Annotated in this window: 46 protein-coding genes, 3 tRNA genes and 1 pseudogene (1 of these 50 running past the window's edge); 24 read left to right on the top strand and 26 right to left on the bottom strand. The window is 71.0% G+C overall.

Annotation, left to right across the window (positions count from 1 at the left end; genetic code table 11):
• Both ACTMVF_RS18375 and ACTMVF_RS18370 read right to left on the bottom strand, forming a co-directional pair.
• A protein-coding gene (locus ACTMVF_RS18375) for an amylo-alpha-1,6-glucosidase (protein ID WP_441272143.1) crosses the window boundary here: on the bottom strand, positions 1 to 211 show its 5' portion. 1,727 nt of this gene lie to the left of the window's left edge; the window shows 211 of its 1,938 coding nt (coding positions 1–211); the start codon lies at positions 209 to 211; its stop codon lies beyond the left edge, outside the window.
• On the bottom strand, positions 208 to 1,635 hold the full coding sequence (locus tag ACTMVF_RS18370) for an MGH1-like glycoside hydrolase domain-containing protein (RefSeq protein WP_441272142.1): 1,428 nt from the start codon (positions 1,633 to 1,635) through the stop codon (positions 208 to 210). Before ACTMVF_RS18370 ends, ACTMVF_RS18375 begins: the two co-directional genes overlap by 4 nt.
• A gap of 120 nt (positions 1,636 to 1,755) precedes the next feature.
• On the opposite strand from ACTMVF_RS18370, the gene ACTMVF_RS18365 reads away from it, so the two are divergent.
• Entirely contained in the window at positions 1,756 to 2,985 is a 1,230-nt protein-coding gene (locus ACTMVF_RS18365) for an ROK family protein (protein WP_441272141.1), read from the top strand.
• 614 nt (positions 2,986 to 3,599) lie between these two features.
• The gene (gene ppdK, locus ACTMVF_RS18360; RefSeq protein WP_441272140.1) at positions 3,600 to 6,320 is read left to right on the top strand and encodes a pyruvate, phosphate dikinase; all 2,721 of its coding nucleotides are present in this window, start codon (positions 3,600 to 3,602) and stop codon (positions 6,318 to 6,320) included.
• Between the two features lie 300 nt (positions 6,321 to 6,620).
• On the opposite strand, the gene ACTMVF_RS18355 is transcribed toward ppdK, so the two are convergent.
• Positions 6,621 to 7,262, bottom strand: coding sequence for a hypothetical protein (locus tag ACTMVF_RS18355; RefSeq protein ID WP_441272139.1), 642 nt, complete (start codon positions 7,260 to 7,262; stop codon positions 6,621 to 6,623).
• A gap of 230 nt (positions 7,263 to 7,492) precedes the next feature.
• Between ACTMVF_RS18355 and ACTMVF_RS18350 the strand changes: the two genes are divergently transcribed.
• Complete coding sequence (locus ACTMVF_RS18350) at positions 7,493 to 8,983, top strand: hypothetical protein (RefSeq protein ID WP_441272138.1); 1,491 nt, start codon at positions 7,493 to 7,495, stop codon at positions 8,981 to 8,983.
• 18 nt (positions 8,984 to 9,001) lie between these two features.
• On the opposite strand, the gene ACTMVF_RS18345 is transcribed toward ACTMVF_RS18350, so the two are convergent.
• From ACTMVF_RS18345 to ACTMVF_RS18330, 4 genes are all read right to left on the bottom strand, one after another.
• Positions 9,002 to 10,459, bottom strand: coding sequence for a hypothetical protein (locus tag ACTMVF_RS18345; protein ID WP_441272137.1), 1,458 nt, complete (start codon positions 10,457 to 10,459; stop codon positions 9,002 to 9,004).
• A gap of 78 nt (positions 10,460 to 10,537) precedes the next feature.
• On the bottom strand, positions 10,538 to 10,846 hold the full coding sequence (locus ACTMVF_RS18340) for a SpoIIE family protein phosphatase (RefSeq protein ID WP_441272442.1): 309 nt from the start codon (positions 10,844 to 10,846) through the stop codon (positions 10,538 to 10,540).
• 18 nt (positions 10,847 to 10,864) lie between these two features.
• Positions 10,865 to 11,029: a hypothetical protein gene (locus ACTMVF_RS18335; protein WP_441272136.1), complete on the bottom strand. Its 165-nt coding sequence runs from the start codon at positions 11,027 to 11,029 to the stop codon at positions 10,865 to 10,867.
• A gap of 85 nt (positions 11,030 to 11,114) precedes the next feature.
• Complete coding sequence (locus tag ACTMVF_RS18330) at positions 11,115 to 11,870, bottom strand: linalool dehydratase/isomerase domain-containing protein (protein WP_441272135.1); 756 nt, start codon at positions 11,868 to 11,870, stop codon at positions 11,115 to 11,117.
• A 2-nt stretch (positions 11,871 to 11,872) separates the two neighbouring features.
• On the opposite strand from ACTMVF_RS18330, the pseudogene ACTMVF_RS18325 reads away from it, so the two are divergent.
• Positions 11,873 to 12,030: pseudogene (locus ACTMVF_RS18325) on the top strand (IS1380 family transposase); the annotation flags it as partial.
• A gap of 281 nt (positions 12,031 to 12,311) precedes the next feature.
• Here ACTMVF_RS18325 and ACTMVF_RS18320 read toward each other — a convergent pair.
• The 4 genes from ACTMVF_RS18320 to ACTMVF_RS18305 form a co-directional block, all read right to left on the bottom strand.
• Positions 12,312 to 12,806, bottom strand: coding sequence for an excalibur calcium-binding domain-containing protein (locus ACTMVF_RS18320; protein ID WP_441272134.1), 495 nt, complete (start codon positions 12,804 to 12,806; stop codon positions 12,312 to 12,314).
• Positions 12,807 to 12,891: 85 nt separating this feature from the next.
• Positions 12,892 to 14,049, bottom strand: a complete 1,158-nt coding sequence (locus ACTMVF_RS18315) for an alkaline phosphatase PhoX (RefSeq protein WP_441272133.1) — start codon at positions 14,047 to 14,049, stop codon at positions 12,892 to 12,894.
• Positions 14,050 to 14,319: 270 nt separating this feature from the next.
• Complete coding sequence (locus ACTMVF_RS18310; protein ID WP_441272132.1) at positions 14,320 to 15,804, bottom strand: sensor histidine kinase; 1,485 nt, start codon at positions 15,802 to 15,804, stop codon at positions 14,320 to 14,322.
• Positions 15,801 to 16,616: a response regulator transcription factor gene (locus ACTMVF_RS18305; RefSeq protein ID WP_441272131.1), complete on the bottom strand. Its 816-nt coding sequence runs from the start codon at positions 16,614 to 16,616 to the stop codon at positions 15,801 to 15,803. The genes ACTMVF_RS18310 and ACTMVF_RS18305 overlap by 4 nt, the downstream gene beginning before the upstream one ends.
• 189 nt (positions 16,617 to 16,805) lie before the next feature.
• Between ACTMVF_RS18305 and ACTMVF_RS18300 the strand changes: the two genes are divergently transcribed.
• From ACTMVF_RS18300 to ACTMVF_RS18280, 5 genes are all read left to right on the top strand, one after another.
• Positions 16,806 to 17,411 (top strand): carbonic anhydrase, encoded by a 606-nt coding sequence (locus ACTMVF_RS18300; protein ID WP_441272130.1) that lies wholly within the window; start codon positions 16,806 to 16,808, stop codon positions 17,409 to 17,411.
• Positions 17,408 to 19,171 (top strand): SulP family inorganic anion transporter, encoded by a 1,764-nt coding sequence (locus ACTMVF_RS18295; protein WP_441272129.1) that lies wholly within the window; start codon positions 17,408 to 17,410, stop codon positions 19,169 to 19,171. Before ACTMVF_RS18300 ends, ACTMVF_RS18295 begins: the two co-directional genes overlap by 4 nt.
• Before the next feature lie 212 nt (positions 19,172 to 19,383).
• A complete protein-coding gene (locus ACTMVF_RS18290) occupies positions 19,384 to 20,718 on the top strand; it encodes a S8 family serine peptidase (protein ID WP_441272128.1) in 1,335 nt (444 codons plus the stop codon).
• The gene (locus tag ACTMVF_RS18285) at positions 20,715 to 20,963 is read left to right on the top strand and encodes a hypothetical protein (protein ID WP_441272127.1); all 249 of its coding nucleotides are present in this window, start codon (positions 20,715 to 20,717) and stop codon (positions 20,961 to 20,963) included. Before ACTMVF_RS18290 ends, ACTMVF_RS18285 begins: the two co-directional genes overlap by 4 nt.
• Positions 20,964 to 21,029: 66 nt before the next feature.
• Complete coding sequence (locus ACTMVF_RS18280) at positions 21,030 to 21,956, top strand: oxidoreductase (RefSeq protein WP_441272126.1); 927 nt, start codon at positions 21,030 to 21,032, stop codon at positions 21,954 to 21,956.
• Between the two features lie 29 nt (positions 21,957 to 21,985).
• Here ACTMVF_RS18280 and nirD read toward each other — a convergent pair whose 3' ends face one another.
• The 3 genes from nirD to ACTMVF_RS18265 are packed head-to-tail and all read right to left on the bottom strand — an operon-like array spanning position 21,986 to position 26,159.
• Positions 21,986 to 22,336: a nitrite reductase small subunit NirD gene (gene nirD, locus ACTMVF_RS18275; RefSeq protein ID WP_441272125.1), complete on the bottom strand. Its 351-nt coding sequence runs from the start codon at positions 22,334 to 22,336 to the stop codon at positions 21,986 to 21,988.
• Positions 22,333 to 24,948, bottom strand: a complete 2,616-nt coding sequence (nirB, locus tag ACTMVF_RS18270; protein WP_441272124.1) for a nitrite reductase large subunit NirB — start codon at positions 24,946 to 24,948, stop codon at positions 22,333 to 22,335. The genes nirD and nirB overlap by 4 nt, the downstream gene beginning before the upstream one ends.
• Positions 24,948 to 26,159, bottom strand: coding sequence for an NAD(P)/FAD-dependent oxidoreductase (locus ACTMVF_RS18265; protein ID WP_441272123.1), 1,212 nt, complete (start codon positions 26,157 to 26,159; stop codon positions 24,948 to 24,950). The genes nirB and ACTMVF_RS18265 overlap by 1 nt, the downstream gene beginning before the upstream one ends.
• Before the next feature lie 238 nt (positions 26,160 to 26,397).
• Here ACTMVF_RS18265 and ACTMVF_RS18260 point away from each other — a divergent pair, with 238 nt between their 5' ends.
• Positions 26,398 to 27,180 (top strand): sulfite exporter TauE/SafE family protein, encoded by a 783-nt coding sequence (locus ACTMVF_RS18260; protein WP_441272122.1) that lies wholly within the window; start codon positions 26,398 to 26,400, stop codon positions 27,178 to 27,180.
• Between the two features lie 15 nt (positions 27,181 to 27,195).
• On the opposite strand, the gene ACTMVF_RS18255 is transcribed toward ACTMVF_RS18260, so the two are convergent.
• The 4 genes from ACTMVF_RS18255 to ACTMVF_RS18240 all read right to left on the bottom strand — a co-directional run bounded on the left by ACTMVF_RS18255 (position 27,196) and on the right by ACTMVF_RS18240 (position 31,509).
• Positions 27,196 to 27,894 carry a class F sortase gene (locus ACTMVF_RS18255; RefSeq protein ID WP_441272121.1) on the bottom strand — a complete coding sequence of 233 codons (699 nt, stop codon included), beginning with the start codon at positions 27,892 to 27,894 and terminating at the stop codon, positions 27,196 to 27,198.
• A 118-nt stretch (positions 27,895 to 28,012) separates the two neighbouring features.
• Positions 28,013 to 28,531, bottom strand: a complete 519-nt coding sequence (locus ACTMVF_RS18250; protein WP_441272120.1) for a hypothetical protein — start codon at positions 28,529 to 28,531, stop codon at positions 28,013 to 28,015.
• A 301-nt stretch (positions 28,532 to 28,832) separates the two neighbouring features.
• Positions 28,833 to 29,753 carry an aminoglycoside phosphotransferase family protein gene (locus ACTMVF_RS18245; protein WP_441272119.1) on the bottom strand — a complete coding sequence of 307 codons (921 nt, stop codon included), beginning with the start codon at positions 29,751 to 29,753 and terminating at the stop codon, positions 28,833 to 28,835.
• Positions 29,754 to 29,862: 109 nt separating this feature from the next.
• On the bottom strand, positions 29,863 to 31,509 hold the full coding sequence (locus ACTMVF_RS18240; protein WP_441272118.1) for a M4 family metallopeptidase: 1,647 nt from the start codon (positions 31,507 to 31,509) through the stop codon (positions 29,863 to 29,865).
• 110 nt (positions 31,510 to 31,619) lie between these two features.
• On the opposite strand from ACTMVF_RS18240, the gene ACTMVF_RS18235 reads away from it, so the two are divergent.
• Positions 31,620 to 32,057, top strand: a complete 438-nt coding sequence (locus ACTMVF_RS18235) for a gamma-glutamylcyclotransferase family protein (RefSeq protein WP_441272117.1) — start codon at positions 31,620 to 31,622, stop codon at positions 32,055 to 32,057.
• A 36-nt stretch (positions 32,058 to 32,093) separates the two neighbouring features.
• On the opposite strand, the gene ACTMVF_RS18230 is transcribed toward ACTMVF_RS18235, so the two are convergent.
• Positions 32,094 to 34,289 carry a molybdopterin oxidoreductase family protein gene (locus tag ACTMVF_RS18230; protein ID WP_441272116.1) on the bottom strand — a complete coding sequence of 732 codons (2,196 nt, stop codon included), beginning with the start codon at positions 34,287 to 34,289 and terminating at the stop codon, positions 32,094 to 32,096.
• A gap of 388 nt (positions 34,290 to 34,677) precedes the next feature.
• On the opposite strand from ACTMVF_RS18230, the gene ACTMVF_RS18225 reads away from it, so the two are divergent.
• The 4 genes from ACTMVF_RS18225 to ACTMVF_RS18210 all read left to right on the top strand — a co-directional run bounded on the left by ACTMVF_RS18225 (position 34,678) and on the right by ACTMVF_RS18210 (position 40,130).
• Entirely contained in the window at positions 34,678 to 36,219 is a 1,542-nt protein-coding gene (locus ACTMVF_RS18225; RefSeq protein ID WP_441272115.1) for an amino acid adenylation domain-containing protein, read from the top strand.
• Positions 36,216 to 37,463, top strand: a complete 1,248-nt coding sequence (locus tag ACTMVF_RS18220) for a hypothetical protein (RefSeq protein WP_441272114.1) — start codon at positions 36,216 to 36,218, stop codon at positions 37,461 to 37,463. Before ACTMVF_RS18225 ends, ACTMVF_RS18220 begins: the two co-directional genes overlap by 4 nt.
• A gap of 21 nt (positions 37,464 to 37,484) precedes the next feature.
• On the top strand, positions 37,485 to 38,252 hold the full coding sequence (locus ACTMVF_RS18215) for an enoyl-CoA hydratase-related protein (RefSeq protein ID WP_441272441.1): 768 nt from the start codon (positions 37,485 to 37,487) through the stop codon (positions 38,250 to 38,252).
• 531 nt (positions 38,253 to 38,783) lie between these two features.
• Entirely contained in the window at positions 38,784 to 40,130 is a 1,347-nt protein-coding gene (locus ACTMVF_RS18210; protein WP_441272113.1) for a cytochrome P450, read from the top strand.
• Positions 40,131 to 40,212: 82 nt separating this feature from the next.
• Here ACTMVF_RS18210 and ACTMVF_RS18205 read toward each other — a convergent pair whose 3' ends face one another.
• Positions 40,213 to 40,899 carry a SanA/YdcF family protein gene (locus ACTMVF_RS18205; protein WP_441272112.1) on the bottom strand — a complete coding sequence of 229 codons (687 nt, stop codon included), beginning with the start codon at positions 40,897 to 40,899 and terminating at the stop codon, positions 40,213 to 40,215.
• A gap of 222 nt (positions 40,900 to 41,121) precedes the next feature.
• Between ACTMVF_RS18205 and ACTMVF_RS18200 the strand changes: the two genes are divergently transcribed.
• A complete protein-coding gene (locus ACTMVF_RS18200; protein ID WP_441272111.1) occupies positions 41,122 to 42,009 on the top strand; it encodes a sirohydrochlorin chelatase in 888 nt (295 codons plus the stop codon).
• 178 nt (positions 42,010 to 42,187) lie between these two features.
• Positions 42,188 to 43,450, top strand: a complete 1,263-nt coding sequence (locus ACTMVF_RS18195) for a deoxyguanosinetriphosphate triphosphohydrolase (RefSeq protein ID WP_441272110.1) — start codon at positions 42,188 to 42,190, stop codon at positions 43,448 to 43,450.
• A gap of 370 nt (positions 43,451 to 43,820) precedes the next feature.
• Here ACTMVF_RS18195 and ACTMVF_RS18190 read toward each other — a convergent pair whose 3' ends face one another.
• Entirely contained in the window at positions 43,821 to 43,973 is a 153-nt protein-coding gene (locus tag ACTMVF_RS18190) for a hypothetical protein (protein WP_441272109.1), read from the bottom strand.
• A gap of 249 nt (positions 43,974 to 44,222) precedes the next feature.
• Between ACTMVF_RS18190 and ACTMVF_RS18185 the strand changes: the two genes are divergently transcribed.
• The 3 genes from ACTMVF_RS18185 to ACTMVF_RS18175 all read left to right on the top strand — a co-directional run bounded on the left by ACTMVF_RS18185 (position 44,223) and on the right by ACTMVF_RS18175 (position 48,992).
• Positions 44,223 to 45,488 carry an NAD(P)/FAD-dependent oxidoreductase gene (locus ACTMVF_RS18185; RefSeq protein ID WP_441272108.1) on the top strand — a complete coding sequence of 422 codons (1,266 nt, stop codon included), beginning with the start codon at positions 44,223 to 44,225 and terminating at the stop codon, positions 45,486 to 45,488.
• A 145-nt stretch (positions 45,489 to 45,633) separates the two neighbouring features.
• Positions 45,634 to 47,550: a DNA primase gene (dnaG, locus tag ACTMVF_RS18180; protein WP_441272107.1), complete on the top strand. Its 1,917-nt coding sequence runs from the start codon at positions 45,634 to 45,636 to the stop codon at positions 47,548 to 47,550.
• Positions 47,551 to 47,663: 113 nt separating this feature from the next.
• The gene (locus ACTMVF_RS18175) at positions 47,664 to 48,992 is read left to right on the top strand and encodes an RNA polymerase sigma factor (RefSeq protein WP_441272106.1); all 1,329 of its coding nucleotides are present in this window, start codon (positions 47,664 to 47,666) and stop codon (positions 48,990 to 48,992) included.
• A gap of 155 nt (positions 48,993 to 49,147) precedes the next feature.
• Here the strand turns inward: ACTMVF_RS18175 and ACTMVF_RS18170 are convergent, their stop codons facing one another.
• From ACTMVF_RS18170 to ACTMVF_RS18155, 4 genes are all read right to left on the bottom strand, one after another.
• Positions 49,148 to 51,076: an ABC transporter ATP-binding protein gene (locus tag ACTMVF_RS18170; protein WP_441272105.1), complete on the bottom strand. Its 1,929-nt coding sequence runs from the start codon at positions 51,074 to 51,076 to the stop codon at positions 49,148 to 49,150.
• Entirely contained in the window at positions 51,076 to 52,809 is a 1,734-nt protein-coding gene (locus ACTMVF_RS18165; protein WP_441272104.1) for an ABC transporter ATP-binding protein, read from the bottom strand. The genes ACTMVF_RS18170 and ACTMVF_RS18165 overlap by 1 nt, the downstream gene beginning before the upstream one ends.
• A gap of 195 nt (positions 52,810 to 53,004) precedes the next feature.
• Positions 53,005 to 54,462, bottom strand: a complete 1,458-nt coding sequence (locus ACTMVF_RS18160) for a xylulokinase (RefSeq protein WP_441272103.1) — start codon at positions 54,460 to 54,462, stop codon at positions 53,005 to 53,007.
• 123 nt (positions 54,463 to 54,585) lie between these two features.
• Entirely contained in the window at positions 54,586 to 54,894 is a 309-nt protein-coding gene (locus ACTMVF_RS18155; protein WP_441272102.1) for a YtxH domain-containing protein, read from the bottom strand.
• A gap of 158 nt (positions 54,895 to 55,052) precedes the next feature.
• Here ACTMVF_RS18155 and ACTMVF_RS18150 point away from each other — a divergent pair.
• From ACTMVF_RS18150 to ACTMVF_RS18140, 3 genes are all read left to right on the top strand, one after another.
• Positions 55,053 to 55,125: transfer RNA gene (locus tag ACTMVF_RS18150), tRNA-Asn, on the top strand.
• A 5-nt stretch (positions 55,126 to 55,130) separates the two neighbouring features.
• Positions 55,131 to 55,203: transfer RNA gene (locus tag ACTMVF_RS18145), tRNA-Asn, on the top strand.
• Positions 55,204 to 55,382: 179 nt separating this feature from the next.
• Positions 55,383 to 55,456, top strand: a tRNA-Ile gene (locus tag ACTMVF_RS18140).
• Between the two features lie 480 nt (positions 55,457 to 55,936).
• Here the strand turns inward: ACTMVF_RS18140 and ACTMVF_RS18135 are convergent.
• Positions 55,937 to 57,148, bottom strand: a complete 1,212-nt coding sequence (locus tag ACTMVF_RS18135; RefSeq protein WP_441272101.1) for a DUF418 domain-containing protein — start codon at positions 57,146 to 57,148, stop codon at positions 55,937 to 55,939.
• A gap of 200 nt (positions 57,149 to 57,348) precedes the next feature.
• Between ACTMVF_RS18135 and ACTMVF_RS18130 the strand changes: the two genes are divergently transcribed.
• Positions 57,349 to 57,671 (top strand): response regulator (locus ACTMVF_RS18130; RefSeq protein ID WP_441272440.1); only part of this gene is annotated, 323 nt, incomplete at its 3' end.

Below are 57,671 nucleotides of genomic sequence, written 5' to 3'. Positions count from 1 at the left end.
GGACACAGCGGGTGGTGTCGCCGTCGGCGACCGGGCTGAGCACCTCGGGCACGGCCCCGTCGACGGTGAGCTGCCAGCGGCTCAGGTGCCGGGCGTCGCGTACGAATAACCCGTCCGGGGAGCCGACGCCCCGCACGCCGCTGATGTCGCCGCCGTCACCAACGGCGGCGAACGTCCCCCCGTACACGAGCAGATGATGCCGGTCCGTCATCCCCGGTCCCCTCCCTTGAGTTCTTCGACAGCAGTGGTGTGGGTCTGGCTGTGCAGCAGGTCGAGCGAGAGCGCGGCGGTCCAGCTGAAGCCGGTCGCCCCGCAGGCCTCGCCGGTGTACGGGTCGACGTACTCGGCGAAGTCGGAACTCTGCGCGATGTCCAGGACCGCCTCGCGCAGCCCGTCGGCTCGCCGGTGCTCCCCTTGCGTCCGCAGCCCCCGCTCCAGCAGCCAGCTCGTGTTGAACCAGGCCGGGCCGCGCCAGTAGCGGTGCGGGTCGAAGGCCTCGCCGAGGAGGTCGTAACTCGGCACGAGCCGCGTCGAGTTGCCGAGGCCGAAGTGTTCGGACGCCGTCGTCCGCACCAGGGCTGCGGAGATGTTCCGTGGCAGGGCGGGCAGGAGCAGAGGGATCAGGCCCGAGACGCTGCGCTCGCGCACGAGCCCCGCGCCTCGCACGTCACGGCAGAAGAACATCCCCTCCGCCGGGTCCCACGTCCGCTCGATCAGCGCCGCCGTCAGCCGCTCGGCGCGCGCGTGCCGGGCCGTGCCCGTCGCCCCCAGTTCCTGGGCGATCCGGGCCAGGGCGTGCTCGGAGGCGATGAGCAGGGCGTTGAAGGAGGGGTCCTCGACCGCGAAGTCGCAGGAACCGCCCCCGTGTCCCCCGCCCGGCCCATCCCGGTAACCGCCGTCCCGGTACTCCGTCGCCAGGCGCACATACCGCCCGTAGTCCAGATCCGTCGGCCGGTCCTCGGCGGCCCCGTGGTCGAGGTCGGCGCGGCGGAAGGAGCGGGCCGGGGCCGGGGTGATGCGGGAGAGCGGGGCGTCCCAGCAGGGGCTGTTGTCCATACCCTGTTCCCAGGGGTGTACGACGGACGCGAGGCCGCCTCCGCCGAGGTCGCGCCGGTGCAGCAGATAGCGGTGCCAGGCGGCGAGGCGGGGATACACCCGGGTGAGGAAACCGCGCGCCCGGGACAGTCCCGGGTCGGCGCGGTGCACCAGCCAGGCCGCCAGCGCGTGCACCGGTGGCTGCACGATGCCGGAGGTCTGTACGGTGCGCGGGGCGCCCGCAGCACGCCCCGCGGTCGAGGAGCGCCAGAAGTCGGGGCTCGGGAAGTAGGCGTCGAGAGGGACCGAGGGGTTGAAGACGATGTGCGGGATCCGCCCGTCACCCCACTGGGCGCCGAGCAGCGTCTCCAGCTCCGTCTGGGCCCGCAGCGGTGACAGGTGCCTGAGGCCGATCGCGATGAACGCCGAGTCCCAGGACCACTGGTGCGGATACAGGCCGCGCGAGGGGACCGTCGAGGTGCCGGTCCAGTTGGCCTCCAGTACCCGGGCGGCCCTGACGTGCAGCGAACCGGCTGCGGGCGGATCGTATGCGATGTCACGCTCGGCGCGACGGGCTGTGAGCTGGGCAGTGCGATCCACTCGGGGCTCCCCGAAAGACGTTCGGCCGACCGGTTCGGTCATGGCTACCGTAGGGTTACGTCCATTTAACACGCAAAACTCAATATGTAATGCAGGGTTGAGAAACACAAGGGGGTGCGCATGACTGGGCAGCCGGGGCGGACGGGCAGGGCGACGAAGAGCGGCGGTCAGGCCGGCGCGGGGGACCTGCTCCAACTCGTGCGCAGTGGGCGCGCCACCACGCGCGGCGCCCTCCAGCAGGCCACCGGCCTCTCCCGCGCCACCGTCGGCCAGCGGCTGGACCGCCTCTTCCGGGCCGGCTGGCTGCGCGAGGGTGCGGGCGGTCCCGTGGACTCCCCGCTGGGCGGCCGCCCCTCCATCACCCTGGAGTTCGACGACGCCCACGCGGTCGTCCTCGCCGCCGACCTCGACACCCGGCACGCGCGCGCCGCCGTACTCTCCCTGACCGGCGAGATCCTCGCCGAGCACGGCGGCACGTTGGTCATCGAGGACGGGCCGGACGCGGTGCTGGGCGAGCTCGGGCGCTGGTTCGCCGAGCTGCTGGAGAAGGCCGGGCGCCGGGCCGGCGAGGTGGGCGGCATCGGGCTCGCGGTGCCGGGGCCGGTGGACAGCGAGACCGGCCGGGTCGTCCAGCCGCCGATCATGCCGGGCTGGGACGGCTACGACATAAGAGGGCGGCTGGGGCGGGCCTTCAGTGAGCACACGGGGGCCGGGGTCGTGCCGGTCCTCGTCGACAACGACGCCAACCTCATGGCCTACGGCGAACAGCGCACCGGATACCCGGACTGTTCGGCGTTCGTGCTGGTCAAGGTGTCGACCGGGATCGGAGCGGGGGTCGTGGTCGACGGCTCCGTGTATCGGGGCATCGACGGCGGCGCGGGCGACATCGGGCACATCCGGGTGGGCGCCGACGCGCTGTGCCGGTGCGGTTCGTACGGCTGTCTGGCCGCCGTCGCCAGTGGCGGTGCCGTGGCCCGGCGGCTGGCCGAGGGCGGGGTGCCGGCGGCCTCCGGCTCAGATGTGCGGGACCTGCTGGCGGCCGGGCATCCGGGGGCGGCCGCGCTGGCACGGGAGGCCGGGCGGCAGGTCGGGGACGTGCTGGCGACCGTCGTGACGCTGCTCAACCCCGGGGTGCTGATGATTGCCGGGGATCTGGCCGGGACGCCCTTCCTCACCGGGGTACGGGAGTTGCTGTACCAGCGGGCGCTGCCGCGCTCCACCGCTCATCTGGACGTGGTGACCTCGCGGCTGGGGGAGCGGGCCGGGCTGGTGGGGGCCGGGGCGCTGGTCGTGGAGCATCTGTACGCGCCCGAGCGGGTGGAGGAACGGCTGGTCGCGCTGGGGGTGTGACGGGCGTTCGCGCGGGTGGGGGGCCGCCCTCCGCCTGGGTGTGACGGGCGTTCGCGCGAGTGGGTGGCGGCCCTCAGCGGGCGCGGGTGGCGGCTGTTCCCGCGCGGGTGGGTGTGCGGTCCTCCGCTCGGGTGGGTGGCAGCCCTCCGCTTGGGAGTGTGGGGCGTTCGCCGGGGCGTGTGGTGGCCCTTCGCATCGGGCGTGTGACGGGCGCGTTTCCGTCCCGGACGCCCGTCCGCATGGTGAAATCCCGTCGGCTGTGGCAGCGTGATTCTCGCCACCCCTGATAAGGGTTGCGCTCAGATGAGCGGATCTTGAGCGGCTGCACTTCTCCAAGGGGTGGCACTCGGTGCCACCCCTTGATCGTTCATCGATCGAAATCAGACGTGCAGTAAGGCCGCTCATCTGAGCGGAAAGCCGCACCCGTGGGCGCTCTTGCGTTCAAGAAGTGAAAACATCCGCCCGTCACGGCTTGCCAAGCTTTGACTTTCGATCCACTGGCGGACGGGTGGTTACAGGCGCATGACGCGTGAGTAGACGTACCCAGACGCCTTCGATCTGGGTATGTTCCTCGCCGTCAGGGCAGCCACCGCGTCCTCGAGGGAGTCGAGACCGTGTCGGAAAACAAAGAACCCCACGTAGCGAAGTTCGTTTACGACTTCACCGAGGGAAACAAGGACCTCAAGGACCTCCTGGGTGGCAAGGGCGCGAACCTCGCCGAGATGACCAACCTGGGACTCCCTGTTCCTCCCGGCTTCACGATCACGACGGAAGCCTGCAAGGTCTACCTCGACAGCGGCGAGGAGCCCGCGGCACTGCGTGACCAGGTGAGTGCGCACCTCGACGCCCTTGAGACGAAGATGGGCAAGAAGCTCGGCCAGGCCGACAACCCCCTGCTCGTCTCGGTCCGTTCCGGCGCCAAGTTCTCGATGCCCGGAATGATGGACACGGTCCTCAACATCGGGCTCTCCGACAAGTCCGTGAAGGGCCTCGCCGACCAGGCCGGCGACGAGCGGTTCGCCTGGGACTCGTACCGCCGTCTCATCCAGATGTTCGGCAAGACGGTCCTCGGCGTCGACGGCGAGCTGTTCGAGGACGCCCTCGACAAGGCCAAGGAGGCCAAGAAGGTCACGGTCGACACCGACCTGGAGGCCGCCGACCTGAAGAAGCTGGTCACCGCCTTCAAGAAGATCGTCAAGAAGGAAGCCGGCCGGGACTTCCCGCAGGACCCGCGCGAGCAGATGGACCTCGCCATCAAGGCGGTCTTCGACTCCTGGAACGGCGACCGGGCCAAGCTGTACCGCCGCCAGGAGCGCATCCCGCACGACCTCGGCACGGCCGTCAACGTCTGCTCCATGGTCTTCGGCAACCTGGGCCCCGACTCGGGCACCGGCGTCGCCTTCACCCGCGACCCCGCCTCCGGCCACCAGGGCGTCTACGGCGACTACCTCCAGAACGCCCAGGGCGAGGACGTGGTGGCGGGCATCCGCAACACCGTCCCGCTGGCGGAGCTGGAGACGATCGACAAGAAGTCGTACGACCAGCTGATGCAGATCATGGAGACGCTGGAGAACCACTACAAGGACCTCTGCGACATCGAGTTCACGATCGAGCGCGGTCAGCTGTGGATGCTCCAGACGCGAGTCGGCAAGCGCACGGCGGGCGCGGCCTTCCGGATCGCGACGCAGCTGGTGGACCAGGGCCTGATCGACGAGGCGGAGGCGCTTCAGCGCGTCAACGGCGCCCAGCTCGCGCAGCTGATGTTCCCGAAGTTCGACGAGGAGGCGAAGGTCGAGCAGGTCGGCCGGGGCATCGCGGCATCGCCGGGTGCGGCGGTCGGCAAGGCGGTCTTCGACTCGTACACCGCGGTGAAGTGGTCGCGGTCGGGGGAGAAGGTCATCCTGGTCCGCCGGGAGACGAACCCGGACGACCTGGACGGCATGATCGCGGCGGAGGGCATCCTCACATCCCGTGGCGGCAAGACGTCCCACGCGGCCGTGGTCGCGCGCGGCATGGGCAAGACCTGTGTGTGCGGTGCCGAGGAGCTGGAGGTCGACACCAAGCGGCGCCGGATGACGGTGCCGGGTGGGCACGTGGTCGAGGAAGGCGACGTCATCTCGATCGACGGCTCCAGCGGCAAGGTCTACCTGGGCGAGGTCCCGGTGGTCCCGTCTCCCGTCGTGGAGTACTTCGAGGGCCGTATGCACGCCGGTGCGCAGGACGCCGACGAGCTGGTCGAGGCCGTGCACCGGATCATGGCGTTCGCCGACCGCAAGCGCCGGCTGCGGGTGCGCGCCAACGCCGACAACGCCGAGGACGCGATGCGCGCCCGTCGCTTCGGCGCCCAGGGCATCGGGCTGTGCCGTACGGAGCACATGTTCCTCGGTGACCGCCGTGAGCTGGTCGAGCGCCTCATCCTGGCCGACACGGAGGCCGAGCGCGAGGAGTCCCTGAAGGAGCTGCTCCCGCTGCAGAAGCAGGACTTCGTGGAGCTGTTCTCGGCGATGGACGGCCTGCCGGTGACGATCCGTCTCCTCGACCCGCCGCTGCACGAGTTCCTGCCGGACATCACCGAGCTGTCGGTGCGGGTGGCGTTGGCGGAGTCCCGTCAGGAGCCGCACGAGAACGAGCTGCGGCTGCTCCAGGCCGTCCACCGGCTGCACGAGCAGAACCCGATGCTGGGTCTGCGCGGTGTGCGGTTGGGCCTGGTCATCCCCGGTCTGTTCACGATGCAGGTCCGCGCGATCGCGGAAGCGGCCGCCGAGCGCAAGAACGCCAAGGGCGACCCGCGCGCCGAGATCATGATCCCGCTCGTCGGCACGGTCCAGGAGCTGGAGATCGTCCGCGAGGAGGCCGACCAGGTCGTCGCGGAGGTCGAGGCGGCGACGGGTGTGAAGCTGAAGCTGTCGATCGGCACGATGATCGAGCTGCCACGCGCCGCGCTGACCGCCGGTCAGATCGCGGAGGCGGCGGAGTTCTTCTCCTTCGGCACGAACGACCTCACCCAGACGGTGTGGGGCTTCAGCCGGGACGACGTGGAGGCCTCGTTCTTCACCGCGTACCTGGAGAAGGGCATCTTCGGTGTCTCCCCGTTCGAGACCATCGACAAGGACGGCGTGGGCTCGCTGGTCGCCGCCGCCGCGAAGGCGGGGCGCGAGACCCGGCCGGACCTGAAGCTCGGCGTGTGCGGCGAGCACGGCGGTGACCCCGAGTCGGTGCACTTCTTCCACGAGGTCGGTCTGGACTACGTCTCCTGCTCGCCGTTCCGGATTCCGGTGGCGCGCCTTGAGGCGGGGCGGGCGGCGTCGCAGTCGGCAGGCAGCGACCACCGTTAGCCGGTGACGGCCACGGAAGTGGCCGCCGAAACTCCGGAGCCGTCGTCCGTCCCCGACCCTCAGTACCGATGGGCGGCGGCTCCGGTGCACGAAGAGAGGGCGGCACCCTGTGCGGGGGTGCCGCCCTTTCAGGCATTGTCTGCGGAGACTGTCAAGCTACGTCGCTGACCAGGCGAAATGGCGTTTGCTGGCATTGGTTGCCGTTGACCTCGTCTGTAGGCGTTGTGCCCTCGTTGTGCCCTCCGGAGTGGTTAGGCCCCGTCGTGCGCCGTGGCACTGCCGAGGGCCGGTCTGAGCCCCTCAGAGAACCGTGCCGGGGGCCCTGCCGACGGGCGTCAGCACCCACCGGTACAGGCCCACCGCGGGCAGCACGAACAGCACGCGCACGGTCCAGTACAAGGCGATGCCGATCCCGGTGGCGACCGTGCTCACGAGCCACGCCAGGCCCCGGCCGCACCAGGCGATCGCCCGCCCCACCGGCGCGAGGATCCACTCGTACACCCACCTGGCCGGGACGACGAGGAGATACCGTCCCAGCCACGCCACCACGCCGAACAGGCCGAGCCCGACCGCGGCGAGCACCGCGCCGAGCCCTTTAAGCACGGGCGTCAGCACGCGCGCGTACAGCCACCCCAACTCGGCCCCGATCCCCCGCGCCACCCGCGCGAACGCGTGCCCCACGGGAGTCAGCGCGTACCGGTACACCCACACCGCGGGCACCACGACGAGCACGTTCCCCAGCCAGGCGAGCCCCTTGGCGACCGGCACGACGATGTACCGCCACAGCGCCACGAACGGCCACACGAACACCGCCCGCCCGAGCCACAGCAGCGCTCGCCCGACCGGTCGGAGCACGGTGTCGTTCAGAAAGCGCCCGGAGACTACGAGCGCGTCCCACACCATCCGCACCGGCACGACCAGTACGAGCACCTCGATCCGCACCGGCAGCCGGATCGCGACGACAAGGCCCCCCCGGGCGCGGGCTGGGGCCGCCGCGGGGCCGGGGGCTTCTCAAGGTCCATATCCGACTACACGCCTCAGCCACCTGTCCGGATCCCGATGTCCGGCGCGGTTCGCATTGCGAGATGGGGGACGCGGGTGAACAGTGGAGTTGTAGGCCCGGGTCGGCCAACAGTTGGTGCGGAACCGCGCACAGCGCATCGGGAACCATCATGGCCAGAACCACTCGGCGATACCTCCTCCACAGGGTCAACGCGTCTCTCCTGGCTGCGGCACTCGCACTGCCGGCCGGTGTGACCAGCGCGGTGGCGGCCCAGCAGGCGCCCGACGCGGGCAGGCCCGAGGCCCCCGCACAGCCGCCACCCCCACCGCCACCGCCACCGCCGCCACCTCCGCCCGACCCGAACACAACCTCTCCGCCGGCGCCCGAGCCCCCACCGCCCAAGCCGCCGCCCAAGCCGCCTCCCCCCGATGACCCACCGCCCGCTGACGAGGACGAGGAACAGCAGGAGCAGGAGCAGGAGCAGGAGCAGGAGCAGGAGCAGGAGGAGGAGCAGCAGCAGGAGCAGCAGCAGGAGCAGGAGGAGGACCAGGAACAGGGCGAGGGAGAGGAAAAGGAAGAGAAGACGAACGACCCGCCGTCGGAGCAGAAGCAAGCGGTTGAAGAGGTGACGACGACGCTCAGCGCGAAGCGCGAGGACGTACCCAAGGAGCTGACGGCGTCCGTCGACACACTGACCGCCACGCTCCGGGCGGCCGAAGCCCCGGACACCACACCGCAGGACCGGGGAGCGATCACCGACAGCGCGAAGGAGCTGGCCTCGGCGCTGGAGGTCATCAGCGACGACAGCGTGCCGGAGGAGGTGCGGGAACAACTGTCCGTGCTCGTGAAGCAGGTGACCTCCACCCTGGAGGCCGGGCAGGCCCCGGACGTGCCTCCCGAGGACCGTTCGCGACTCCTCCTGGTGGCGAAGCGGACGACTGCCGCGTTCGGCCTGGTCGCCGATTCCGGGACGCCCCCGAGTCTGACCAAGCCCGTGGTGGTGACGGTGCGATACCTGAGCGAAGCGGGGGAACAGGACAAAGGTAAGGAAGAGACGGGCCTGACGGCGAGTTCCTCACTGGACCTCGTCGGCGATCCGCGGATACCCGAGAAGCAGCGGAAGAGGCTCGCGGAGATCACAGCGGAGGTCAGTCGGCTGATGAAACGGGCGACCGACCCCGGGGCCTCACCCAAGGAGCGGGCCGACGCCCGGCAGGAGATGACGGACCGGACCTCCCGGATGAAGGAAGAGCAGGAGGAGGCCGCCTCGGCTCAGGAGCCGCCGGACTCTCCACTCGGGGAGGCCGCCGAAGTGTGCACCAACGCCGTGTTCGAGGCCGTTTCGCAGCGGGACCTTTCAAAGGGGCTGGAAGACGTGACACCCCCGGATTGGGACAGCACCGGGGTCAAGGACTTCTGGAAGGCCAGCGATGAGGGAAACGACGTCCTCAACGTCCGCGCTCAGCTGGAGAACGACCAGCACGCCGACGCCCCCTTCGAGGTCGCGCCGCTCATCACCGGGCTCGCCGAAACCGTGGAGGGGAAGGACCTGATCGGGAAGCTCGGCGGGAAGCCGTCCGCCCACTGCCGGCAGACGGCCGTGTACCTGCGGGAGGAAGGCGTTACGGTGGGAAGCTGGCTGCCGAGCGACGAGGGATAGGCCGGCGCGGGGCCCTCGTCACACACCGGCGGACTTCAGCAGTTCCGCCACGGGCACCTCCGCGTCGGCCCGAATGCTCGCGGTCCCGTATCTGTCCAACTCCCTTCGCTCTTCCCGTAGGGAGCCCTTTGTCTCCCAGTAACGAAGCGAGGAGATGGAGGAAACGGGCCCGACACCCGGCGACCAGCTCGTCGTCACGAACCGCGGTTTGCGTGTCACGTTGATGAGGTTGTTGTTGTGCCGGACACGCCCGCTGTAGATGATCTGCTGTCCGCACAGCACCCACCGGCAGTAATAGCGCTCGTCGCTTTCGTGCCACGTGTAGTGCGCCTCACTGAACTCGTCCACATCGAGCTTTCCCCGGTCCTTCCTCATGTAAGAGATCTGCACATTGACGCTGACCGTGTCGTATTTCGCTTCTCTGGGAATTTGAAAGACGCGCTGGGTGGAGAACTGCTGCCCGACTTCGAGCCACTTGCCGGCGCCGTAGACGTGATTGCTGCTGATCGTAGTCTTCCTGAGATCACCGACGTAGAGCTCAGCCTCCCCCAGCGTGTTTCCCAACTCCCCGGCGGTCTCTCGCCAGTCCTCCAGCAATTCCGCGCCCCTGGGTACTTTGGAGTATGCGGCGGCCCTGCCCCGGACCGTGTAGATATCATTGATGACATAGACGGGAATTCCGCCGGTATTCTTCATGGAAAACGTCAGTGGCACATGGACGAATGGCAGATTCCGATCCGCCCGCGCCGCCCCGAATTCCGCCTTCAGAGTGAGGTGCATGGGGGCCGCCGTCGGCTGGTACATGGTCGAGTACGCCAGGCTGACCCCAGTCAGGAGCGCGGTGGCCACCACTCCGGCCGCGAATCTCTTGGGCCACGGGACGCCTTTCCAGCACTTTTCCCGCACGAGAACGACGAGCGCCCAGACCGACCAGCACCAAAGAGGCAGGAACATCAGCAGATAGGGCGTGTACTCCATCTCTTCGAGCCACATGAAGAGCAGGAGGCTGGACGTGGCCAGCGTGATGAGCACCCCGAGCAGCACGACAGCCCCGGAGATCCTGAACTGACGTCTCCCCCAGTAGTCGAGCACGGTCACCGCGGCCAGGCCCTGCACGAGGCCCGTCAGCACGAAGAGCACGCCCGTCATCCGTTGCGCGAAGGTGAGCGCCCCCAAGGCGTCCGGCCATCCGACGGCCGCGCTGAGCACCATGGACGCCAGCAGTCCGGCCATCATCAGCACGAGGGCCGCGTGTCTGCGCAAGGGGTGGTCCGGCCACGTCCCGCTGTCGCCTCCGCGCCAGCATATGGAGGTCGTGTCCTCCAGGTCCGTATCGTCCGGAAAGCCGAGGTGGCGGAGAATCCTGCGCAGCTCACCCGTGGACCAGGCACTGCCCACCGTCTCACCGCCCACGGTCACCCGGCGAAGACCACGACTGTCCGGTGCCTCGACGACGACCCATGGGCGGATACTCATGCCACCAGGCTCGGACGCGGCCCACCCGGGCGCACCCGGGGCTCCCCCGTTCGGCAGAGGCATCCGGCGCGGATGAGCTCAGCGAACGTGGCCCTGCTCGGGCGAGTGAGCGAGCGGGGCTCCCTCACGTACGCCCTCCGGGACCCGGTCGAGGAAGTCGCGGGTGTGGCCGATCAGCCGCTGATGGAGTTCGTCCCGGAACTGCCGCGGAGTGGCCGCGTCCACTGCCTCCATCACCTCGGGCAGCGGAAAGAACTTGCCGCGGTTGTCGAGGGCTTCGACCACGCCGTCCGTGTAGAGGAGCAGCCGGTCGCCGGGCTCGAAGGCGTGGCTTTCCGGCGCGACCGAAACGGCGGGCATCAGGTCTTCCAGCCCCAGCGGCGGCATCGGCACGCTGGCGTCGAGTCAGAGTGGCTCCAGGAGAACCAGCTGCGGTTGGCCGGTGTCCGGAACGCGGTCACACAACCTTTCGGAGTCGTCCCGTCGTGGACCGCTCCCCACGGCGGCCGCCGCGAGCCCCGCACCGCACGCCCAGAGCAGGGTCTCGCCCATCAGGTGCATGCTGGCCATGACCGCTCCCATCGCCGCATGGGGAACCCAGCGGCGGGCGGGATGCTCATCGTGAAGTCCTCGGTCGGAGAAGGCAGTCGGGGGATCACTGCCAGCGCAGCGCGAGGGTGGTCTCTCCCGTGACGGGAAGCGTGAGACGCAGGGTCCCGTCGGCGTTCGCCGTGCCCGTCTGTACCTCGGCGCCGTCGCGGTACAGGGTCCAGTCCCGGTCGCCCGGCACCCCGGTGACGTCGAGCCGCGCATCGGCACCGGAATCCTCCCGGGACCGCAGACCGAGGAGCAGGGTGCGGCTGTCGCGGTCGTAGAAGGCCCGCCGAACGTCGAGCGCGCCCTCGATCCCGGTCAGGCGGGGCTCGGCGAAGTGGTCGGACGTCCAGGGCTTGTTGTAGAGGGCCCACAGGCCGTCGGGGACGTTGAGCCGGGCGTAGCCGAGCATGGAGTTGCCGGTCAGCGGGTCCATGTAGGTCATGTTGCCGTCGGCGTCCGACGAGACGTCGTTGCGGGGGTAGTAGAGGCCGCCCTTCTCCCAGGTCGGGTTCATGAAGCGGTCGGCGTGGGCGAGCAGGCCCGCGAGGCGTTCGTCGCCGATCTCGGACAGCCCGGCGGCCACATAGCCGAAGGTCGGGTTCGCCCACACGTGGTCGGGGTTCTCCGGGAGGTCGGCCGGCTCGCCGGCGTCGAGGGCCGCCTGCACCTTGGCCAGGGTCTCCGCGGAGTACGGCATCAGCGTGCCTTCCGGGCCCTTGCGCAGGGCGCGTACGGCCTCGGCCCTGACGATCACCCGGCCGACGCCGGTCGTGCCGGTCATACCGGCCAGGATGGCGTCGGCCAGATCGTCCAAGTATTCCTCCGCCTGGGTGCGGTCCTGGCCTCGTGCAGGCCGGGTCGGTGCTGCTGGTGGAGACGGTCCGCAAGTCCGGCCTGGACACCGCGATACCGGCGGCGCTGGCATCCTGGCCAAGTCGCGGGCCGTGCACGATCCGGGCAAGATCCTGCTGGACCGGAGAGTGGAAGTACCCCGGCGCCGAGCCGACGCGACAGTCGGACCACCAGCCTGCCCCGGCTCCAGAAAGGACGCACTACACAGGCACAGAGCCCTTGAGGACAACGACGAGGGGCCCCGCTGACAATCAGTGGGGCCCCTCGTTTCGCCTGTTCAGGCGCCTGCGGAGGATACGAGATGCGAACTCGTCAGGAGTTGCCCCCAACAGCTTTCCAACTATGCGCATGGTCAAGTGCCCAGCGCCGCAGAGAAGTCGAGGACAGGCTGCGGAGCCCGCTCTCAGCTGTCGCAGCCCACCCCGTCGTTGTCGCGGTCCAGGTGCGAGGCGTAGCCGGGCTCGCCCCGGTGGACTGGGGCGGCGCCGGCCGCGCGGGCCTCGCTGCAGTTGGCGTAGTAGACGTCGCCGCCGGAGGAGTCGGTGTCGTCGGAGGTGTCGGACGCTGAGTCGTCGGCGGCTGCCGGGGCCGCGGTGACCGTCGTCGTGACCTTGACCGTCTTCGTGGCCGTCACGGTCGGTGCCGGTTCGGGTTCCTCCGCGGGGGCGGTCATGGTCGCCGTGACGGTGACCGTGGGCTGGGGTGAGGCCGCCGTCGGTTTCGCGTCGGAGGTCTTCGCGTCCTGGTCGGACGCGCCTGCGCCGATGCCGAGGAAGAAGGCCAGAGCGAGGGCCGGGAGTACGTACCGCTTGCGCGCCCATCCGGGGGCCGGCCGGAAGGCCGGCTGTGGTGGCACGGGCGGCTGCGGCATGGGTGCTGAGGTGTACGGATTGGTCATGTCATCCCCCCACTGGTGGTGCGTGAGGGGATGACCGTAATGCCGGGCGACCGTTTGTGAAGGAGATGTGGCTGTTTCGTGACCGCTACGCGCGGAACGGGCCCCTCACCTCGTACGTGATGCCGCCCGACGAAGAGCCGGTGGTGCCCCGCTGGCTGGAGAAGTACAGCCGTGTCCCGTCGGGCGAGAACGCCGGGCCCGTGATCTCCGAGCTCGACTGGCCGTCGATCCGCAGGAACGAGGAGACGACGTCGTCCGGGGTGATCAGGCAGATCTCCATGTTGCCGCCGTCCTCGGCGACGAAGAGGTCGCCGGAGGAGGCGCCGGTGATGTTGTCGACGCCGGTGAGGGGGGCCGTGCCGTTGACGAGGGAGTCGTCGTACGCCAACTCGTAGGTGTTCGACGTCAGGTTGAGCTGCCAGACGCGGTTGTCGCCCTTGGTGGTGAACCACACCGTGTCGTTCGCGTAGTGGCAGCCCTCGCCGCCGTTGAAGGACTTCGAGCCCGAGACCTGGGAGCGCGTGGCCGTCGGGGAGCCGTCCGGGTCGGGGACGTTCGCCCAGGTGAAGGAGCCGGACGTGCCACTGCCCGCGACCATGACCTGGAGCGTGCCGGAGGACAGGTTGCCCCAGGTCGTTGGGACGAAGCGGTAGAAGCGGCCGTTCGACTCGTCCTCGGTCAGGTAGATCACCTTGCGCACCGGGTCCGCGGCAGCCGCCTCGTGGTTGAAGCGGCCCATCGCGTCCCGGCGGATCGCCGCGTTCGTGCCCCAGGGGTCGGTCTCGTAGACGTAGCCGAGGGACACCTCCTCGCAGGACAGCCAGGTGTTCCACGGGGTGGCGCCGCCCGCGCAGTTGCGGTTGGTGTTGGACAGGATCCGGTAGGCGCCCGTGATGGTGCCCGAGGAGTTGAACTTGACGGCGCCGGCGCCGCCGGTGGAGGAGATCTCCGAGTTGGAGACGTAGATCCAGCCCGTGCCGTCGGCGAAGCAGGCGCCGCCGTCGGGGGCGTTGTGCCAGGTGTACGAGGTGCCGCTGACCCGCTGGCCGGAGCGGGCGATGACGCGGCTGGTGAAGCCACTGGGGAGTCTGATGCCGTTGGCGTCGGGGGAGCCCAGCGGCCCGTAGGGGCCGGTGCCGGGCTGGGCGGGGGCGGCGTATGCGGCGCCGCGCCACAGGGTTCCGCCGAACACGGCGGCAGAGCCGCCGAGGACGGCCGCACGCAGGAGGTTACGACGTTCCACTCTCACTCCAAGAGATGCCGTACCGCCCCGCCGTCGGTCGACGACGGGGTCGTGCGCGGGGGGCGGCATGGAACCTAAGGGCGGATGGTGGACGGACCGTGGCCAACGCATGGCCGTCGGACGGCGTGCCCGGGTGCTGCCTGTGCGCTGACCACGAGTGCTCAGGTGAGTGCCACCCGCGTGCGCTCCCCGGAGTGCAGATACCCGCGTGCGCTCCTCGGAGTGCCACCGCCCGCGTCCGCTCCCCCGAGTGCCGTCACCCGGGTGCGCTCACGCGCGCAACGCCGGCACCGCCCGCTTCCGCTGCCCGGGTCTGTCGTGGCCCGGGCCGTGCACCTCGCGCGGCGGCTCCGCCGACGGCAGGCGGATCACCGCGTCCAATCCGCCCGCGGCCGATGCGTGCAGGCTCGCCTCGCCGCCGCTGGCGTGCGCGAGCCGTTGGACCAGGGAGAGGCCGAGTCCCGTGCCGCCCTTGGGGGCGCCCGGCGCGCGCCAGAAACGGTCGAAGGCGCGGGCGCGCTGATCCGGAGTCATGCCGGGGCCCTCGTCGGCGATGTGCAGGTCGACCCAGGCGGGGCGGGCGTCGCGCAGGGCGCGGCGGGCCGGTACGTGGAGCCGTAGCTCCATGGTCACGGTGCTGCCCGGCGGGGAGGCGCGCAGGGCGTTGGACAGCAGGTTGTCCACGATCTGCTCGACCCCGCCCGGCACCGCGAGGACCGGGCCCACACTCCCGGCGAACAGGACCAGGGCGACCCGCTGCTTCGCGAACAGCGGCTGCCAGGTGCGGTGCCGTTCCGCGCAGACCGCGCCCACGTCGACCGGCCCGGGCGTCGCGGCGTCCTCCTCCAGGCGTGCCATCGCCAGCAGGCCCTCGACCATCCGGGAGAGCCGGTCCGTCTCGGTCACCGCGGCGGTGAGGCTGCCCCGGCCGCGGTCCAGGACGCTCGGTTCCAGGTTCTCCAGCCTCAGCCGCAGCGCCGCGAGCGGCGTCTTGAGCTGGTGGGAGGCCTCGCCCGCGAAGGCGTGCTGAGCGGCGAGGAGATGGGCGAGCCGGGCCGCGGTGCGGTTGAACGCGGCAGCGAGGCGGCGTACTTCGGGCGGTCCCTTCGTGATCGTCACCGGTGCCGCCAGGCCGCCGTCCGCCAACTCGTCGGTGGCCCGCTCCAGTTCACGGATGGGCCGGCCGGTCCAGCGGGCGATGGCGAACCCGACCACGGCGACCGCGGTGAGGACCCCGAGCCCGCCGAGGCCGAGCAGCAGCCAGACGTGATGGACGCGTTCGTGCACCGTGCGGGTCGGCAGGGTCAGCCATACGGCACCCTGCAGTCCCGAGTTGTGCCGGATCGGCGCGGCGACCGAGAGGTACTCGACCCCGCCGATGGTCGACGTACGGACATCCACCGTGGACGTGCCGTGGAGGGCGGCCGCGATACCGGGGCGGGAGGCGAGGTTGGACGACATGACGGCGGCCAGCGGATGCGAGGTGGCGAGCAGGGTGCCCGCGGCGTCCACGACCACCACCTTCCCGCCGATGCGCTCGGCGCAGTGCACCACCCGGCGCGGCAGGTCCCGCTCGGCCCGGCCCGCGCTGAGGGACAGCGAGGCGTACGCGGAGACCGACTCGGCCTCGTCCTTCGCCGCGCTCACCACCCGCTCCCGCTCGCTGCGCGAGTACACGAAGCCCAGCGGGATCTCCAGGCACAGCAGCACGAGCGCGGCGAGGGAGAGGTAGCTGAGCAGCAGCCGGCGGGTCACGGCGAGGACACCCGCTGCCCGCCCGGCTCGGCCTGCACCGCCAGCCGGAAGCCGACCCCGCGCAGTGTCTGGATCCACGCCGGGTCGCCCAACTTGCGCCGCAGCGAGGCGACATGGACGTCCAGCGTCTTGGTCGGCCCCTCGTAGTGCGGATCCCACACCCGGTCCAGGATCTGCTGCCGGGAGTAGACCGCACCCGGATCCTCGGTCAGCAGCGCCAGCAGCTCGAACTCCTTCGGGGTGAGCGTGACGGGGGCCTCACCGACCCAGACCTGGCGGGTGCGGCGGTCCACGACGAGAGGGCCGGGCGCGTACGAGGGTGGTGGCGCGGTGTCCTCGTACGACGAGGGCGGCGGGGCCCCGTACGAGAGTGAAGGCGTCGGTTCGTACGACAGCGGGGGCGTCGGCTCGTACGCGGCGGTCGTGACCGGCGCCTCCGCACCCGCCACCTCCGTCCGCTGGGTCCGCCGGGTCACCGCCCGCACCCTTGCCACCAGTTCCCGCACACTGAACGGCTTCGCCAGATAGTCGTCCGCCCCGAGCTCCAGCCCCAGCACCCGGTCGGCCTCCTCACCCCGCGCACTCAGGATGATGACCGGCACGTCCGAGACCTGCCGGATGCCGCGGCAGACGTCGATGCCGTCCATGTCCGGCAGCCCGAGGTCGAGCAGGACGACATCCCCGTACGGCCTGCGCAAACCTTCGGCACCGGTGGTGACGTGATCCACCGTCAGCCCGAAATGCCCCAGCCCCTCGGAGAGCGGTTCGGCGATCGTCTCGTCGTCCTCGATGAGCAGCACTTGTATGCCCATGGGTCCTGTCTCTCGAATTGACATTCTCTGCCCTGGAGTCGACACGCTACAGGGGACAAGCGCTTGCGTGGCCGCTCGACAAAGAATGTCCAATTTCTGGGCGGGCTCTGGCTTTCACTTAACCTTCGTCTGGTGTGGCTCCCTCTACGGTGTGGTGACCTGGCCGAACTCCCAGCCGAGGAGGCACTGTTGAAGGCATTGCTGGACCGCGCACGCTCGTTCAAACGACGGGTCGATTTCGAGAGCGGTGAATACCGGAAACTGGCCGAGGGGCAATATCCCGAGGCACTCTTCATTACCTGCTCGGACTCACGGGTCATACCCGCCCTGATTACCGGGGCGCGGCCCGGAGAGATATTCGAGCTGCGCAACGCGGGCAATATCGTGCCGCCGTACGGCAGCCCCGGCGCGTCCGGGGAGGCCGCCACCATCGAGTACGCACTGGAGGTGCTCGGGGTTCAGGACATCGTCGTGTGCGGTCACTCACACTGCGGTGCGATGGGTGCGCTGAAGTCCGGCGACGACCTGTCCGCGCTGCCGGGCGTGGACGCCTGGCTGCAACTGGCCCGCCCCGAACTGGCACCGGTCCTCACGACCGCCTCCGACGATCCGTCGCTGCCCGACGTGGCGCAGGGCAATGTCGTCAACCAGCTCGCCGTACTGCGGACTTACCCGGTGGTGCGGCAGCGGCTGGACGGGGGGCGGCTGCGGCTGCACGGCTGGTACTACGAGGTCGACACCGGGCAGGTGCACGAGTTGGAGGGCGACGGTCGGTTCCGGGTGCATAGCGGATGAGCGGGGCGCATGCGCGCGGGCGTACGCGCACGAAGGAGGGGGCGCCGAAGGAGAGGGCACCGAGGGAGAGGGCGCCGAAGGGCGGAGGCGTCGCGAACTCACCGAAGACCGGGGGCGGGAGGCCGGCGAAGGCCTCGGGTGGGCGGCCCGACCTCGCCAACGAGATCACCGCCTCCCTCGTCGTCTTCCTCGTCGCCCTCCCGCTGTGCATCGGCGTGGCCGTCGCCTCCGGTGTCCCCGCCGAACTCGGGATCATCTCCGGGGTGATCGGCGGCCTGGTCGTCGGCGCGGTGCGCGGCAGCACGCTCCAGGTCAGCGGACCGGCCGCCGGGCTCGCCGCGCTGGTGGCGGAGACGGTGCTGGAGCACGGCGTGGCCATGCTCGGCGTGATCGTCCTGTTCTCGGGCATCCTGCAGATCGTCCTCGGCCTCGTACGCCTCGGCCGGATGTTCCAGGCGATCTCCCTCGCGGTGGTCCAGGGGATGCTGGCCGGCATCGGCCTGCCGCTGATGTTCAGCCAGGCGTACCCGATGGCCGACGCCAAGGCCCCGGGCACGCCCATCGAGAACATGGCCGGCATCCCGAGCCTGTTCGCCGACATCCTGACCGACCCTCAGGCGATGATCGCCACGCTGCTCGGCGTCGCCACGATCGTGCTGAGCTTCCTGTGGAAGAAGGTGCCGGGCCCGGCGAAGAGGATCCCGGCCGCGCTGGTCGCGGTCGGCATCGGCATCGCGGTCGCCGCGCTGCCCGGCGTGGACGTCAAGACGCTCCAGGTCGGCAACCTGCTGGCGTCGGTACAGGTCCCGGGGGCCGCGCAGTTCGCGGGTCTCGCGGACGTCGCGGTCCTCACCTCCATCCTCACCTTCACGGTGATCGCCTCCGCGGAGAGCCTGTTCACCGCGGCCGCCGTGGACCGTATGCACAGCGGCCCGCGCACCCGCTACAACACCGAACTCATCGCCCAGGGCGCCGGAAACACGGTCGCGGGCATCCTCGGTGCGCTCCCCATCACGGCCGTCGTGGCCCGCAGCTCGGCGAACGTGCAGGCGGGTGCGAAGACCCGCATCTCCCGTACCCTGCACGGCCTGTGGCTGCTGGCCTTCGCCCTGCTGCTGCCGCAGGTCCTGGCCCTGATCCCGATCTCGGTGCTCGCGGGCGTCCTCGTGCACAGCGGCTGGAAGCTGTTCGCGCCGGAGGAGTTCCCGAAGATGTGGCGGCAGGACCGGGGTGAGTTCGTGGTGATGACGGTGACGACGCTGGTCATCGTGGCGACGGCACTGCTGGAGGGCGTCCTGATCGGCCTCGCGGCCGGGATCGTGCTGGCCGCCCTGCGCATGTCCCAGACGGTGATCCGGCAGCACATCGAGGACGACACCGCGAAGGTCGTCATGGCCGGCAACGCGACCTTTCTACGGCTCCCGCAGGTCATCGAGGCCCTGGAGTCCGCGGCGGCCTCCGGCAAGCCCCGCATCCGCCTGGACCTGACCGGCGTGACCCATCTGGACCACGCGTGCCGGAACCAGGTCGAGGAGTTCACCGGGCAACAGCGGGGGTTGGGGCTGCGGGTGGAGTTGTTGATGCCGGGGCCGGCGAAGACGAGCGTGGAGGCACCGGTCGCGGTCGAGAGGGAGATCGCCGAACCGGCCCCGACGGCGGCCCCCGGCCCCGGGGCCGAGTGGTTCTACCTGGACACGAGGCCCCTGTCCACCGGTCAGGAGGCGTACGACGGCTACGACCACGCGAGCATGCGGCGCTGAGTGCCAGGGGTCCGTGTTGCGGGGCTCACCGCTCGGTGCGACGGTTGACGAGGGGGCGATGCCGACGGCCTGGTGAAGGGCATCCTCGCAGGTCACGGCAGTAACGCGTCGATCCGCGACCGATCCGCGCCCCTCTTTCTGCGGCGCTGACCCTCCGTGCCTCGACGCGTGTCCCCGCACGGGGAGCACACCGACAGAAAGTGGGAAATTCAATGGCGAACGGCCCCATGGACAGGCGCGCCTTCGGCGAGCAGCCCCAACGTCCCAGCGGCCCCGGCAGGGGCCGGGGCGCGGAGTACACCGGCCGGTACGTGGTTCTGCTCGACCAGGGCAACCAGGAGAGCGGACTGAACGCACTGCGGTCCTCCGCCGGCATAGCCTCCGTCGAACGTGTGCGAGGAGCCGAGCCCGGAAACGTCACCGAGCTCCTCGAACGCCCGGACGTCTCGGTGCACTTCGAGGAGCTCGGCGTCGCCGTCGTCGAGGTACGGCCCGAACAGCGCCATGCGCTGGTGACCACGGCCGAGGCGGACCCCTCGATCATCGCGGCGGAGCCGGAGCGCATGGTCTACGCCTCGCCCATCACCGCCCCGACGCAGGCACCGACCGAGTTCTACCCGGCGTTCCGCAGCGACGAGGACGTGGTCGACCGCCACACCAGGGCCGAAATGGCCGCGGCCCAGGGCGCGTCATGGGACGAGCAGAGGTGGACCTGGGGCATTCAGGCGATCCGGGCCAACCTGACCAGCCTGACCGGACGCGATGTGAAGATCGCCGTCCTCGACACCGGTGTGGACACCGACCACCCGGACCTGGCCGCACGCATCGAGGCGACGGCCTCCTTCGTGCCCGGCGAGACCGTCGAGGACGGCCACGGGCACGGCACGCACTGCATCGGCACCGCCGCCGGTCCGGCCCACCCCCACCAGGGACCCCGCTACGGCGTGGCCTGCGAAGCCCGGATCCTCGCCGCGAACGTGCTCGGCAGGATCGGCGAAGGCCCCGATAGCCAGATTCTGGCGGGCATCGACTGGGCCATCGCCCGCGGAGCGCGGGTGATCTCCATGTCGTTCGGCTCCCCGGTCCTCCCCGGTGAGCTGTTCCCACAGGTGTACGAGGAGGTGGCCCGGCGCGCGCTGGCGCGCGGGACGGTGCTCGTCGCCGCCGCGGGTAACGAGAGCTTCCGGCCCCCGTTCATCGCGCCCGTCGGCCGGCCCGCCAACTGTCCCTCGATCCTCGCGGTGGGCGCGCTCAACAAGGCGCTCGGCGTGTCGCACTTCTCCAACGGCGCCGTCAACGGCCAGGGCGGCGAGATCGACATCGCCGCGCCCGGCTCGCACATCCACTCGGCGGCCCCCGGCGGTGGGTACCAGCACATGAACGGCACCAGCATGGCCACGCCGCACGTCGCGGGTGCCCTCGCCCTGCTCGCCGAGGCGAATCCCAACGCCTCCGCGGCCGACCTCGTGGCCAGTCTGCTGGCCGGTGCGTTCCCGCTGACGCTGCCCGCCAGTGACGTCGGCGAGGGCCTGCTGCAGGTCCCGTGAGCGAGTCGCCGAAGTCCGCGCCGGTCGGGGTCGTCCTCGCGGTCGACCCCGACCGGTTCGCGGAGGTGGTCGAGGCCCTGCGGCAGGCCGGGCTCACGGTCACCGGCGAGCAGCCGATCCTCGGCACGCTCTCCGGCACGGTCACCGAGGACCGGCTCCCCGCCCTGGAAGCGGTCGACGGCGTCGCGGCCGTCGACCGGGAGCGCACCGTACGACTTCCCCCACCCGACGCGCCGATCCAGTAGGTTTCCCGCCCCCGGATTCTGATAGACGGAAGAGAAGGAGGACCCGCCCGGGAAGGGAGCTCGGTCATGTCCGGCTGGAACGCGCACGACATCCCCGACCAGAGTGGACGCGTCGCCGTGGTCACCGGAGCCAACAGCGGGCTCGGGTACGTCACCGCGCGGGAGCTGGCCCGCAAGGGCGCGCGGGTGGTGCTCGCGTGCCGGAGCGAGGCGCGGGGTGCGGCGGCCGTCGAGCGGCTGGCCGCCGAAGTGCCCGATGGGCGGATCGAGTTGAGGCGGCTCGATCTCGGCGACCTCGGCTCCGTGCGGGAGTTCGCCGCGACATCGCCGTACGACGGGCTCGACCTGCTCGTGAACAACGCCGGGGTGATGGCGCTGCCGTACGGCACGACGGCGGACGGCTTCGAGACGCAGTTCGGGGTCAACCACCTCGGGCACTTCGCGCTCACCGGTCTGCTGCTGCCCGCGCTGCTCGCGGCGCCGGGCGGGCGGGTGGTGACCGTGTCCAGTCCGCTGCACGCGATGGCCAACATCGACATCGCCGACCTCAACAGCGAGCGCAGGTACCGGCGTTGGATTGCCTACGCCCGCTCCAAGACCGCCAACCTGCTCTTCACGCACGAGCTGGCGCGCAGGCTGGCGGTGCGGCAGGCGGACGTGGTGGCGGCCGCCGCCCATCCCGGGTACGCGGACACCAATCTGCAGACCGAGGGGCCGCGCATGGAAGGGCGCCGGGTCAGCGAGTGGTTCGTGCGGCTCGGCAACCGCGTCTTCGCCCAGCCCGCCGAGGCCGGCGCGCTCCCCGTCCTGTACGCGGCCACCGCCCCCGCCGTCCGCCCCGACTCCTTCACCGGCCCGTCCTTCGCCGACTGGCGCGGTTCACCCGCCCCGGCGTGGAGGGCGTCGTGGACGCTCAACGACCGTGCGGGTGAACGGCTTTGGGAGGAGTCGGAGCGGCTGACCGGGGTGACGTACGACGCTCTGAAGGTGTGAGCGCCGGTGAGCCGTCAACTCCTTTGGATCTACGCCGCCCGCACCTCGTAGGCCGCGATCCGCACCGCCTCGTCGTCCAGGCACTGCCCGGTCTCCAGGTCGAAGCGCTGCTTCAGCAGGGGCGAGGCGACGAACGGGCGGCCCTGGTGGGTGCCGGTCAGGCCGCGGGAGAGGACCGCCGCGCCGCCGAAGGGGTCGCGGTTGTCGATGGCGTACAGGGTGCCGTTCCGGTCGCGGAACAGGGCCACCTGGCGGCCGTCGGGCAGGAGCGCGGCCACGCCGCGGCCGGGGATCAGCCGGCTCAGGTCGCAGACCGTGAACCAGTCGTCCTCCAGCTTGAGCTGGACCTTCAGGTCGGTCGTCTCGGGTGCCAGGGTCATCGCTGGGCGCTTCCTTCCAGGACGTCTTCAGCGGGGCGCATGCCGATGGACAGCAGCGGCAGGTCGGGCTTGATCTGGTCGCGCTCGGGGATGAAGCCGACGACCGGGTCGGGGGTGTCGGGGGCGTTCACGAAGGACACGAAGCGGGAGAGCTTCTCGGGGTCGTTGATGGTCGTCGCCCACTCGTCGGCGTAGTGCGCCACGTGGTCCGCCATCAGGGACTCCAGCTCCTCGCAGATGCCGAGGGAGTCCTCCACGACCACGTCCCGGACGTGGTCCAGGCCGCCGGGGATCCGCTCCAGCCAGGTCGAGGTGCGCTCCAGCCGGTCCGCCGTACGGATGTAGAACATCAGGAAGCGGTCGATCAGGCGGATCAGCTCGGCGTCGGACAGGTCCTGGGCCAGCAGGTCCGCGTGGCGCGGGGTCGCGCCGCCGTTGCCGCCGACGTACAGGTTCCAGCCGTTGGCGGTGGCGATCACGCCGAAGTCCTTCGACTGGGCCTCGGCGCACTCGCGCTGGCAGCCGGAGACGGCCGACTTCAGCTTGTGCGGGGAGCGCAGGCCCCGGTAGCGCAGCTCCAGGTCGATTGCCATGCGGACCGAGTCCTGGACGCCGTAGCGGCACCAGGTCTGGCCGACGCAGGACTTCACGGTGCGCAGCGCCTTGCCGTACGCGTGGCCGGACTCGAAGCCGGCGTCCACCAACCGGGTCCAGATGAGCGGGAGTTGCTCGACACGGGCGCCGAACATGTCGATCCGCTGGCCACCCGTGATCTTCGTGTAGAGGCCGAAGTCGCGGGCGATCTCGCCGATCACGATCAGGCCCTCCGGGGTGATCTCACCGCCGGGGATGCGCGGGACGACCGAGTACGAGCCGTTCTTCTGGAGGTTGGCCAGGAAGTGGTCGTTGCTGTCCTGAAGGGAGGCCTGCTCGCCGTCCAGGACGTAGCCGCTCGCGCCGATCGTCGGGGCGAGGGAGGCGATGATGGAGCCCACCGCCGGCTTGCAGATCTCGCAGCCGTCGCCGCCCTTGGCGCCGTCGCGGCCGTAGCGGTCCAGCAGGTCCTGGTAGGTGTTGATGCGCAGGGCGAGGACGATCTCGTACAGCTCCTCGCGGGTCTGCGAGAAGCAGCCGCACAGGCCCTTGTCGACCTCGACGCCGGACGCCTCCAGCTCGGCGGTGACCAGCTGGCCGAGCACCTTGATGCAGGAGCCGCAGCCCGTGCCGGCCTTGGTGCACTTCTTCACCTCGGGCACGGTCGTGCACTGGTGGTCGGTGACCGCGCCGCGGATGGTGCCCTTGGTGACGTTGTGGCAGGAGCAGATGACCGCCTCGTCCGGCAGCGCGGACGGGCCGAGCTGGGCCGGAGCCCCGGCACCGGCCGGCAGCACCAGCGACTCGGGCGAGACCGGCGGGACCGAGCCGGTGAACGCCTTCAGCGTGCCGTACGCCTCGGCGTCGCCGACCAGGATGCCGCCGAGCAGCGTGCCGTCGCGGCCGATGACCAGCTTCTTGTACAGGCCCGCGCGGGAGTCGGAGTAGACGACGTCCAGGCAGTCCTCGGCGGTGCCGTGCGCGTCACCGAAGGACGCCACGTCGACGCCGAGCAGCTTCAGCTTGGTGGACAGGTCGGCGCCGGTGAACTGCGCCTCGTCCTCGGCGATGGTCGCGGCGGCCGTCTCGGCCTGCTCGTACCCCGGGGCGACCAGGCCGTACACCCGACCGTCGGAGGCCAGCGCGCACTCGCCGATCGCGAACACGTGCGGGTCGGAGACCGTACGGCACTGCTCGTCGACCGCGATGCCGCCGCGCTCGCCGACCGTGAGGCCGCAGTCGCGGGCCAGCTGGTCGCGGGGGCGGACACCGGCGGAGAACACCACCATGTCGGTGGCGAGTTCGGAGCCGTCGGAGAGCTTCATGCCGGTGACGGCACCGGCCTCGTCGACGACGATCTCCTGTGTGCCCACGCCCGTGTGGACGCTCAGGCCCATGTCCTCGATGGTGCGCAGCAGGGCCGCGCCGCCGCCCTCGTCGACCTGCACCGGCATCAGGCGCGGCGCGAACTCCACGATGTGGGAGGTGAGTCCGAGGCCCTTCAGCGCACCGGCCGCTTCGAGTCCGAGCAGACCGCCGCCGACCACCGCACCGGTCGTCGCCGTCTTGGCGTACTCCTCGATGGCGAGGAGGTCCTCGATCGTGCGGTAGACGAAGCAGCCCTCGGCGTCCTTGTTGGGGACCGGCGGGACGAAGGGGAACGAGCCGGTGGCGAGGACGAGGGTGTCGTACTCGAAGACCTGGCCCGACCTGGCCGTGACCTTCTTCGCCTCGCGGTCGATCGTCTGGGCCGGGTCACCGACGTACAGCTCGATGCCGTGCGTGTCGATGAACTCCATGTCCGTCATGGAGAGGTCCTCGGGCGTCTTGCCCGAGAAGTACGAGGTGAGGGCGACGCGGTCGTACGCCGGACGCGGCTCCTCGCACAGCACGACCACGCGGTGCGTGGCGGTCAGGCCGCGCTCGGCGAGCGCTTCGAGGAAGCGCTGGCCGACCATGCCGTGGCCGACGAGCACGATCGTGGGGGTGGCCTCCGTGGCCTCCGGGGTGGCGGTCATCAGGAGCCTCCATCGTTGGTGAGCAGGTGGAGCAGGGGGCCGTCGTCGGGGAGCGGCTCTGCTCCCTCCCAGGCGCGGGCGAGCGCGCCGACGGTGCCGAGTTCGCCGACGAGCACCCCGCCGACCAGGCGGTCGTCGCGGACGACGACCTTGCGGTAGGTGCCTCGGGTGGCGTCCGTGAGCTGGATGACGTCGTCCCCGGGGCGCGGCTCCGTCTCGCCGAACGCGGCGAGGTCGAAGGCGCTCTGACCGGACAGCGTGAGCCGGGTCAGCGAACGGGTGCCGGTGTAGCGGGCGTGCGCCCGGCCGGCCAGCAACTCGGCCAGTACCTCGGCCTGTTCGAGGGCCGGCGTGGCCAGCCCGTAGACGGTGCCGTTGTGCTGGGCGCAGTCGCCGATGGCGTGGATGTACGGGTCGGAGGTGCGCAGCTCGTCGTCGACGACGATGCCCTTGCGCACGTCCAGTCCCGCGGCCTGCGCGAGGCCCGCGCGCGGGCGCACGCCGCAGGCCAGGACCACGAGGTCGGCGTCGAGGGCGTAGCCGTCGGCCATCTCGACCGAGCGGACCGCGCCGCCGACGCAGCGCACGTCACGTACCCGCAGGTCGGTGTGGACCTCGACACCGAGATCCCCGAGGTGGCGCCGGACGAGCTTGGAGGCGCTCGGGTCGAGCTGGCGCTCCATGAGCCGCTCGGACTGCTGGGCCAGGACGACCTGGGCGCCGCGCTGGGCGAGCGCACGGGCCGCGGAGACTCCGAGGAGCCCGCCGCCGATGACGACCGCCTTCGCTCCCGGCCGGACCGCCTTGGACAGGCCCAGGCAGTCGTCCATGGTGCGGAAGGCGTGGACGCCCTCCGGCAGGACGTGGTCGGGCGTGAACAGGCCGCGCAGGGGCGGCAGCACCGGGTTCGAGCCGGTGGCCAGGACCAGCCGGTCGTATGCGATCTTCGAACCGTCCGCGCATTCGACGGTCCGCGCCTCCCGGTCGATGCCGGTGACCCGGGCACGGGTGAGCTGCGCGGGTGCGGGCAGCGCGATCACGTCGGGGCTGTACCGTCCGGCCAGCACTTCGGCGAGGAGCACCCGGTTGTACGGGCGGTGCTCCTCGTCGCCGATGAGCGTGACGGGCGTGCCGAGCTCACCGAGCCGCCGGGCGAGTCGTACGCCCGCGAGGCCGGCGCCGATCACCACCACACGCGTATTCGAGGTCATGCACTTGAGCGTGCGGTGCCGGTGTTACCCGACCGCATCACGTCTGTTTCCCACGAGGAACGCTGCCCTCAGCGGGGGCGGTGGGCGAGTGTGAGGGTTCGGGGAGCGCGGTGGGGGCGGGCTGTGAGGTCGGACCGGGACGGGGGACGGGAGGGAGAGAGGCCCGACCCCCGCCGCAACCTCAGATACTCCTCATTTACGTGGACCTCACACGCATCATCCGCCTAGGGTCGCGATCATGCCCGACATATCGCTGACCATGGTCGTTGTCCTGTGCCTCGCGGCCCTCGCAGCCGGCTGGATCGACGCCGTCGTCGGCGGCGGGGGCCTGCTCCTGCTCCCGGCGCTGCTGCTCGGCCTCCCCGCGAGCACGCCGGCCGCGTACGCGCTCGGCACCAACAAGGCCGTCGCGATCGTCGGCACGACGGGCGCCGCGGTGACGTACGCCCGCAAGGCGCCCGTGGACGTGCGGCTCGCCGTACGCATCGGGCTGGCGGCGCTCGCGGGATCCTCCGGCGGCGCCTTCTTCGCGGCCGGCATGAGCACCGAGGTGCTGAAGCCCGTGATCATGGTGGTGCTGCTCGCCGTCGCCGCCTTCGTGATCCTGCGCCCCGCCTTCGGCACGGCCCCGGCGACGGGCCCGGCCACCCGCCGCCAGGTCCTCGCCGCGATCGGCCTCGCGGGCCTGGGCATCGGCTTCTACGACGGCCTGATCGGCCCCGGCACCGGCACCTTCCTGGTCCTCGCCCTCACCGCCGTACTCCACCTCGACCTCGTCACCGCCTCCGCCACCGCCAAGATCGTCAACTGCTGCACCAACGCCGGCGCGCTCGCCACCTTCGCCTGGCAGGGCACGGTCCTGTGGCAGCTGGCCGCGCTGATGGCCGTGTTCAACCTGGCGGGCGGCACGTTGGGGGCGCGTACGGCACTGAAGAAGGGCAGTGGGTTCGTCCGCGTGGTGCTGCTGACGGTGGTGTTCACGCTGGTGGCGAAGCTGGCGTACGAGCAGTGGGCGGCCTAGCCGGTCCCTCAGGGGTCAGCGGCTGCCGGTGAGGTGGGCGAAGACGACGACGTTGCCCTGATAGCCGGTCGTCCGTGAGTAGCCGCCGCCGCAGGTGATCACCCGCAGCTCGGGGCGGGGCGCCGGGCCGTACACCTTCTCGTCGGGGAAGGCCTTCGCGTCGTACACCTCGACGGCGTCGACGGAGAAGAGCGCCGTGCCGCCGTCCCGTCGTTCCACCTCGATCGTGCTGCCCTTCCTCAGGGCGCCGAGGTGGTAGAAGACGGCGGGCCCTTCGGTGTTGTCGACGTGGCCGGCGACGATCGCGGTGCCCGTCTCACCGGGTGTGGTGCCGGCCTCGTACCAACCGGCGAGGTTCTTCCGCTCGGCGGGCGGGACGTCGAGGCTGCCCGTCCTCGTCAGGCCGAGGCCCATGAGGGGGGCGTCGACGCGTATGGCGGGGATGCGGATGCGGTCGGGAGGGGAGGGGGGTAGGGCGGGGGAGCGGGGGGCTGTGGGGGGTGGGTCCGGGGAGCGGAGGCCCCGGGGGTGCGGGTCTGCGGGGTGCGGGTCGGCGTGCGAACCGTTCGACTCCCGCTGCGCGGTCGAGGGCTGCGGTGGCGCGTGCTTCTCGGTGCCGCTGCCCAGCAGCCAGGCGCCGGAGCACAGGGCCAGTACGGTGACGGCGGCTATGGCGGCGTCGCCAAGGCCGGGGTGACTGCGGTGACTGCGCACGCGAGCCTCCTGGAACTCTCCTCGGGCCGCCCTCATCCCCCTCCGGGCCGCGAGGGGCGTCGGACCCGGAGGGGGAGGGGACGTGCGGTACCGGTGGACGGACAGCGGAGGGTGTCCGTCAGATCCCGTCGCCTCTCGCCCGGCGATGCAGGAGCCAGGTACCGCCCGCGGCGGCGACGGCGAGAGCCGCCACGCCGGCCGCGGTCTGCACGGGATCGGGGCCAAGAGCGCCACCGACCCCCGTCTTCACACTTCCTCTCGGATACACCTGCTCGGCACGCGGGGACGTCAGCGTGACCACCAGGTCCCCCGTCACCCGCCGGCCGTCCTCGGCGCAGGTCGCGACGATCTCGTACGTCCCCGGCTGCGCGCTCGGCGGCACCCGGAACTCCCCGGACGCGTCCCGCTCGTGCGGCGCCAGCGTGAAGGAACCCGCGCCCACGGCGCTGGCGTCGCCCGCCGCCGTGACGCCGTCCCCGCAGTCGGCCGTCCGCACCGTGACATCCCCGCCCGGCACGACCGACGCCGGGGACACCTCCAGGCCACCACCGTCGTCGCCGTACGCGGGCGTGACGACGAGCCCCACGGCGCCGGCGGCCAGCGCGGTCCCGGTCAGCAGACGGGCGGTACGTCGCATCGATGTTCCTCCGCACTCAGCGGGGCCGCGGCCCGCGACACCCCCATGTGCCGCTGCGTCGGTCGTGCCCCTGCCCTTTCGAGGTAAGTGGCAGTGGGGCCGGAGCGCTTCCCGAGGGAACGCCGAGAATGCGGTGAATGGGTGTCCGGAGGGGAGGGCGAGATCGGCGGCCGGTGGTGTTTCAGCAGGTCATCGTGTGTGCCGACGGTGTCGCGGAAGAGAACCCGTTGGGCGCGGGGCGGGGCGTGTGAACGGGTGACGGGGTGACCCGGGTGACGCGGGTGGTGCGGGGCAACGGACGCTACCCCGCCCGGTACTCCGCCAGCACCTCGCCCACGGCCCGCATCCCCACTCTCGCCAGTACCGGATTCGTCCCGTTCCCGCAGAGGCCGCCGTAGTAGTGCTCCGCCATCAACCCGAAGCACAGCGCCCACCCCCGCCCCCGCGCCCATGTCGCGTCGTCGACCTCGGCCGCCGCGCGGAACACGTCACGGGTCGCGGCGTCGAAGACCGCCCAGGCCGCGATGGTGTCGGCCGCCGGGTCTCCGACCCCGAGGCCGCCGAAGTCGATGACGGCGGTGAGGCGGCCGGCGGAGGTCAGCAGGTTGCCCGGGAGCAGGTCGCCGTGCAGCCAGACGGGGGCGGCGTCCCACTGGGGGAGGCGGAGGGTCTCCTCCCAGGCCGCTGTCGCGACCTCGGGGTTCAGCACTCCGGCGGCGCCCAGGTCGCGGATCGCGGTCCGTACGTAGTCGTCGTGCTTGCCGACCGGGTCGCCCCGCCAGGACGGCGGCCCGCCCACGGCGTCCACCTCCCGCAGCGCCGCCACGAACCGGCCCAACTGCTCGGCGGCTTCCGGTAGTTCGACGAGCGGCGCGTCGTAGGAGTTCTCGCCGTCCAGCCACTCGTACACACCCCACGGCAGCCCGTACCCGGCGCCGGGCTCCCCCTTCGCGAGCGGCGTCGGCACGGGGAGGGGGAGACACGGGGCCAGGTGCGGCAGCCAGCGGTGCTCCGTGTCGATCTGGCGGGCCCCGCCCGGCAGCCGTGGCAGCCGTACGACCAGGTCGGCGCCCAGCCGGTACATCGCGTTGTCCGTCCCGGCGGAGGCGACCCGTGTCACCGGCAGCCCGGCCCACCGCGGGAACTGCTCCGCGACCAGCCGGGCGACCAGGGTCGCGTCGATGTCCAGTTCGTCGGCGTGCATCTTCGTGGGCGAGGACATACGGCTCCGTGGCGGCTCGGGAGCGGGCAGGCGGCAGCGGAGCCGGAGCGTAACCGGGCCCATGTCGCCGCTGCCACCGCATTTCCGCCCTCGTCCGAGCCCCGGTCGCTCAGCCCACGTTCACCGCGCGCCAGGCCGCCGCCACCGCGTTGTGCTCCGCGCTCGCGGCCCCGTACAGGTCCTTCGCCGCGCTCAGCGTCGCCGTCCGCGCCCCCGCGTAGTTCGTCGAGGACGTCATGTAGACGGTCAGCGCCCGGTACCAGATCTTGCCGAGCTTGTCCCGGCCGATCCCGTTCACCGAAGAGCCGTCGCAGGTCGGGGAGTCGTAGCCGACGCCGTTGATCGTCTTTGCGCCGCTGCCCTCGGCCAGCAGGTACGCGAAGTGGTTGCCGACGCCTGACGAGTAGTGGACGTCGAGCGTCGCGGTCGTCGGGCTCCAGCAGTCCACCGAGCTGCCGTCCTTCGACGGCTTGTCCATGTAGCGCAGGGCGTCCCGGCTGAAGCCCGACCGGACGATCTTCTCGCCGATCAGATAGTCGCCCGGGTCCGAGGAGTTGGCGGCGTGGAACTCCACCAGCGTGCCGAAGACGTCCGAGGTCGCCTCGTTCAGGCCGCCGGACTCGCCCGAGTACGTCAGCGCCGCGGTCTTCGACGTCACGCCGTGCGTCATCTCGTGGCCGGCCACGTCCAGCGACACCAGCGGGCCGAGCTGGGTGCCGTCACCGTCGCCGTACGTCATGCAGAAGCAACTGTCGTCCCAGAAGGCGTTGTTGTAGTTCTTGCCGTAGTGCACACGGTTGAACGCCCCCTTGCCGTCACCGGCGATGCCGTTGCGGCCGTGGACGTCCTTGTAGTAGTCCCACGTCACGTCCGTGCCGTACTGCGCGTCGACCGCGGCCGTGGAGCGGTCGGCCGTGGTGCCCGTGCCCCAGTGGTTGTCGGCGTCCGTGAAGAGCGTCGCCGGGGCGCGGCCGAGGCAGATGGTCAGCAGGCAGGTGTCCGTCTTGTTCGCGGCGTCACCCGTGTAAGTCCCGCCGCGCGTCGCGTCCTTCAGCTGGTACGACGATCCCGACCGGGTCGTCTCCAACGGCACCGTGCCGCTGTACAGCGACTTCCCGTCGCCGGACGCCGTCTCGATGCTGTCCCACGCGTCGATCCGCGTGCCGGTCGAGGCGTCGGTCAGCACCGTGCGGGCGACCGGGTTGCCGGCGGAGTCCTGGGCGACCGCGTCGGTCCGCCAGGCCAGCTTCGGCGCGCCGTGCAGGGCGTCGACGACCAGCTCGGGCTTGGCCGTCAGCCGCTTCAGCGTCTCGCCGACGTTCGCGGCACGCAGCAGCTTCGCCGCGAGGTCGGCCGCCTTCGGCGCCGAGATCTTCGGTGTCACGCTCGCCAAGGAGATCGGGCTCCTGGTCGCGCGCGAGGCGCTGCGGTACGTGCCGTCCTTCGCCAGGTGGACGACGAAGTCGCCGCCGAGGACGGGCAGTTGACGGTAGGTGCGGTCGTAGCGGACGTGCTGTGTGCCGTCGGGGTCCACGATCACGTCCCGCACCGTGGTGTTCTGCGCGGCGGTCAGGCCCAGGCTCGCCGTGTGGTCGGTGAGGACCGACGCCGCGTTCTCGAGCGCGGTGGCCCTGGTCGGACTGTCGTCCGCGCCGGCGGTGGGGGAGAGGGCGGTGGCCAGCAGGGTGGCGCCGGCGGCGGCGATGCCCGCCGTGGCGAGGCGGGAACCCCGGATGTGCGGCCGTATTCGGCTCATCGGTCTCCTTGAACTGGGCGGCGCAGAGGATGACCAAGATTCAAGGGGGCGTGCACATGCCATGACCAGGGTGAATACGTGCAGGTGTGTGAGGGGAGAGAATCGTTTCCGTGACCCTCTCTCCTCGACTCCCGTTCTTCGTCTACGGCACCCTCCGCCCCAAAGAGCCCAACCACGACCACTTCCTGCGCGGCCGCACCCTCACCGAGGAACCGGCACGGCTCGTCGGGGCGGCGCTGTACGACGGCCCGGGCTACCCGTACGCCGTCGAGGAACGGGGCGGCAGCGCAACGGTGTACGGCGACCTGGTCACCCCCCGCCCCGAGGACTACCCCGCGCTCCTGGCGGCCCTCGACCGCCTGGAGGAGTACGCCCCAGACGACCCCCGCAACCTCTACGACCGCATCGCCCGCCAGGTGATCCGCGACTCCGACGGGGCGGCCGTACAGGCCTGGGTGTACGTCGCCGCCCCAGCCGTCACCGCCCGCCTGCGCGCCCACGGCAAGCTCATCGAGAGCGGCGACTGGACGAGCCGGGCGGCCGGCTGAGTCACGCGTGCGCCCTGCTCAGCAGGGCGCGGACGGCTACGACTTCACCGCCTCCACCCGCACCGCGCACGCCTTGAACTCCGGCATCCGCGATGTCGGGTCCAGCGCCGGGTTGGTCAGGGTGTTGGCGCGGCCCTCGCCCGGCCAGTGGAACGGCATGAAGACGGTGTCCGGGCGGATGCCGGTCGTGATGCGGGCGGGGGCCACGGCCCGGCCTCGGCGCGAGACCACGGCCACCGGATCGCCCTCGGCCGCCCCGAGCCGCGCCGCCAGCCGGGGGTGCAGCTCCACGAACGGGCCCGGCGCGGCGGCGTTCAGCTCGTCTACGCGGCGGGTCTGGGCACCGGACTGGTACTGCGCCACGACCCGCCCGGTCGTCAGCAGGACCGGGTACTCGTCGTCGGGTTCCTCGGCGATCGCGCGGTGCGAGACGGGGGCGAAACGGGCCTTGCCGTCCGGAGTCGCGAACCGGTCGAGGAAGAGGCGGGGCGTGCCGGGGTGCACGGCAGCGTCCGTGGCCTCGTCGTCCTGCTTCGGGTCGTCGGCCCCGGCGGACGCGGCCGGCGAGGCGTCCTCGGAGTCGTCGGAGCCCACAGAACCGCCGTCCGTGCCGGTCACCGCCGGACACGGCCAGAACACCCCGTTCTCCTCGATGAGCCGCCGGTACGTGATCCCGGAGTAGTCGGCGGGGCCGCCCGCGCTCGCCCGGCGCAGCTCCTCGAAGACCTCCTCGGGGTCGGTCGAGAACTTCTTCTCCATGCCCGGTTCCGCCCCCAGCCGGGCGGCCAGCTCGTGCATGACCTCGAGGTCGCTGCGGATCCCCTCCGGGGGAGTGATCGCGCGCCGCCGCAGCAGCACCCGGCCCTCCAGGTTGGTCGTGGTCCCTGTCTCCTCCGCCCACTGTGTGACCGGCAGGACGACATCCGCGAGCGCCGCCGTCTCCGACAGCACGACATCGCAGACGGCCAGGAAGTCGAGGGACTTGATGCGCTCCTCGATGTGTGCCGCGCGCGGCGCCGACACCACCGGGTTGGACGCCATCAGCAACAGTGCCCGGATGTCCGTACCGAGCGCGTCAAGGAGCTCGTACGCACTGCGCCCCGGCCCGGGCAGGCTGTCCGGGTCCACGCCCCACACCGCGGCGACATGCCGCCGCGCCGCCGGGTCGTCCAGCTTGCGGTAGCCCGGCAGCTGGTCGGCCTTCTGGCCGTGCTCGCGCCCGCCCTGCCCGTTGCCCTGCCCGGTGAGGCAGCCGTAGCCGGACAGCGGCCGGCCCGCCCGCCCCGTGGCCAGGCACAGGTTGATCCACGCGCCCACGGTGTCGGTGCCCTTGGACTGCTGCTCGGGCCCGCGCGCGGTCAGCACCATGGCGTTCTCCGGCGCGCAGAACATCCGTACGGCCTCCCGGAGTTGAGGAACGGAGACCCCCGTGATCCGCTCCACGAACTCCGGCCAGTGCGCCATCGCGGCGGCTCGCGCGTCCTCCCAGCCGACCGTGCGCTCCTGGACGTACTCCTCGTCCACCCGCCCCTCGGCGACGACCAGGTGCAGCAGGCCGAGGGCCAGTGCGAGGTCGGTGCCGGGGCGGGGTGCCAGGTGCAGATCCGCCTGCTCGGCGGTCTTCGTGCGGCGCGGGTCGACGACGATGAGGGTGCCGCCGTTCTCCTTCAGCTCGTTGAAGAAGCGGAGCGACGGCGGCATCGTCTCCGCCAGGTTCGAGCCGACCAGGATCACGCAGCCCGTCTTCGGGATGTCCTCCAGCGGGAACGGCAGCCCCCGGTCCAGGCCGAACGCCTTCATCCCGGCCGCGGCCGCCGACGACATGCAGAAGCGGCCGTTGTAGTCGATCTGCGAGGTGCCGAGCACGATCCTGGCGAACTTGCCGAGGCTGTACGCCTTCTCGTTCGTCAGGCCGCCTCCGCCGAAGACCCCGCACGCGTCCGGGCCATGTTCCGTACGCGTGCGACCGAGGCCCTCGGCGATGCGGTCCAGCGCCTCGTCCCAGGTGGCGGGCACGAGCGTGCCGCCCGACCGCACCAGCGGCGAGGTCAGGCGAACGCTCGACGCCAGCACCGCGGGCGCCGTACGGCCCTTGCCGCACAGCGCCCCCTTGTTCACCGGGAAGTCCGGGCGCTCGACCACCGCGACACCCCCGTCCTGCAAGGGCGTGAGGTTCATTCCGCACTGCAGGGCGCAGTACGGGCAGTGCGTGGGCGTCGCGGAGTTCGGCATACCGTCCAGCGTGAGTCGGGCGTGTTACGTGCACGGCGGCTCCCTGTTACGCGACCGGGACGGTGACCTCCCCGTCGCCGCCCGGCCGCCGTGAGGCGCACAGGCGCCCTGCTCTCAGTTGCCGCCGGTCGGTACGGAAGTTGCCGCTGTTGCGTAGATCGGCTCGCGTGTCTCATTCCGTACCGTAGTTGGCCGATCACGCCTGGTTGAGAGTTGAAGCGCCGGGGCTACAGTCGAGGCCCAGGCGCGGCGCCAGCGCAGCACGTCTCCGTGCATGCACTCCGCATGCACGGCCGCACACATGCACTCCGTACGGCGTTCGACATACCGGGCATGCCCGCACGGCAAACCGTCATCTCGAAACAGCCCGCCTGGAGGTCCCCCGACCATGCCCCTGCGCCCTGCCGGCCCCCTGGGCCACCTCCCTGCCCGCGACCAGCACCTCTTCTGGCAGTACGGCCGCGGCCCCACCGTCCCCGTCCCCGACCCGCTCGTCCACCGCGCCGTCGAACGCCGGGCCGCCGCCGCCCCGCACGCCGTCGCCGCCGAACACCAGGGCGCGACGCTCACCTACGGCGAGCTCGACCGCCGCGCCGACGCCCTCGCCGCCCGCCTCGCCCGCGAGGGCGTACGCCCCGGTGACCACGTCGGGCTCTTCGTACGACGCTCGATCCCCATGCTCGTCGGCCTGCTCGGCATCCTGAAAGCGGGAGCCGCCTATGTCCCACAGGACATCGGCCTCGCGCCCCCGCACCAGCTCGCCCACGTCGTCCGCACCGCCCGCACCCGCGTCGTCCTCACGCTCGCCGAGCACGCCCACCGGGTGCCGCTGCCCGACGGCCACCTGATGATCACGCTGGACGAGCCACAGCCGTACGCCCCGAAGGCCCGCACCCCGATACGCCCCGACGACGGCTGCTACGTCCTGTTCACCTCCGGCACCACCGGCCGCCCCAACGGCGTGAAGGTCACCCACCGCAATGTCGCGGGCATCCTGCTGACCGAACCCGGCGGCCTCGGCATCCGCCCCGGCGACCGGGTGGCCCAGCTCCTCAACGTCGCCTTCGACATGGCCGCCTGGGAGATCCTCGGCTGCCTCACCCACGGTGGCACCCTGGTCATCCGCGGCAAGGACATCGCGGCGGCGGCCCGTACGGCCGATGTGCTGATCGCGACCCCGACCGTGCTCTCCGGCATCGACCCGGAGACCTGCCCGCGCGTGCGCACGGTCGCCGTCGCCGGAGAGCCCTGCCCACGCCCGCTCGCCGACCGGTGGGCCCGGCATGCCGTCTTCCACAACTGCTGCGGCCCGACCGAGACGACCATCGTCAACACGATGCGCCGCCATCACCCGTCCGACCCGCTGCTCACCATCGGCCGCCCGACCCCCAACAACACGGTCTACGTCCTCGACGCGGACCGGCGCCCGCTGCCCATCGGTGAGGTGGGGGAGATGTGGGCGGGCGGCGACTGCGTCTCGGCCGGCTACCTCGACAACGACGCCCTGAACGCCGAGCGATACGCCCCGGACCCCTTCCTCGGCGCCGGCCGTATGTTCCGCACCCGCGACCTCGGCCGCTGGACCCCCGACGGCGAGCTCGAACACCTCGGCCGCACCGACGACCAGGTCAAGGTGCGCGGCTTCCGGGTCGAGCTCGACTCCGTCTCCTCGGTGCTGGAGTCGGTCGAGGGCTGTCTGCGCGCGGTGACCTTGAAGCGGGACGCGCGGACCCTGGTGTCGTTCGTCTGCCCCGCGGACGTCGACCCGGACCGGGCCCGCCGCGCGGTGGCCCAGGCGCTGCCGTACTACTGCGTGCCCGAGAGTGTCATGCCCCTGCCATCCCTGCCGGAGACCGACCGCGGCAAGATCGACAAACAGGCGCTGCTGAGGATGGCGGAGGAGCGGACGCTTCAGGGGGCGGCCCGATGACCACGTCGCTCAACCGTCAGTCCGTCGAGCTGCCCCCGCTGATCCCAGGCCCGCGCCGCTTGCTCAAGCACCCCCGCCTGATGCACTACAACCGCCTGGCGGCCCTGGTGCTCACCGCCAACCTGGCCTTTCTGTGGGCAGGTTGGCCCCTGTCCGCACCGACCCTGGGCCACGCGGCGCTGGCGAACCTCGCCCTCGCCGTCCTCGTGCGCCAGCAGTACGTGATCAACGTCCTCTTCAGGCTGGCCACTTGGGCGCCGACGACCTGGCCGCTGAAGGTCCGCTGGACGCTGGGCAAGGTGTACCACTTCGGCGGACTGCACGTGGGCGGGGCGCTGGCGGGCACGGCATGGTTCCTGGCACTGGCGGTCACCACGACCAACGGCACGCTCATGGCGGTGAGTTGGTCCCTGCTGGTCCTCCTCGCGCTGATCGTCGCCACCGCGCTCCCGCCCTTCCGGTCCCGTCACCACGACCACTTCGAGAAGATCCACCGCTTCGGCGGCTGGACGGCCCTGATCCTGTTCTGGGCGCACACTGTGCTGTCGTCGTCCGGCCCTGTTCCGCTCATGGTGCTCGCGCTCGTCACCTTCAGCGTCGCCCTGCCCTGGTTACGGCTGCGTAAGGTGGACGTGCGGCTGGAACGCCCCTCCCCGCACGTCGTACTGGCCCGCTTCGACCACGGCGACACCCCGTTCGCGGGCTCCTCGACGGCGATCAGCCGCAGCCCGCTGAAGGAGTGGCACTCCTTCGCCAACGTCCCCGCCCCCGGCGAGTCCGGCTTCCGGCTCACCATCTCGCGCGCCGGGGACTGGACGGGCGCCTTCATCGACGACCTGCCCGCCCGCGTCTGGGTCAAGGGCATCACCACGGCAGGTGTCGCCAACATCGAGACGCTGTTCGAGAAGGTGGTCTACGTCGCCACCGGCAGCGGCATCGGCCCCTGCCTGCCCCACCTCCTCGCCGCCGAGGTCCCCTCCCGCCTGGTCTGGGCGACCCGCGACCCCCGGGCGACCTACGGCGACGCCCTCGTCGACGAGATCCTCGCCGTCCAGCCGCACGCCCTGGTCTGGGACACCTCCCGGCACGGCAAGCCCGACATGGTCCGGCTCGCCTACGAGGCGTACCGCGACTTCGGGGCCGAGGCGGTCATCTGCATCTCCAACAAGAAGCTCACCTGGCAGGTGGTGCACGGCCTGGAGCGGCGCGGCATTCCGGCGTACGGCGCGATCTGGGACTCGTAACTCGACGCAGAGGAGTGGATGATGAACAACCTCAAGATCGAGCGCGACGGCGCCGTGGTGACCGTACGCCTGCACCGCCCGCACGTGCTCAACGCCCTCAGTGGCGAGCTGCTGGCCGAACTCCTCGACACCTTGCGGCCGTTGGACCAGGACCCCCAGGTGGGCTGCTTCGTCGTCACTGGCTCGGAGAAGGTGTTCGCGGCGGGCGCCGACATCAAGGAGATGGCCGGGAAGACGGCCGCGCAGATGGCGGCCGAGGACTACTTCGCGGCCTGGGAGGGCTTCACGGCCCTGCGCACCCCGAAGATCGCAGCCGTGAACGGCCTTGCGCTGGGCGGCGGTTGCGAGCTGGCGATGATGTGCGATCTGGTCATCGCGGGGGAGTCGGCGGTCTTCGGCCAGCCGGAGATCAAACTCGGTGTGATCCCCGGCATCGGCGGCACCCAGCGCCTGACCCGTCTGGTCGGCCGGGCGAAGGCGATGGACCTGATCCTCACCGGCCGCACGATGGACGCACAGGAGGCGGGAAGCTGCGGTCTCGTCTCCCGAGTCGTCCCGGACGACCAGGTCCTGCCGGAGGCCCGGCAAGCGGCGGCGACGATCGCCTCGTACGGCCGCGCTGCCGTCTCGGCGGCCCGCGAGTGCGTCGACCAGGCGCTCGAAACCGGCCTGCGCGACGGCCTTCTCCTCGAACGCCGGGTCTTCCACGCTCTGTTCGCGACCGATGACCAGAAGGAGGGCATGACCGCGTTCCTGGAGAAACGGCCGCCCGTCTTCAAGGGGCGCTGAGGATTTCGCCGTGCGGTGTGGCCGGCGGTGCGTATGGCCCGTCGGCCGCACCCGCGGTGACGCTTTGATGGACGGTGGGCCAGGATCAGCGAAGATCGCCTACGCGCTCCTTGCCCGGACCCGGACCCGGACCCGGCCACAGCCACCCGGCCTCGACATCGAGGCGGTCGAGGCCACGGCGACGATCCGGCACGCCCGCACGCCGCGACGCCGCGCGGCAGCTGGGGCTGCGGTCACCACCCGATGCCCACGGCGCGCCTGATGCGCAGGCTCTCCCCGGTGACCGCACTCCGCCCACCCGCGAACGCGGCCGCCCGGTGATGATCGCCACCCACCTGTCCCGTCCCCCGGTCGGCCAGGCCCTCGCCCACGTCGCGCACAAGACCGCGGCACGCTGAGCCACGCGGCTGCTCGACCGTATCGGCGCCCTTCCGGTCCCACGTGGCGCATGACACGTTCATGCCGGGATTGCATCCGGGAAGGACCAGGGAAGACATAGGGGCGTCCATGATTGCCGTGAAGGGATGACCCGTGACGTCCACTGCGCCTCCCCCCATACCTCGGGCTGCAGGATCGTTTCCGCTCATCGGCCACGCGCTGAAAATGCGCGACAACCTCGGCTTCATCGACTCGCTGCGCGAGACACGGGAACCACTCGTTGAGATCGTCCTGCAACCCGGGACGCGCACCATCGTGGTCCAGGACCCGGCCCTGATCCACCAGATGCTCAAGGCCCTGGCGCCCACCCTCGACAAGGGCCGGCTCTACGACAAGCTGGGCCAGCTGCTGGGCGACAGTGTCGTCACCGCCACCGGCCGGACCCACGTACGCAAACGCCGCCAGGTCCAGCCGGCGTTCGCCCACGCCGAGATCAGCCGGTACGTCGACATCATGCGCGCCGAGGTGGCCGCCACGGTCGCCGGCTGGGAGCCCGGGCGGCCCCTCGACGTACGCGAGGCGATGGTCGGGCTCAGCCTCGACATGCTGGCCAAGACGGTGTTCGCCGGCAGCCTCGACGACGCCGTCTTCCGCCGGCTGCGCAGCGACCTGTCGGTGGTGTTGAACGACGTCGGTGTGCGCATCATGCTGCCCGACTGGGCCGAGCGCCTGCCGCTGCCCTTCAACCGCCGCTTCGACCGCGCCCGGGCCGGCGTACGCGCCACCATCAACACCGCCGTCGACGAACTGCAGGCCTCCGGGCACGACACCGGGGACATGCTCTCCATGCTGCTGCGCGCCGTCGACGAGGAGACCGGCAAGCCGCTGACCGGGCATCAGATCTGCTCCGAGATCCTCACCCTGGCCGTGGCGGGCACCGAGACCACCGCGTCGGTGCTGTCCTGGACCCTGTACGAACTCGCCCGTCACCCGGAGATCGAGGCCCGCATCCTCGCCGAGCTGGACGAGGTCGTCGGCGAGCGGCCGGTCGCCTTCGACGACGTGACCCGGCTGCCGTACCTGAACCGGGTGATCACCGAGACCCTGCGGCTGCACCACCCCGGCTGGCTGGTCACCCGCCGCACCACCGAGGAGACCCGGCTCGGCGAGTGGACGCTGCCCGCCGGTACCGAACTGGCCTACTGCCAGCACGCCCTGCACCGCGACCCCGAGCGCTTCCCCGACCCGCACACCTTCGACCCGGACCGGTGGACCGACCCCGCGCAGGAGCCTCCGCCGGGCGCGTTCCTGCCCTTCGGGGACGGCAAGCACAAGTGCATGGGGGACCGTCTCGCCCTCACCGAGATGGTCACGGCGCTCGCGACGATGCTGCGTTCGGTACGGCTGGAACTCGCCGAGGGCCAGGTCATCCGCCAGATCGCCCGGCTCACCGTACGGCCGCGCGCCCTGCGGATGACCGTCCGTCCCCGAAACGGATGACCACCGGTTCGCCGCGCACCAGGACCGAGGCTCGGCGCACAGCGGTCGAGATCGCGCTCGCGAGCCGATAGCGGAAGGTGCCCTACCGTTCCGTAGCGAGCGCCCGGCCCACCCCGGGTTCCTCCCGCCCGAGGAAGCGGGGGTCCGGCTCGAAGACGGCGTCCAGGGCCGCCTTGCCCGCCGCGAAGATCTCCCGGGTGCCGCCGTAGTACCAGGTCGCGTCGTGCTTGGCGTCGACCCCGACGCCGTACGACGCCACCCCCGCCTCCTGGCACAGCGCGACCGCGCGCCGGATGTGGAAGCCCTGGCTGATCAGCACCGCCTCGTCGACGCCGAAGATCTTCTTGGCGCGGACGCAGGAGTCCCAGGTGTCGAAGCCGGCGTAGTCGCTGACGATGCGGGCGTCGGGCACGCCGTGCCTGGTCAGATACGCGCGCATGGCGTCGGGCTCGTCGTAGTCCTCGCGGCTGTTGTCGCCGGTGACGAGGACGACCTCGATACGGCCCTCGCGGTACAGCTCGGCCGCCGCGTCGAGCCGGTGCGCGAGATACGGCGACGGCTCGCCCTCCCACAGACCGGCACCGAAGACGACGGCCACGTCGGTGCGCGGCACGTCGGCCGTCGTGCGCAGCCGGTCCCCCGTCACGACATACATCCAGGTGGCCGGAAGCAGCGCCAGCACGCACCCGGACATCACGGCCTGCACCAGCCGCCGCCGCCCCGCACGGGTCCGCGGCAGTCGTGGTCGGGGCAGCCTCGGTCTGCGCATCTGGTGCTCCCTCCCCGGTCGTCCGACCGCCTCTTCTCGACAGTCAGGGACGTCCTGTCACCCTCCGTGGTTCACCGCCGCCGACGTGACCAGATTCACTCCGCCCTCGAATACGCAGGTCACGCCACCTCACAGCGCCCTGGCACCCCGCAGTGAACCCGGTGTAAAAACCCGTTATTCACGCGCAACGGGGAGGCAACGTCCCGCCGCCACCATCGGTTCATGACGGCGTCGAACCCGCTTCACGACGAGTCCACGACCCTCCCCGCCCCGGGGGCCCACCTCGACAGTACGGCGCACCTCATGAACCGGATCAGCAGCCAGCTCACCAGCCAGCTCGGCCTCGTCGCGCTCGACGGCAGGCGGCGCCCCGCCCCGCCCGCGCTCGTCGTCGTGGCCCACGGCAGCCGCGACCCGCGCGCCCTGAGCACCGTACGCGCGCTCCTGGACAAGGTCCGCGAGCTGCGCCCCGGCCTGCCGGTCCGCCTCGGCCACATCGAGCTGAACGAGCCCCTGCTCCCGGACACCCTCGCCGCCCTCGGCGACCGCGAGGCGATCCTCGTCCCGCTCCTCCTCAGCCGCGGCTACCACATCAAACGGGACATCCCCGAGATGGCCGCCGACTCGGAGGTACGCGCACGCGTGGCCGGCGCACTCGGCCCGCACCCCCTCCTGGTGGAGGCCCTCCACGCCCGCCTGGTCGAGGCCGGCTGGGACACCCGCCTGGACGAGCCCACACGCCGCAAGAGCGCGGTGGTCCTGGCGGCGGCAGGCTCCCGCGACCCCGAGTCGAAGGTCGACACCAACCGCACGGCTCAGCTCCTGGCCGACCGCCTGGGTGTCCCGGTGGTCCCGGCCTACGCGACAACGGCCGCCCCGACGGTCCCGGACGCCATCCGCGCCCTGGCCGCCCGCGGCCGCACAAGGGTGGCGATCGCCTCCTACTTCACAGCGCCCGGCCGCTTCGCGACGGAGTCCGCGCAGGCGGCCCCGTGGATCGCGTCGGCCCCGCTGGGCACCCACCCCGCCATGGCGAAGCTGCTCCTCCACCGCTACGACCAGATGGCGGCGACGCCGGTGACGGCGGCACCGGAACTGGCGTCGGCTTAGAACACAGGGCAACGGGAACGCCCGGCTTTCAGGGGCGCGGGGCTGTGCCGATATGCGGCTCCGCCGCGTGGGCGCGACAAGCCACGAACGACCCGCACACGCACTACCTCAGAACCCGGCAGACGAGCAGGCGCGACACAGCCCTCCGTTTGTCAGTGTCTGCCCTTACTGTCGGTGCATGTACTACGACGAGTCGGCAGTAGAACGCTGGGCCCCCGAACCCGACAAACGCCCAGGCCGCACGGCCTTCCAACGGGATCGCGCCCGCGTACTGCACAGCGCAGCGCTCCGCCGCCTCGCAGGCAAGACCCAGGTAGTCACCCCGGGTACCCACAGCAACGCCTGGGACCCAAGCCCCCGCACCCGCCTCACCCACTCCCTGGAGTGCGCCCAAGTCGGCCGAGAGCTCGGCGCAGCCCTCGGCTGCGACCCCGACCTGGTGGAAGCCGCCTGCCTCTCCCACGACCTCGGCCACCCCCCCTTCGGCCACAACGGCGAAGTCGCGCTGAACGAATTCGCCGAGGACTGCGGCGGCTTCGAGGGCAACGCCCAGTCCCTGAGACTCCTCACCCGCATCGAACCCAAACGCTTCACCCCGGAGGGCTCGGTAGGCCTCAACCTCACCCGAGCCACCCTCGACGCCGCCACCAAGTACCCCTGGCCCCGCGGCGCCCACCCCACCGCCCCGACGTCCCCGAAGTTCGGCGTCTACGACGACGACCGCCCCGTCTTCGACTGGGTCCGCAAGGACGCCCCCGGCACCCGCACCACCTTCGAGGCCCAGGTCATGGACTGGTCCGACGACGTGGCGTACTCGGTGCACGACGTCGAGGACGGCCTGCACGCCGGCCACATCGACCCCAACTGCCTGCACGCCGAGCCGGAACGCCAGGCGGTCTTCGCGGTCGCCATCGGCCGGTACGTCCCGCACGACACCGACCCGGCGGAACTGTCCGCCGCCCTGGACCGCCTCCAGGAAGAACCGTGGTGGCCGCACGGCTACGACGGCTCGGCCGTCGCCCAGGCCCGCCTCAAGGACGCCACGAGCCAGCTGATCGGCCGGTTCTGCCTGGCCGCCGAGAGCGCCACGCGCGCGGCGTTCGGCAGCGGCCGGCTCACCCGCTACGGCGCCGAACTGGTCGTACCGCACGGGACCCGCCTGGAGTGCGCGGTCCTCAAGGCCGTCGCCGACCGGTATGTCATGCAGCGCGCCGAGCAGGAGCGGCTGCGCGCCGACCAGCGCATCGTGGTCGCCGAACTGGCCGAGGCGCTCACCGCCCGCGCGCCCGACGGGCTGGACCCGCAGTTCCGGGCCCTGTTCGACGTGGCGGCCGACGACCGTGCCCGCAAACGCGTGATCGTCGACCAGATCGCCTCCCTGACGGACGCGTCGGCCCGCGCCCTGCACGTGCGGCTCACCCAGCGGGTCCAGCGGGGCTGAAGCGCACCGTCCATCAGCGCGTCGCCGAGCCGGAGGAGCTGGGCGAGCTCGGTCGTGGTGCGCGGAGGCTCCAGGGCGTCCAGGACCATGGCCCGGGGTCGGCCCGATGAGCTGGGCCCACCGGCAGCTGCTCGGTGGCCGCCCGCCGGCAGCGGGCCGGCCGGCCCGGCGCCGGGTTCAGCCGATGGACCAGGACGGGGTCGAGGCCCGGGGCGGCGAGCGTCACGGGGGTGCGGACGCGGAAGAAGGCCGGGACGATCGTCAGCGGGCGCCCGTCCAGACGTAGCCCCCGGTCGAAGGGGCAGGTCGAAGGGGTGGTCGGCGACCAGCGCTACCTCCTCCCGGCCGAGGACCGTGGCGTAGCTGGAGATCAGGCCTTGAGGCCCGCGCTCAGCGCCGCCTCCGCCCGGATCGAGCGGTCCGCCGCCACCGCCGCGCGGATCGCCGGGGCATACGGCTCCACCGCCACTGCGTAACAGCGGCGCAGCGCCTCGCCGAGCAGCTCCAGCGCCCGTCCCGACAACTCCCGGCCATCGAGGCGCTCTTGGCGCGGTGGGGGAGCGCTGTCCCGGGGGAGGCAGGCGCGCCGCCCGCCTCCTCTGCTCCGCCGGTCTCCTCCGCGGTGCGATCACCCACCTGCGACCGGTGGGACACACGGGACGAACGGGCACTCGAAAGTGACCCTGCGTGGCCTGATCGGGTCACCCCCTCTTCCCGCATCACGCTGCGTGCGGGACGCTCGTGTGGCGGCACCCTTACGAGGAGGCATCAAGTGGTCGACGCGGATCAGACATTCGTCATCGTCGGAGGCGGACTCGCCGGGGCGAAGGCGGCCGAGACGCTCCGGGCGGAGGGCTTCACCGGGCGGGTGATACTGATCTGCGACGAGCGCGACCACCCGTACGAGCGCCCGCCCCTCTCCAAGGGCTACCTCCTCGGCAAGGAGGAACGCGACAGCGTCTTCGTGCACGAGCCCGCCTGGTACGCGCGCAACGACATCGAGCTGCACCTGGGCCAGACCGTCGACGCGATCGACCGTACGGCGAAGACGGTGCGGTTCGGCGAGGACGGCACCGTCGTCCACTACGACAAGCTCCTGCTGGCCACCGGCGCCGAGCCGCGCCGCCTGGACATCCCGGGCACGGACCTGGCCGGCGTTCACCACCTGCGCCGCCTCGCGCACGCCGAGCGCCTCAAGGGCGTCCTGGCCTCGCTCGGCCGGGACAACGGCCACATCGTGATCGCCGGCACCGGCTGGATCGGCCTGGAGGTCGCGGCGGCGGCCCGCGAGTACGGCGCGGAGGTCACGGTCGTCGGGCCGGATCCGACTCCCCTGCACGGCGTCCTGGGCCCGGAGATCGGCGGGCTCTTCGCCGAGCTGCACCGCGAGCACGGCGTGAGGTTCCACTTCGGGCGGCGGCTGACGGAGATCGTCGGCCAGGACGGCATGGTGCTGGCTGCCCGCACGGACGACGGCGAGGAGCACCCCGCACACGACGTCCTCGCGGCGATCGGCGCCGCTCCCCGTACGGGGTTGGCGGAAGCGGCGGGCCTCGAGATCGCCGACAGTGCGCGCGGCGGCGGCGTGGTCGTGGACGAACAGCTGCGCACCTCGGACCCCGACATCTACGCCGCCGGCGACGTCGCGTCCTTCCCGCACGCCCTCTTCGACACCCGGCTGCGGGTGGAGCACTGGGCCAACGCGCTGAACGGGGGACCGGCGGCGGCGCGGGCGATGCTCGGGCAGGACATCACCTACGACCGGCTGCCCTACTTCTTCTCCGACCAGTACGACTTGGGGATGGAGTACTCCGGCTGGGCGCCGCCGGGGTCGTACGACGAAGTGGTGATCCGGGGGGACGCGGGGAAGCGGGAGTTCATCGCGTTCTGGGTCAAGGACGGCCGGGTGCTGGCCGGGATGAACGTGAACGTGTGGGACGTCACAGACCCCATTCAGCAGCTGATCCGTTCGAAGGCGCGGGTGAACACGGAGATCCTGGCGGATCCGCACGTGGCCCTGGAGAGCCTGATCGCCTAGGCGCCTGCCGGATTCCGTCGTCTCGCGGGTGCGGGCCGCGGGGGCTGGTCGCGCCCACGCGGCGGAGCCGCATATCGACACAGACCCGCCCCCAGGGCGTTGCAGGCCGCCCAGAGATGTCGGTGCACCCCCGTAGAATTCACGCGTGGCAGGACGGATCAACGACGAGGACGTGAAGGCGGTACGGGACGCGGTCCCGATCGACGCCGTGGTGTCCGAGTACCTCCAGCTGCGCGGCGCGGGCGGCGGGAACCTCAAGGGGCTGTGCCCCTTCCATGACGAGAAGTCGCCGTCCTTCCAGGTCAGCCCGAGCAAGGGGCTCTTCCACTGCTTCGGCTGCCAGGAGGGCGGCGACACCATCACGTTCGTGATGAAGGTCGACCACCTCTCCTTCTCCGAGGCGGTCGAGCGCCTCGCCGCCCAGGCCGGCATCACCCTGCGCTATGAGGAGGGCGGGTACAACCCCTCCCACCAGCGCGGCGAACGCATCCGCCTGGTCGAGGCCCACAAGATCGCCGCCGACTGGTACGCCGAGCAGCTCGCCACCAGCCCGGAGGCCGACACCGGCCGCATCTTCCTCGCCGAGCGCGGCTTCGACCAGGCCGCTGCCGTGCACTTCGGCGTCGGCTACAGCCCCCAGGGCTGGGACCACCTCACCCGCTACCTCCGCGGCAAGGGCTTCACCGACAAGGAGCTGGTCCTGTCCGGCCTGGCGCAGGAGGGCCGCCGCGGCCCCATCGACCGCTTCCGGGGCCGCCTGATGTGGCCGATCCGCGACATCGGCGGCGACGTGGTCGGCTTCGGCGCGCGCAAGCTCTACGAGGCCGACAACGGGCCCAAGTACCTCAACACCCCCGACACGGCGATCTACAAGAAGTCCCAGGTCCTGTACGGCATCGACCTGGCGAAGCAGCACATCGCCAAGGCCAGCCGGGCCGTCGTCGTCGAGGGCTACACGGACGTCATGGCCTGCCACCTCGCCGGCGTCACCACGGCCATCGCGACCTGCGGTACGGCCTTCGGCGGCGAGCACATCCGTATCTTGCGCCGGCTGCTGATGGACAACGGCTCGGCCCGCGTCATCTTCACCTTCGACGGCGACGCGGCCGGCCAGAAGGCGGCCCTGCGCGCCTTCGAGGACGACCAGAAGTTCGCCGCCGAGACGTACATCGCGATCGCGCCGGACGGCATGGACCCCTGCGAACTACGGCTCGCGAAGGGTGACGAGGCGGTCGCCGACCTGGCCGAACCGCGCACCCCGCTCTTCGAGTTCGCCCTGCGCCAGATCGTCGTCCGCTACGACCTCGACACCCCGGCGGGCCGCGCGGCCGCGCTGGACGAGGCGGCGCCCATCGTCGCCCGTATCAAGAACAGCGGCGCCCAGCACGAGGTGGCCGTCCAGCTCGCGGGCATGCTCGGCATCCTCGACACCCAGTTCGTGGTGAAGCGGGTGGCGCAGCTGGCGCGTTGGGCGCGGGAGCGGGGCGGCAGAGGACAGGCGCCGACGTCCGGCCCGGGCTCCCGCACCCCGCAGCAGCAGTACGACGCCGCCCCCGGCCCCCGCACCTCCGGCCCCGCCCTGACCCTGCGCAACCCCGTCTACGCCACCGAACGCGAACTCCTCAAACTCGCCCTCCAGCGCCCCGAGTTGGTCTCCCCGGCGTTCGACGCCTACGGCGTCGACGAGTTCACCGCCGCGCCCTACGCCGCCGTACGCCAGGCGATCATGGACGCGGGCGGCGCGGAGTACGGCATCCAGGACGCGCAGGAGTACCTGGTCCGCGTCCGCGAGGCGGCCCCCGACGACCAGGTCCGCGCGATGGTCACGGAGCTGGCGGTCGAGGCGATCATGCGCAGGACGGTCGACGAGAACTACGCCGGCGAGCAACTCGTGACGGTCCGCCGTCGCGCCGTGGAGCGCCGCGTCCGCGACATCCAGAGCCAACTGGCCCGCCTGGGCGCGGGCGGCGACCCGGCCCAACTGGCCGCCGTGCAGAACGAACTGTGGGTGTTGCAGCAGTACGACCAGGCATTGCGGGGGCAGGGCGCGGCGGCGCTCTGAGCGTGACGCGCGATTCGCGTACGACTGGGTAACCGCCCGGTCACGCACCGGACTCAAAAAGTCACCGCACGCCCCTCGTGGCGGTGATGTGTCGTACTCCACACTGGGTTCCGGTGCCTGAGTCCTCGGAGCGCGGCCGACCCGTTCCCCACGGGTCCCACACCCCCGCGGTTCCGCTCATCGCGTACGGGACGGACAGCGGCGAGGCCGCCGACTCCGCCCTCGAAGCAGCGCTGCCGTATGCCTCGGCAGCGATCACCCTGGAGGTCGCCCCCGTGCAGACCCAGACCCTCGTCCAGACCGACGCCAGTACCGCGACCGGCGCTGACAGCACCGAGCCGGACGCGGAGGCCGACGTTCTCGTCGCGGTGCCGCCGCAGAGCCGTGTCGCGCACCACCCCGAGGCGGAGCCGGAGGCCTCGCCCGAGCCCGCCGAACCGCCCGCGGAGGCCCTGGACGGCGCCGAGGTCGCCGACGCCGCCGAGCCGGTCGAAGCGCCGTTGCCGCCCCGGGCTCGCGCCGACAACAGTGGTCCCTCCTCCGACCTGTTCCGCCAGTATCTGCGGGAGATCGGCCGTATCCCCCTCCTCACCGCGGCCGAAGAGGTCGAACTGGCCCGCCGCGTGGAGGCCGGCCTGTTCGCCGAGGAGAAGCTGAGCAGCACCCCCGATCTGGAGAGCCGGCTCGCCCTCGACCTGGACCGCCTGGTCGTCATGGGCCGGATGGCCAAGCGCCGCCTGATCGAGGCGAACCTGCGGCTCGTCGTGTCCGTGGCGAAGAGGTACGTAGGCCGCGGCCTGACCATGCTGGACCTCGTCCAGGAGGGGAACCTCGGCCTGATCCGGGCCGTCGAGAAGTTCGACTACGCCCGCGGCTACAAGTTCTCGACGTACGCCACCTGGTGGATCCGCCAGGCCATGTCCCGCGCCCTCGCCGACCAGGCCCGCACCATCCGAGTGCCGGTCCACGTCGTCGAGTTGATCAACCGGGTCGTCCGCGTCCAGCGCCGCATGCTGCAGGAACGCGGCTACGAACCGACGCCGGAAGAGGTGGCCGCCCACCTCGACCTCGCGCCCGAGCGCGTCAGCGAGGTCCTGCGCCTGGCCCAGGAGCCGGTGTCCCTGCACGCCCCCGTGGGCGAGGAGGACGACGTGGCGCTCGGCGACCTCATCGAGGACGGCGACGCGACGTCGCCGGTCGAGTCTGCGGCGTTCCTGCTGCTCAGGGAGCACCTGGAAGCGGTCCTGTCGACGCTGGGGGAGCGGGAGCGGAAGGTCGTACAACTGAGGTACGGCCTGGCGGACGGCCGCCCGCGCACGCTGGAGGAGATAGGCCGGATCTTCGGCGTGACGCGGGAGCGAATCAGGCAGATCGAGTCAAAGACTCTTAATAAGCTGCGGGATCATGCGTTCGCGGACCAGCTGAGGGGTTACCTGGACTGACGCCGTCCGCGGGCCGGTGGGGGCTGGTCGCGCAGTTCCCCGCGCCCCTTAGGTGCGTGCAGCTCGCGCCCCTCCAGGGGCGCGGGGAACTGCGCGACCAGCCACAACGGACCCGCAGCCGCCCCACGACACCACGTGGAACCCCCGAACGCGACTCAGTCCACCTCGGCCACCGCCTGGGCGAACTGCGCCTTGTACAACCGCGCATAAGCTCCGTCGGCCGCCAACAGCTCCCCGTGCGCGCCCTGTTCCACGATCGAGCCGTTCTCCATGACGAGGATCGTGTCCGCGTCCCGGATCGTCGACAACCGGTGCGCGATCACGAACGACGTACGCCCGTGCGCCAGCTTGGCCATGGCCTTCTGGATCAGCACTTCGGTACGGGTGTCGACGGACGACGTCGCCTCGTCCAGCACCAGGATCACCGGGTCGGACAGGAACGCCCGAGCGATGGTGATCAGCTGCTTCTCACCCGCGCTGACCCCCGACCCCTCGTCATCGATCACCGTGTCGTACCCGTCGGGCAACGTACGGATGAACCGGTCGGCGTGAGCGGCCCGCGCCGCCTCCTCGATCTCCCCCCGGCCGACGTCCCTGGACGCCCCGTACGCGATGTTCTCCGCGATCGTGCCGCCGAACAGCCAGGTGTCCTGCAGCACCATCCCGATCCCGGCCCGCAGTTCGTCCCGGGACATCCGCGCGATGTCGACCCCGTCGAGGGTGATGCGCCCGGACGAGACGTCGTAGAACCGCATCAGCAGGTTCACGAGCGTCGTCTTGCCGGCACCCGTCGGCCCGACGATCGCGACCGTGTGCCCGGGCTCCACCGTCAGCGACAGGTCCTCGATCAGCGGCTTCTCGGGGTCGTACCGGAAGGACACCCCCTCCAGCGCCACCCGCCCCCGCAACTCCTCCGGCCGCACCCCTGGCACCGGATCCGCCTCCTGCTCCTCCGCGTCCAGGAGTTCGAAGATCCGCTCCGCCGACGCGACACCCGACTGCACGAGGTTCGCCATCGACGCGACCTGCGTCAGCGGCATCGAGAACTGCCGCGAATACTGGATGAAGGCCTGCACGTCACCGATCGACAGCGAGCCGGACGCGACCCGCAGACCGCCGACCACGGCCACCAGGACGTAGTTGATGTTCGACACGAACAGCATCAGCGGCTGCATCACACCGCTGTTGAACTGCGCCTTGAAGCCCGCCTCGTACAGCGCCTCGTTCTGCTCGGCGAACTGCTGGGCCGACTGCTCCTGCCGCCCGAACACCTTCACCAGGGTGTGCCCGGTGTACATCTCCTCGACGTGCGCGTTGAGCTTGCCGGTGGAGCGCCACTGCTGCACGAAGTGCGGCTGCGACCGCTTGCCGACGCGCGTGGCGACCACGAACGACAGCGGCACGGTCACCAGCGCGACCAGCGCCAGCAGCCACGACACCCAGAACATCATCGCCAGCACACCGATGATGGTGAGCACCGAGTTGATGAGCTGCCCCATCGACTGCTGCAGCGTCTGCCCGATGTTGTCGATGTCGTTGGTCGCCCGCGACAGCACCTCACCGCGCTGACGCTTGTCGAAGTACGACAGCGGCAGCCGCGACAGCTTCGCCTGGACGTCCTCGCGCATCCGGTACATGGTCCGGTTGACGGCCCGGTTCACCAGCCGCGTCGCCACCGCCATCAGCAGACCGGCGACGACGAACACGGCGAGCGCGAACAGCAGCACGCTGCCCACCGCGCCGAAGTCGATGCCCTCGCCCGGCGTGAAGTCGGTGCTGCGGAGCATGTCGGCGATCTCGCTGTCGCCCCGCTCCCGCATGGACGCGAGGACCTGCCCCTTGGTCATCCCGGGCTCGAACTGCCGCCCGACGATGCCGGCGAAGACCAGGTCGGTGGCCTCGCCGAGGATCTTCGGCCCGGCGACCGACAGCCCCACACTCACCACCACGCAGCACAGCAGCGCGTAGATGGTGAGCCGCTCGGGCTTGAACTGCGCGACCAGCCGCCTGCCCGACACCTTGAAGTCCAGCGAGTGCTGATCGGGGCCCCCGCCGGCCATCATCCGCCCCATCGGCCCGGCCATCAGGCAGCCTCCGCTTCCGTCAGCTGGGAGAGCACGATCTCCCGGTACGTCTCGTTGTCCGCCATCAGCTCGTGGTGCCGGCCGGTGCCGACGACCCGCCCCTCGTCGAGCACGACGATCCGGTCGGCGTCCCGGATCGTCGCCACCCGCTGGGCGACGATGACGACGGTCGCCTCGGAGGTCTCGCGCGCGAGCGCCGCCCGCAGCGCCGCGTCCGTCGCGTAGTCGAGGGCGGAGAAGGAGTCGTCGAAGAGGTAGATCTCCGGGCGCTGGACGAGGGTGCGGGCGATCGCGAGCCGCTGTCGCTGACCACCGGACACATTCGTCCCGCCCTGCGCGATGGGCGCGTCGAGCCCGCCCTCCAGCCGCTCCACGAACTCCTTGGCCTGCGCCACCTCCAGCGCGTGCCACAGCTCCTCGTCCGTCGCCTCCGGGTTGCCGTAGCGGAGATTGGTCGCCACGGTCCCGGCGAACAGGTACGGCTTCTGCGGTACGAGGCTCACGGTCTTCGCCAGCAGCTGGGGATCGACGTCCGCCACGTCCTCCCCGTCCACGAGCACCCGCCCGTCGGTCGCGTCGAACAGCCGCGGGACCAGCCCCAGCAGGGTCGACTTCCCGCTGCCGGTCGACCCGATCACGGCCGTCGTCTCACCCGGCAGCGCGACCAGGTCGATCGCCTTCAGCACCGGCTCCTCGGCACCCGGGTAGCGGAACCCGGCGCCCCGGATCTCCAGATGGCCATGGCGTCGCAACTCCCGCACCGGCGCGACCGGGGGAACCACGCTCGACGATGTGTCCAGGACCTCCTGGATGCGCTCGGCGCACACCTCCGCGCGCGGCACCATCATGAACATGAAGGTGGCCATCATCACGGACATCACGATCTGCATGAGATAGGCGAGGAACGCCGTCAGGTCACCGATCTGCATCCCGCCGCTGTCGATGCGATGGGCCCCGAACCAGACCACCGCGATGGACGACAGGTTCACCACCGTCATGACGATCGGGAACATCAGCGCGAGCAGATTGCCGGTGCCCATCGCCATGTCCGTGAGCTCGACGTTGGCCTTCCTGAAGCGCTGCTGCTCGTACTCGTCGCGCACGAAGGCACGGATCACCCGATTGCCGGTGATCTGCTCGCGCAGCACCCGGTTCACCGTGTCGAGGCGCTCCTGCATGGTCCGGAACAGCGGCCGCAACCGCCGCACGATCAAGGTCACGCTGATGCCGAGCACCGGCACGACCGCGACCAGCACCGCGGACAGCGGCACATCCAGACCGAGGGCCAGCACGATGCCGCCCACGCACATGATCGGCGCCGACACCATCAGCGTGAACGTCATCAGCGCCAGCATCTGCACCTGCTGGACGTCATTGGTCGTCCGGGTGATCAGCGAGGGCGCGCCGAAGTGCCCGACCTCACGCGCCGAGAACGACTGCACCCGGTCGAACACGGCCGCCCGTACGTCCCGCCCGAGCGCCGCCGCGGTCCGGGCGCCGTAGTACACGGCACCGATGTTGCACACGACCTGCGCCAGCGAGATGCCGATCATCAGGGCGCCATAGGACAGGATGTAGCCGGTGTCGCCGTTGACGACGCCCGTGTCGATGATGTCCGCGTTCAGCGTGGGCAGGTAGAGGGTGGCGCAGGTCTGCAGGAACTGCAGCAGCACCAGCCAGCCGATGGGTTTTCGGTAGGGCCTGAGGTAGGTCCGCAGAAGTCGTATGAGCACGCTGCTTCTCTCGGAGTCGACGACGGGGCGATTGGTTGCCCTTGGCCCCTATCGTCGAACACTCCGGTGCCGTTACCTCAACTGATTAAGCCGTCAGCGCGGCTCCGTACGGCCTTCCGGGTGCGACTCCTACCGGTCTCTTACCTTCCGCTACGGCCGGAACGCGGAGATCACTACGGCCGGAACGTGGGACCACTACGACCGGAACGCCCCGGGATGCGTCTGCTCCCGCACCGACACGAACTGCTGCCGCACCGCCTGCCCCACCGCCAGCTCCTCGCCGGGCTCCAGGACCTGCGCGGCCGCGGCCGGCCAGACCGGCGGGGTGCGCGGATCGAGCGAGCCCTGCGACACACCGAGCGCCCACGCGGCCTGCCGGGCGGCACCGATCGCCGCGTAGTCCGCGGGTTGCGGTACGACCACCTGAGCGCCGAAGAGCATGGGAGCCGCGGCCTGCACGGCCGACAGCTCGGCGGCCGCCCCCAGCAGGAAGACCCGCCGCACCTCGACACCCCGGCCGCGCAGCACGTCGAGCGCGTCCGCGAGCCCGCACAGCATGCCCTCGAACGCGGCCCGCGCCATATGCTCCGGCTTCATCGACTCCCGCCGCAGCCCGGCCAGCGTGCCCGCGGTGTGCGGCAGACTCGGCGTCCGCTCACCTTCCAGATAGGGCAGCAGCACGAGCCCATGAGCCCCCGGCGTCGACTTCATCGCCAGGTCGGACAGGCTCTCCAGATCGGGCGCACCGAGGAGTTCGGCGGCACCGCGCAGGGTGCGTACGGCGTTGAGGGTCGTGACGACCGGGAGGTGCATGCCCGTGGCGTCGGCCAGGGAGGTGATCATCCCGGAGCTGTCGACGAGGGCCTCGGGGTGGACGGCCATCACGGACCCGGACGCGCCGAGCGACACGACGGCGTCACCCAGTCCGATGCCGAGCCCGAAGGCGGCGGCCATGGTCTCGCCGGTCCCCGCGGAGATGAGGAGCCCTTCCGGGGTCGTACCGGCCGCGTCCGCCGGCCCGATCACCTCGGGCAGCATGGCCTGGTGGCCGAGCGCCAGCTCGACGAGATCGGAACGGTAGGCGCCCGTGGCCGCCGACCAGTAACCCGTCCCGGAGGCGCCGCCCCGATCTGTGGTCCTTCTCACGGGACGCCCGAGCAGCTGCCACACCAGCCAGTCGTGCGCCTGCATCAGGACAGCGGCGCGTACCGCGTGCTCGGGCTCGGTCTTGGCGAGCCAGCGCAGTTTGGTCACCGGCTGCGCGGCCTGCGGCACACACCCCACCGCCTGCGCCCACGCCTCGCGTCCGCCCAGCGCGTCGATCAGATCGGCCGCCGCGACCTGCGCCCGCTTGTCGCCGCCGACCATCGCGGGGCGCACGGTGTTGCCCTGCGCGTCGAGCGGGACCACCGCGTTCTGCTGCGACGACACGCCGATGGCCTGCACACCTTCGAGGAGCCCGCCGCCGGCCGCCTCCCCGAGGGACAGCAGCCAGGCCTGCGGATCGACGTCGGAGGGACGCGCGCCACCGCCGTCCGGCGACTCCACCGGATGCGGGGCGTACCCCTGCCTGAGCACGGCGCCCGTGTCCGTGTCACAGACGACGATGCGAGTGAAATCGGGCGAACTGTCCAACCCGGCGACTATCCCCATGGCCCAAATTGTGCCGTAGCGCTGCGCCGGCTGGGGCCGTGGGCGCCGTGGGGGTGCGGGTTGTGTTTCGGGTGCGGGGTGTGGGGGGCTGGTCGTGCCGGGAACGCAAGGGTGCCGTTGCCGTTACGTATTGCTGGTACCCCAGTCGTCTTCCGCGCCTCCATTGTGAGCGCTGCGCTCTCGAAGGGAGCGGACTCGTTGGGCGACCGACTCGGGGACTCGGTCGCCGACCTTGTCGGTCACCGTGTGGTACGCCTTGCCCGCGAAGACGCGGCCCTGCTGTGCCGCCGTCTCGGCGGTGTTGCGGACCGCGGGGTTCTGCGCGACCTGGCGCGCGGACTTCTTCAGCTGCTCGTAGCGCTCGCGGCCGGCGCGCGTGCCGAGCACGTATCCGACGGCAACTCCGATGACGAACGTGAGCCGGTAGCGCATGGCGGCCACCCTTCCCTTCCGTAGGTCCCTGGTGCGGCGTCGGCGCCGAGGAGAACCGATTGGCGGAGCACCCCCCTGCTTGCGCTAATGTATGTGTCGCAGCGAGCGCACGCCCCCTGGCGAATACCCAGGTAGGTACGTTCGATGCAACGAGGCATTCCTCCGTAGCTCAATTGGCAGAGCAGCCGGCTGTTAACCGGCAGGTTACTGGTTCGAGTCCAGTCGGGGGAGCTCGGTCCTCCGTAGCTCAATTGGCAGAGCAGCCGGCTGTTAACCGGCAGGTTACTGGTTCGAGTCCAGTCGGGGGAGCATGCTGAACGAGGACCCCGTTGGGGTCCTTTTTCATGTCCGGCCTCGATTCCCGGGAACCGTGCAGGTCGCGGCGGAGTCCTTGAGGGCATGCGAAGTCGACCATACGAAGCAGGAGATCGTATGAGCGGCTATGCTGCGGCAGACGGCGCGCACACATGTACGCGACACGCCGCTATGGGGCGGTAGCTCAGCCGGTTAGAGCAGCGGACTCATAATCCGTCGGCCGTGGGTTCGAGTCCCACCCGCCCCACTGTGCAGGTCTCTGACCTGCGGAAACGTTCATTTCGTCCTGTCGGATCGTCAACTTTGCTTGAACGGACTGAATCCGCTGCGCGTGAGTTCGGCTCCGTTGTGGTCGGTGTTAGGTCGCATCGCTCTGACCTGCGCAGATTTCGTGGTCTGACGACGGGGCAGGTTCCCGCGGGTGGCGTGTACGAGTCCTTGGGCCGGATTCAGGGCGAGGTCCACTCCGACCAGCCGTGCGGTCGACGGAGGGCGTTTCGTCGCCGGGGCGGACTCGGGTGCGGGTGAGGGCTGGGTAGGCACCTTCTCGGGGCTCATTCGCCGGGCTTCAGGAGGTCCCCCGCCGGTAGGCCGACCGGTCCCCTCCGATCGGCGGGGGCCCGGTCTCGGTCGTACAGGCACGCCTGTGGTGGTCAAGCTGGTCGCCGCGATGCCGCGGGTCGGCAGGCTCACCACTGGCCGGCAGTTCTTCCGCTCCGCCTATGTCTTATCGGATGTGTCGGGCCAGTCCGGTCGCCCTGCCCATCAGCCATTCGAGCGGCCCTCGCTTTACGAAGCGGGACCAGAGGGTGGCGAGGACGGTGACGGACGCGATGAGGCCGAGCAGGATGTGCAGCGGCGGGACGGCCGATGTCTCGGTGTCCAGGAGCCAGATGGCGACGATGTGGTAGACGTACGCCGTCAGTGACATCGAGCCGACCGCGATGACGGGCCCCGCCAGGCGGCGCAGCCGGGGAAAGGCGTCCATGGCGGCCAGGCACGCGGTGATCACCAGGATCGCCACACCCGTGGCGGCCATGATGGACAGGGTCGCCTCGCTGTGCGGGGCTGAGGCCAGCATCCCGGCGGGGGTGTCGCCGAAGATGCCGATGCTGTCGGGCGAGACGGACGACACGGACGACATGCCCGGCCCCTCTTCGGCTTTCCGGACGGCTTCGGCGGCACCGGGTATGAGACGCACCGCGAGCCAGGAGCCGCCGTAGCCGGTGACGGCGAGGGCGACGCCGGTGAGGGCGAGGCGCATCCGGACAGCCTTGGCAGCCAGGTCGCAGCGGGCGACAGCCATACCGGCGATCACGAACGGGACCCAGGTCAGGGCCGGATAACCGCCGGTGAAGAACAGTGAGACGGGGCCGTCGGCCTGGCCGTAGGAGAGGAACACACGGCCGCCGACCACCGGCTTCAGCGCGTACAGCAGCTGCGGACCTACCAGGGCCCATCCTGCGGCGATCAACGCCAGTGGTTTGGCGCCCAGCCGGTACAGCGGCAGCACGAGCAGGAAGAACAGTCCGTAGAAAGCGAGGATCGGCACGACCGGGGTGCCCGTCAGGGTCAGGGCGGTGCCAAGGGCCAGCAGGATCACGGCCCGGATGATCACCTTGGCTACGGCCTGCCGGCCGGCCAGGCCGGTCTTCGGTGTGCGGCGGCCGGTGATGAGGGCGACCGCGAAGCCGGCCAGGACGGCGAACAGGGCGGATGAGCGGCCTTGCGCCAGTTCCATCAGGAAGCCGATGACCCCGCCCTGGCTGGGGGCGGGGCCTACGTGGACCGCGTACATGCCGAAGACGGCCAGGCCGCGGGCCAGGTCCAGCCCTATCAGCCGGCCCACGCCGGGCGCGCCGGTCGAGGGCTCGCTGCGCTCGCGTTCGGGGGACGGCGCGTCGGCCGTAAGCGGCGGGGAGTCTGGGTGATGGGTCATGACCCTCAGGCTGGAGACCCGGGCCGATCATGGACTATCCGGCAGAAGGCTGCCGTGTCCCTGCCGAGTGGTGGGTGCTACCCCGCCGTGTGGCTGGAGCTGCCGCTCGCCCGGCCGCAAGAGCTCTACGTGGCTTTAGGGTCGAGTCGACATGGGCCGGACGGCATGAACGAAGGTGAGGCGGAGCGCGCGTGAACCGGGTGGTGCGGGTAGTGGTGGTCGACGACGAGGCACTGGTCCGCTCGGGCTTCGAACTCATTCTGGGCGCGTCCGAGGACATCGAGGTCGTCGCGACCGCGAGCGGCGGCCACGCGGTGGAGGCCGTCCGGCGTGAGCGGCCGGACGTGGTGCTGCTCGACATCCGGATGCCGGACGTCGACGGGCTCACCGTCCTGCGCGAGCTGCGGATGATGCCGGATCCGCCGGTGGTGGCGATGCTGACCACGTTCGATGCCGACGAGTACATCCTGACCGCGCTGAACTCCGGCGCGGCCGGCTTCCTGCTCAAGGACACGGAGCCGGA

The organism is Streptomyces sp. SD31 (genome assembly GCF_052068475.1).
GTDB lineage: Bacteria > Actinomycetota > Actinomycetes > Streptomycetales > Streptomycetaceae > Streptomyces.
The sequence above is the reverse complement of the archived record's forward strand: the minus strand, read 5'-3'. Positions and strand labels throughout refer to the sequence as shown.

Coding starts and splice junctions, on each gene's coding strand:
- ACTMVF_RS18365 (WP_441272141.1), top strand. CDS start 1,756: ATGACTGGGCAGCCGGGGCGGACGGGCAGGGCGACGAAGAGCGGCGGT.
- ACTMVF_RS18350 (WP_441272138.1), top strand. CDS start 7,493: ATGGCCAGAACCACTCGGCGATACCTCCTCCACAGGGTCAACGCGTCT.
- ACTMVF_RS18345 (WP_441272137.1), bottom strand. CDS start 10,459: ATGAGTATCCGCCCATGGGTCGTCGTCGAGGCACCGGACAGTCGTGGT.
- ACTMVF_RS18340 (WP_441272442.1), bottom strand. CDS start 10,846: ATGCCGCCGCTGGGGCTGGAAGACCTGATGCCCGCCGTTTCGGTCGCG.
- ACTMVF_RS18335 (WP_441272136.1), bottom strand. CDS start 11,029: ATGGCCAGCATGCACCTGATGGGCGAGACCCTGCTCTGGGCGTGCGGT.
- ACTMVF_RS18320 (WP_441272134.1), bottom strand. CDS start 12,806: ATGACCAATCCGTACACCTCAGCACCCATGCCGCAGCCGCCCGTGCCA.
- ACTMVF_RS18305 (WP_441272131.1), bottom strand. CDS start 16,616: ATGGGCATACAAGTGCTGCTCATCGAGGACGACGAGACGATCGCCGAA.
- ACTMVF_RS18295 (WP_441272129.1), top strand. CDS start 17,408: ATGAGCGGGGCGCATGCGCGCGGGCGTACGCGCACGAAGGAGGGGGCG.
- ACTMVF_RS18290 (WP_441272128.1), top strand. CDS start 19,384: ATGGCGAACGGCCCCATGGACAGGCGCGCCTTCGGCGAGCAGCCCCAA.
- ACTMVF_RS18280 (WP_441272126.1), top strand. CDS start 21,030: ATGTCCGGCTGGAACGCGCACGACATCCCCGACCAGAGTGGACGCGTC.
- nirD (WP_441272125.1), bottom strand. CDS start 22,336: ATGACCCTGGCACCCGAGACGACCGACCTGAAGGTCCAGCTCAAGCTG.
- nirB (WP_441272124.1), bottom strand. CDS start 24,948: ATGACCGCCACCCCGGAGGCCACGGAGGCCACCCCCACGATCGTGCTC.
- ACTMVF_RS18265 (WP_441272123.1), bottom strand. CDS start 26,159: ATGACCTCGAATACGCGTGTGGTGGTGATCGGCGCCGGCCTCGCGGGC.
- ACTMVF_RS18260 (WP_441272122.1), top strand. CDS start 26,398: ATGCCCGACATATCGCTGACCATGGTCGTTGTCCTGTGCCTCGCGGCC.
- ACTMVF_RS18250 (WP_441272120.1), bottom strand. CDS start 28,531: ATGCGACGTACCGCCCGTCTGCTGACCGGGACCGCGCTGGCCGCCGGC.
- ACTMVF_RS18245 (WP_441272119.1), bottom strand. CDS start 29,753: ATGTCCTCGCCCACGAAGATGCACGCCGACGAACTGGACATCGACGCG.
- ACTMVF_RS18240 (WP_441272118.1), bottom strand. CDS start 31,509: ATGAGCCGAATACGGCCGCACATCCGGGGTTCCCGCCTCGCCACGGCG.
- ACTMVF_RS18230 (WP_441272116.1), bottom strand. CDS start 34,289: ATGCCGAACTCCGCGACGCCCACGCACTGCCCGTACTGCGCCCTGCAG.
- ACTMVF_RS18225 (WP_441272115.1), top strand. CDS start 34,678: ATGCCCCTGCGCCCTGCCGGCCCCCTGGGCCACCTCCCTGCCCGCGAC.
- ACTMVF_RS18220 (WP_441272114.1), top strand. CDS start 36,216: ATGACCACGTCGCTCAACCGTCAGTCCGTCGAGCTGCCCCCGCTGATC.
- ACTMVF_RS18215 (WP_441272441.1), top strand. CDS start 37,485: ATGAACAACCTCAAGATCGAGCGCGACGGCGCCGTGGTGACCGTACGC.
- ACTMVF_RS18205 (WP_441272112.1), bottom strand. CDS start 40,899: ATGCGCAGACCGAGGCTGCCCCGACCACGACTGCCGCGGACCCGTGCG.
- ACTMVF_RS18200 (WP_441272111.1), top strand. CDS start 41,122: ATGACGGCGTCGAACCCGCTTCACGACGAGTCCACGACCCTCCCCGCC.
- ACTMVF_RS18195 (WP_441272110.1), top strand. CDS start 42,188: ATGTACTACGACGAGTCGGCAGTAGAACGCTGGGCCCCCGAACCCGAC.
- ACTMVF_RS18170 (WP_441272105.1), bottom strand. CDS start 51,076: ATGGCCGGGCCGATGGGGCGGATGATGGCCGGCGGGGGCCCCGATCAG.
- ACTMVF_RS18160 (WP_441272103.1), bottom strand. CDS start 54,462: ATGGGGATAGTCGCCGGGTTGGACAGTTCGCCCGATTTCACTCGCATC.
- ACTMVF_RS18155 (WP_441272102.1), bottom strand. CDS start 54,894: ATGCGCTACCGGCTCACGTTCGTCATCGGAGTTGCCGTCGGATACGTG.
- ACTMVF_RS18135 (WP_441272101.1), bottom strand. CDS start 57,148: ATGACCCATCACCCAGACTCCCCGCCGCTTACGGCCGACGCGCCGTCC.